Here is a 54,388-nt window from a genome sequence, read left to right as displayed (position 1 = left end):
CCGATCCGCCGGCGGCGGGTTCGCCGTCCGAATCGCCGTCCGCGCCCCCGACAACGTCGTCCCCGGCCTCGGCGTCGACCTCGAAGCCCTCTGTCATCTCCCGCAGGTCGCTGGCGCGCTCGTGGAGGTCGTGCGCCTGTTCGGACACCTCGCCGAGCGTGGCGGCCTGCTCCTCGGCGGCAGAGGCGACGGTGGTCGCCTCGGCGGTGGTCTGTTCGCTCACGCCCGCAAGGTCGTCGACCGCGCCGGTCACCTCGTTGACCGACTGCGCCTGCGCGTCCATCGCGCCGGAGATCTCCTGAACGCCGTCGTCGGCCTCGCTCACGCGGTCGGCGACCTCGGCGAGCGCGTCCTCCGCGTCCTCCACGACGTCGACCCCGTCGTCGACGCCCTCGCGGATCGCGGCCATCTCGTCGACGCTCTCGTCGGTACGCTCGCGGAGGCTCTCGATCAGCGACTCCACCTCCGCGGCGGACGCCTGGGTCGCCTCGGCGAGCGACTTGACCTCCTCGGCCACGACCGCGAAGCCGGAGCCGGCCTCGCCCGCGCGGGCGGCCTCGATCGAGGCGTTGAGCGCGAGCAGGTTCGTCTGGTCGGCGATCTCCGAGATCGTCTCGACGATCGCGTCGACCTCCGCCATCTCGGCCTCGAGCCGCTCGACCGTCTCCGCGGCGGACTCCGAGCGGGACTCGATCGCGTGGAGCTCGTCGACGGCGTCGGCGGCCGCCTCGCGCCCCTCCTCGGTGAGCGCGTCGGCCTGCCGGGAGGTGGTCGCGACCTCGTCCGCGGAGGCGGCGACCTCCTCGACGGTCGCCGACATGTCCTCCATCTCGCCGGCGACCTCGGCCAGCTGACGGCTCTGCCGCTCCGCCCCGGCCGATATCTCGTCGACCGCGTCGCTCGTCTCCCGGCCGGCGGCGGCGGCCTCGTCGGTGCCGTCGGTGACCGCGTCGCTCCGGTCGGCCACTTCGACCGCGAACGCGTCGACCTCCGCGATCGCGGCCTCCAGCTCGTCCATCGCGTCGTTGAACTCCGCGGCGATCGCGCGGAGCGCCTCGGGGTCGTCCGGCTCTGCGTCGAGCCGAGCCGTGAGGTCGCCGTCGGCGCAGGAGGCCAATGTCTCGCCGAAGTCGCCCGCCCGCGACTCCAGGCGGTCGGCGAACGCCTCGCTCTCCGCCTTCGCCGCCTCGGCGCGCTCGCGCTGCGTCTCCGCCGACTCGATCTGCTCGCGCAGGGAGTCGCGCATGGTCGCGAACGCCCCGGCGAGGTCGCCGAACTCGTCGCGCCGCGCCGTGTCGAAGTCGACGTCGAGGTCGCCGTCGGCCAGCGCCGACGCCCGGGCCCGGAGCTGGTTCAGCTCGACGACGGTCCCCCGGCCGAGCGTCACGCCGATGAGCCCGAGCCCGACGACCGCGACGCCGACGATGAGGAGCAGGTTCCGCCCGATCATCCCCGAGAGCGCGTACGCCTCTGAGAGGGGGACGTGGACCGCGACGTACCAGGCCTCGGTTGGAACCGGGGCGTAGGCGACGAAGTACCGCTCGCCGTCGGCGAGTTCGAGCGTCGCCGACGGGACGGACCCGATCGGGTTCTGTCGGTCGAAGAGCTGCGACCGGACCGGTTCGTCGTACCGCTCGCCCGCGACGCCGTCGCGATCGCTCGCGCCGATCTCGCCGTCGGTCTCGACGATCGACGTGAACGTGCCGTCCGTCGGTTGCCGGAAGTCGCCGACGAGCGAGCCGAGCGAGACCTCCATGACCACGTATTTTCGTTTCGGCGTCCCGGCCACGTAGGCGACCCGGCGCTCGCCGTCGACCTCGTACGTCGCCGTCGTGGTGACGGTGTCGCCGAGCAGGAGCCCGTCGTCGAACCACTGCTGGCTCGTGAGCGTCTCCGCTCGGTCACCGTTCCCGCCCGCCTCGTCGGTCGACGCGAGTACCGCGCCGTCCTCGGGGTCGATGTAGTGGAACGCAAGCACGCCGTCGCTCGCCCGAGACAGATGCGAGGAGAGATACGCCGCGACGGCGGCCGAGTCCTCGCTGTAGATGTCGTTGTCAGCGGCCTCCGCGACGGTCCCGCGCCGGTCGGCGGTCCAGCTGCCGGCTTCGGTGGCGCTCAGCTCCGCGACGGCCGTGTAGTCGCTCTGGGCGCTCGATTCGAGCTGCTCGGTCGTCTCCGCGTACGTGACGGCCCCGACGGCGCCGATCGCGAGGACGACGATGACGAGGGCGACGAGGAACTTCGCGAGGTAACTCCGGGCCACCGCGTCGGGCGCGACCCGACGCAGGACCCGTTCGAGGAAGGTGTCGGCCATTACCAGCAGGCGGTCGGCAGGGACCCTTTAATCCACCCCCGTCGATATTGTCTGTGATAATCAGGGGCGTTCCGGCTCGACTTCCGCGTAACAGTTCCCGCTGGATAGCTCCGTTCGACGCGTTTCGAGAGCGCTCTCGCCGAGATCCGTCTCGAACTCTGCGGGCGAGTAGATGTGATAGTACCGAGGCACCGTCTCGCCGCCCGGCAGCGTCCAGTCGACGGTCGTGTCGAACCCCTCGTCGCGGTCGAACCGGTCGTGGGCCGTGCTCCACGCGCTGACGAGCGCGACGCCGCCGGGCGCGAGGACGCGCGCCAGCTCGTTCAGGCTCTCGACGCGGGCGCTCCGCGGCGAGAGGTGGTGGAGCGTGGCGACGTAGACGGCGAGGTCGACCGCGCCGTCGCGGACCGGGAGCGCCGTCGCGTCGCCGTGGACGAACGCGGTCGCGTCGGCGAACCCCCGGTCGCGGGCGCGGGCCGTCGCCTCGGCGAGCAGCCCGCGGCTGAGGTCGAGGCCGACCGCGGTCTCGGTGCGCGCCGCGAGCGCCTCCGTGTGGCGGCCGTTGCCGCAGCCGACGTCGAGCGCGAGCCCCCCCGACCGACCCTCTAAGAACGACTCCACCTCGGGCCACGCGTACTGCCGCGTCTTCGAGAAGTGGGTCGCGATGCGGTCGTACGTCGACTGCGGATCGCCGGTCGGCTGCGGGTCCATACCGGCTTCTCGGCCGCGACGGGGATATGTCGACCGGACGCCTCACACCGCCCCGATCGCGGCGAACGCGACGAGCGTGAGCGCGAGCAACACCACGACGTGTTTCACGCCGTCGCGGACCGACCCCTCTCCGAGCTGTCCGGCGACGAGCCCGGAGCAGACCGCCTGGATCGACGCGGCGTGGAAGAACAGCTGCTCGTAGACCGCCACGTCGATGTCGCCGATCCCGTCCGTGATCCCGCCGGGTCCGCCGGAGACCCCGCTCCCGGTGTCGGGGAGTCCGCCGCCCGTCCCCGGGACGCCCGCCGCCTCGATGGCCGGGATGAACGACACCGACAGCGCCGCGATGATCCCGAGGAAGACGAGGAAGGAGATGTAGATGACGATGAGATACGTTAACATCACTTGTCGGCGTTCGCGCCGGAGCGCCCACGTCGCGCGCGATTCGTCGGCCGCGATCCGGAGGACGGGACCCACGTCCCCGCTCGCCTGAATCGCGTTGGTGACGAGCGCGACCGCCCGGGAGGTCATCGGCGACCGGACCCGTCGCTCCAGCCGGCGCAGCGCCGTGGAGACGTCCGCCCCCCAGTCGATGTCTCGGCGCGTCCGGCGGAGGTCCTCCGTCAGGGCTTCCAGGTTCGAGTCGGCGACGCGGCGGACGCTGCCGACCACGTCGGTGCCCGCCTCGTTGACGCTGGCGAGCCGGTCGAGGAAGTCCGGCACCGCGGACTCGACGCGGCGGACGCGGCGCTTGCCGAACTCGTAGGCGACCGCGTACGCCGCGAGGACGAGGGCGGTCGCGACGACGAGCGGGCCGTCGACCTGGTCGATCATCTCCATGGGCGTCCCGAGCGTGACCGGGAACGCGAAGACGAGCAGCCCGACGACCGCGGCCGGGACGACGGCGAGGAGCACCGTTCGCGGCGAGGCGAGCACCGTCTCGACCGGCGACGCGACCAGCCGCCGCACGCTCCGGAGGCGGTCGTACACGCGGAGCCGCTCCCGGCTCGCCGCCCAGCGGTCCGCTCCGGTACCGCCCGCGCCGGCGCCGTCCGCCCCGGAACCGCCCGCGCCGCTCTCGGCGGCCGCTCCCCCGTCGAACCGCGGCGAGGCGCCCCGGTCGCCGGGCTCGTCCGTGGCGTGGCGCACGCCCGTGACCGAGGGGGTGTCCGGGTCCGCGAGCGACGACTCCGCGACGGTCTCGGTGCCGCCGACGCCCTGCGTCACGCTGTCGACGTAGACGACGAAGCCGAAGGTGGCGAGCGGCACGCCGAGGTAGACGACGACGCGGAGGAGCGGGAGGGTGTCCTGTAAGACGAGCCCGATGACGACGAGGATGGTGATGAAAAACAGCGGACCCGCGACCAGCGCCGTCACGTACGCCTCGGCGAACGTCGAGAGCAGTTCGAGGTACTGCTCCTGTTTCGCCTCCGCCTCCGCCTGATAGCGCTCGTACTGGTCGTTGAGGAACTCCGACACCGACTGCCCGGTGCCGAGGACGGACGCGAGGTTCTCCGAGAAGTCGGCCAAGTCGTCGCTCGGCGTCCGCCGGGAGATGCGCTGGAGCGCGGTGAGCGCGTCGGTTCCGAAGGCGTTCATGTCGCGGACCGCGACCGACAGCTCGGCGGCGGCCTCGCCGTACACCTCCTCGTTCTCCGCGAGCGTGTCCATCACCCGGGGAAACGCCATCCCGGAGCGCGAGAGCGCGTACATGAACGCGACCGTCCGCGGCAGCGTGGCGTCGATCTCCGCCGCCCGCGCGGCGGCGCGCTGGTCGAGCAACTGCCACCGAGCGAGGTAGGCGCCGAGCGCGAGGCCGGAGCCGACCGTCGCGGAGACGACCGCGAGCAGGACGAACAGCCGACCGAGCCCGAGGTCGGCGAGCCGCGCGACGACCGCGACGAACTCGACCGACCCCGGGAGCGCCGCGCGGATCGCGGCCTCGCCGACGTCAAGCGCGGCGAGCAGCGCGCCGGCCGCGTACACGCCGATGACGCTGCCGGCGACCCCGAGGACCGCGGCGTACAACAGGGTCCGGGAGGCGTACACGCGGTGCGTCGTGCCGGCGACGTGGGCCGCGCGCATCCGGTCGCGCTGAGCCTGCCGCCGCGCCTCGTTCTCGCCGACGTAGTCGCCGAACGCCGACAGGGCGACGCGGGTGACGAACAGGTCGGCCCGGTCGTCGACGAGCGGCAGCGCGAGCGCGAGACAGACCGCGACCGCGGCGACGAGGGGGAGGTACTCGATCATCGGTCCGTGGCGTCGGATCCCGCGTCTCCGGCGCGCGCGCCGTCGCCGTCGGAGGCGTCGGGGCCGCGGTCGGTGCCGCCGCCCGGCGAGGCGTCTTCGGCCGCGAACTCGTCGGGGTCGACGCCGTCGGCCGCGGCGGCGCGCTCATCGAGCTTCTCCATCACGCGGTCGGCGTCGGCGTAGTACTCGTTGACGAGGGCGGTGAACGTGCGGTAGTCGTCGATGCCGAGCGCGGAGAGGAGTTCGAGGAATCGCTCGCGGCGCCGGACCTCGCGGAGCAGCTCCGACCGGGACCAGCCGCGGTCGTCGGCGATCTCCTCCAGCAGCGACGAGTCGTTGCGCCGGAACGTGTCGGAGTCCGGCCGCCACTCGAACGCCGAGGAGTAGTCGAGCTCCCCGGTGCGCTGGTCGATACCGCCGATCTCGCCGATCGTCTTCGCGCGGCGGACGCGCTCGTCGTCGGCGCGGGTGAGCGTCTGGACCGACAGCATGTCGAGCGACTGAACCATCGCGCGCGGCACGTTGATCGGCTCGTTCTCCAGCCGGTTGATCACGGTCTCGATCGAGTCGGCGTGCATCGTCGAGAACGTGGTGTGACCGGTGTTCATCGCCTGGAAGAGCGTGATCGCCTCCTCGCCGCGCACCTCGCCGACGACGATGTACTCGGGGCGGTGGCGCAGCGCCGACCGCAGAAGGTCGTACATGTCGATGTCGGTCCCCTCGTACCGGCGCTCGCGGGTGACCGCCGAGAGCCAGTTGTCGTGGTACAGCGAGAGCTCGCGGGTGTCCTCGATGGTGAGCACCTTCGCCCGCGGCGGGACGAACATCGACACCGCGTTCATCGAGGTGGTCTTCCCGGACGCGGTGCCGCCCGCGAAGATGAGGCTCTTGTTGTGCTCGATACAGAGCCAGAAGTACGCCATCTGCTCGACGGAGAACGTGCCGTACTCCACGAGGTCGACGGGGGTGAACGGGTCCTCGGCGTACTGGCGGATCGTGAACGCCGAGCCGCGCGGGGTCACCTCCTCGCCGAGCGCCAGCTCCGCGCGTGAGCCGTCGGGGAGCGTCGTCTCGACGATGGGGTCGCCGACCGAGACGTGGCGGCCGGACTGCTGCGCGAGCCGGATCACGTAGCTGTCGAGCGCCTCCTGTCCGAAGGAGACGTTCGTCTCGATGTCGGTGTACTCGTCGTGGTAGACGAAGATCGGGAGGTCGTAGCCGTCACAGGAGACATCCTCGATGTGGCGGTCGTTCAGCAGGGGGTCGACCTTCCCGAAGCCGCGGAAGTCGCGGTAGAGGTAGTACACCAGCGCGTGGAACGTGTCCATCTCGGCCTCGACGCCGTACCCCTCCAGGAGCGTCTCGAGTTCGGTCCTGAGCGTCTCTTCGTCGGTCTTGCCGCTCCCCTCGCGGTAGAGGAGGGGGTCGCGGATGTCGTCGACGACGCGGTCGAGGAGCTCGCGCTCGAACGCGTCGAGCTCGGGCTCGACCGCGTAGTAGCGGTGTTCGCTCTCGGCGTCGTCGTAGGTGATCACGACGTACGCGTACGGCGCGTTCACCCAGTACCGGTCGACTTCGGTCTCGTCTTCCGGAACGACGAACGACGCGAGCGGGCCGTCCTCGCCCGGGCGGAACGGCCGGACGTCGAGCGTCGACCCCTGAAGCAGCTCCCACGTCCGGGAGAGCCGCCGCTGGAGGGCCTCGATCCGGTCGCCGAGGTCGCTCTCGCCGGCCTCGCTCGCCATAGATACGGTGCCCTAGAGGCGGGGGGAAGTTAAACTACCCCCGACGATTATCAGGACCGACATCGAGGTCCGCCGCCGCGGTCCCGACCGAGTGCCGATCCGGTCCCGGCGCGGCGCGGACGCCCGAGCATCGTCGGTTCCGCGCCGCCGCTCCGCCCGTTACGTTGATACGGCCGGACCGCAAAGCATCCGATAGGAAATGCGGCGTGACTACTTCGAGTTGACCGTCGAGGGCGTCGGAAACGACGCCGGCTCCCAGTCGCCCCCGCTGGTGCGGATCGACTTCCACGGTCCGGAGGATCTCCTCCGCGAGCGACTCTCGGGGGGCGAAAGCGAGGACATCATCGTCGAGACGGACGACGACCTGCTCGCGGCCGACCAGATCGACGTCGCCTTCCGGCTCCGCGAGCCGCTGGACGAGGCGGACGAGCCGGAGGGCGTCGTCGGCGTCACCAACCGATACACGGGCGACTTCATCCTCGAACTCAACGAGACGGCGACGGACGTACTCCCGTTCATCCACGCCGCGCGCGACGCGACCGACGACGGCGACGCGCGGTACCGCGTCGAGATCGATGTCGACGGCGAGCGCCTCGTCGCCTACGACAAGGACACCTTCCTCGTGTACGACCAGGAGGGGAACCTGCTCCGCAGCGAGAGCCTGATTCCCTCCGGCGTCGAGCTGTAACCGGTTTTTCGGACTCAGAGGCTGACGCTGTCGGGAACGAACCGGACCGCGTCGCCCGGTCGGAGGTCGAACGCGCCGTCGCCCCGGCCGTCGTTCACGTCACACTCCGCGTAGCCGTGGCTCCCGACCGTGACGAGGCGCTCGCCGGGGTCGACGGCGCCGAACGTCTCCGCGACCGGCGTGAGGTCGCCGTTCACGCGGACCCAGTCCCGGCCGCGGACAAGCTCGCCGGGGACGTTGGTGATCACGTTGCCGAACCGGTCGATCGCGAGCACTTCGCCGTCAACGGCGACCACGTCGCCGGTGTCGGCCTCGTCGTCGGTACCGTCCTCGGCGTCGGTGTCCTTCTCGGCCTCGCCCGCGTCGCGTTCGACCGACGGCTCGGGAAAGCGGACGTCCACGGGGTCGTTCGCGGGCGCGAGGTCGTCGATCCCCGCGAGCGCTTCGGCGACCGCGTCGACCGCGGGCTCCCCGTCCGACGCCGTCAGTTCGTCGTCGAGCGCCGTCCGGACGCGGGCCGCGGTCGGCGCGAACACGTCGCGGCCGTGGAACGTCTCGCTCGCGGGGTCGTCGACCGCGATGGACCAGACCTCGACATCCGACTCGCCGGCCGCCAGCGCGCGGGCCGGCGGCATCGCGAGCCCGTTGTCGGGCGCGACGATGACGTGCGCGCCGGCCCGGACGACGAGGGCGTCCCGGTCGGTGCCGACGCCGGGGTCGACGACGGCGCAGTGGACCGCCGGCGGGAACTCCGGGAGGACGAACCGGAGCCAGAACGCGGCGGCCCGGGGGTCCCCGCGCGGCAGATCGTGCGCAACATCGATCAGCTCGGCGTCAGTGTGCCGGCGAATCACTCCCTTCATCGCGGCGGGGTACGGCGACCCAAAGTCCGAGGTGAGCGTGATCATACCGGAACCCGCGTGCGGCGCGGGGTTAAATGGAACGGGCGTCGTCGTCGCCGGTCTCGGTATCTGTCCACGGGCAGGCGGCCGGAGCGTCGGAGTCGGCGCCGAGGCTTCGAAGCGATCCGCGGTCGGTGCGCGATCGGCGGTCCGAGGCGATCAGCCCTCTTTACACGGATCGCCGCGCTACAGGTCGGACGGCTCGCCGCCGTTCGAGTCCGTCTCCGCGATGCGGCGGATGCGCTCGACGCCGTCGACTTCGCGGATCACGTCGACGACGGGGTCGGGGACGAGGTCGGCCCACTCCCGGCCGCGGATCATGCGCTCGCGGAGTTCGGTCCCCTCCAGCACGTCGCGGCGGAACATCGGCGACTGGCGCACCTCGACGCCCGCCTCCTCGAACAGGCGGACCACGAGCGGGTTGTTCGAGTAGGCCACGTCGAAGCGCGGGGTCATGCTCTGGACGTGGCTCACCCACACGGAGTTCCGGTCGAGGTCCTCGATCGGGACGACGTAGGTGGTGGCGTCGAGCTCCCCGACCGCCTTCGTCACCATCATCACGCGCTCGCCGGCGGTGAATGGGTTCCGCGTGGTGTGAGAGTCGCCGGCGGAGCCGATCCCCAAGACGAGCTCGTCGACCTCCGCCGCGATCTCTTCCACCATGTGCCGGTGGCCGTGGTGGAACGGCTGATACCGGCCGATGTAGAACCCCCGCATGAGTCTACGTACCGTCGGCGTCATTTATAAACCCCGTGGGAACGCTCGCGGGGCGTGATCGGTCGATATACGGCTTGAAAGCGGTGTTTACTGCCCCCGGGGCTACCCCTCCGGGGGGAGAAAGTATATCAGTAACCGACCCGTCCTTTTCAATAGCGACCCCCGATTCTATGAGCAACGAGACGGACACGAACGACCCGACGGCCGACGACCCCGACGAACCGCCCCACGGCGGCGTCGACGACTCGAGTCCGGCGGGGAACGGCGAGGACGCCACGCCCGGCGACCCCGAGCCCGACGACGGCCCGGCGAACGAGGCCGGCGTCGACGAGGACCCGGCCGCGGACTCCGACGACGACCCCTGGGACGACGGGGTCATCGTGGACGACGACGGGTTCGACGAGGGTCGGAACGGCGACGCCGCCGATCCGGCCGACGACGGCGGGATCGACGAGCTCGGCAGCACCGTCGAGGTCGAGGGCGCCGAGATCGAAGAGGACCCCGACGAGGACGACCTCCTCGGCGGGCTCAAGATAGACACGACGGCCGAACTGGAGATCCCGGACCGGCTCGTCGACCAGGTCATCGGGCAGGAACACGCCCGCGACGTGATCATCAAGGCGGCGAAGCAGCGGCGCCACGTGATGATGATCGGCTCCCCCGGGACGGGGAAGTCGATGCTCGCGAAGGCGATGTCCGAGCTCCTCCCCAAAGAGGAGCTTCAGGACGTGCTGGTGTACCACAACCCCGAGGACGGCAACAAGCCGAAGGTCCGGACGGTGCCGGCCGGTAAGGGCGACCAGATCGTCGAGGCGCACCGCGAGGAGGCGCGCAAGCGCAACCAGATGCGGTCGCTCCTGATGTGGATCATCATCGCCGTCGTGCTGGGCTACGCGCTCATCATCGTCGGCCAGATCCTCGTCGGCATCATCGCGGCCGGCGTGGTGTACCTCGTCTTCCGCTACCTCAACCGCGGTTCGGATGCGATGATCCCGAACCTGCTGGTGAACAACGGCGACACGAAGACCGCGCCGTTCCGCGACGCGACCGGCGCGCACGCCGGCGCACTGCTCGGCGACGTGCGACACGACCCGTTCCAGTCCGGCGGGATGGAGACGCCCAGCCACGACCGCGTCGAGGCGGGCGCCATCCACAAGGCGAACAAGGGTGTGCTGTTCATCGACGAGATCAACACGCTCGACATCCGCAGCCAGCAGCACCTCATGACGGCGATCCAGGAGGGCGAGTTCTCGATCACGGGCCAGTCCGAGCGCTCCTCGGGCGCGATGGTCCAGACCGAGCCCGTCCCGACCGACTTCGTCATGATCGCGGCCGGGAACCTCGACGCGATGGAGAACATGCACCCGGCGCTGCGCTCCCGGATCAAGGGGTACGGTTACGAGGTGTACATGGAGGACACCATCGAGGACACCCCGGAGATGCGCCGGAAGTACGTCCGGGTCATCGCCCAGGAGGTCGCGAAGGACGGCCGCCTGCCCGAGTTCTCGGCGGAGGCCGTCGAGGAGATCATCCTCGAGGCCAAGCGCCGTTCCGGCCGCAAGGGCCACCTCACGCTGAAGATGCGGAACCTCGGCGGGATGGTCCGCGTCGCGGGCGACATCGCCCGGGGCGAGGACGCCGAGATGACCACCCGCGAACACGTCCTTCAGGCGAAGGGGCGCTCGCGCTCCATCGAGCAGCAGCTCGCCGACGACTACATCGAGCGCCGCAAGGACTACGAGCTCCAGGTCTCCGACGGCTACGTCGCCGGCCGCGTCAACGGCCTCGCGGTGATGGGCGAAGACTCCGGGATCATGCTCCCGGTGATGGCCGAGGTGACGCCGACCCAGGGCGGCGGGCAGGTGATCGCCACCGGCCAGCTCAAGGAGATGGCCGAGGAGTCGGTCCAGAACGTCTCGGCGATCATCAAGAAGTTCTCCGACGAGAACATCTCGGAGAAGGACATCCACATCCAGTTCATCCAGACGGGCCAGCAGGGGGTCGACGGCGACTCCGCGTCCATCACGGTCGCGACCGCCGTCATCTCCGCGCTGGAGAACGTCGGCGTGGACCAGAGCCTCGCGATGACCGGCTCGCTGTCGGTCCGCGGCGACGTGCTCCCCGTCGGCGGGGTCACCCACAAGATCGAGGCGGCCGCGAAAGCCGGCTGCGACCGAGTGATCATCCCCGCAGCCAACGAGCAGGACGTGATGATCGAAGACGAGTACGAGGAGATGATCGAGGTCATCCCGGTCTCGCACATCAGCGAGGTCCTCGACATCGCCCTCGAGGGCGAGGCCGAGAAGGACTCGCTCGTCTCCCGGCTGAAGTCGATCACGGGCTCCGCGCTGAAGGACGGCAACGTCTCCGGCCCGTCCAACCCGAGCCCGCAGTAGGCGGCTCCACGCCTCGCGGTCCGATTTCTTCTGTCCTCGCTTTCGTTCCGGCGAGCCGCCGCACCGCGGTCTTCGCCCGCGGTTCGAGTGCCGCCCGCCGAGTCCGGTCTCGGTCGCTTATCGAGCGAGGTTGTCTCCGCCGCCAGTATTTTGTAGAATATACACAATACTGATGCGCCAAACAAACGATTCACCGACGGGGACAAGACGTATTTCGCGGCGATCGATACGCTTCCAACCCGGCTATAGCCACAGGAGCGCGTTTCAGTCGATATCTCGGAGGGGACGCCGACCACTCCGAGTGAATCAGCGGGCGGAATTAATAAGTTAGTATAGCACATACTACGCAATACAGATGTCAGGGATCGCGATCGTCGGCGGGGGACCGACCGGACTGAACGCCGCCATCTACACCGCTCGGGCGGACAGGCGAACGCTCGTGTTCGACGACGGGGGCGGGACCACCCGTGACGTGGACACGATGGAGAACGTCTACGGGTTCCCAGACGGGGTCACGGGCCCGGAGCTCGTCGATCTGGGGCGAGAGCACGCGCGGAAGTACGACGCCGAGATCGTCGAGGAGGAGGTCGTTCGGATCGAGCCGGACGGCGACCGGTACCGCGTCGAGACGACCGTCGACGAGTACGTCGTCGACGGGGTTATCATCGCGACGGGCGCGGACTACGAACGGCCGGCCATCGCGGGCGTCGAGGCGTACGAGGGCCACGGCGTCTCCTACTGCGTCGAATGCGACGCGTACTTTTACCGCGACAGTCCCGTCGCTGTCGTCGGCGACGACAACTACGCCGCGACCGAGGCGTTGATGCTGCTCGACTACACCGACGACGTCCGGATCCTCACCAACGGGTCGGCGTTCGAGGCGGACGACGGCTTGCGGGACCGGGTCGCCGACGCGGGGATCCCGGTGGTCACCGACGACCTCGATCGGCTCGCCGGCGAGGAGGTCCTCGAAGCCGTCGTCACCCGAGAGGGCGACGAGATCCCGGTCGACGGGCTGTTCGTCGCGCTGGGCACCGCCGGCGGCACCGACCTCGCGGAGATGCTCGGCGTCCCCGTCGAGGGAGACGACATCGTCACCGACGAGGCGCAGTCGACGCCGGTGGACCGGGTGTACGCCGCGGGCGACGTTACCGGCGGCCACCAACAGATCGCGACCTCCGTCGGAGAGGGAGCCCGAGCGGCCATCAATCTGCTCGAGGAGCTCCGCGGGGCGGACTACATCGATTACAAGAAGCTGGACTCGCAGCCGGCCTGACCGGTCCGACCGCTGACGCGCGCGAAGCGCGAAAGCGGCGCGCGGGTCCGGGCTCGCGGGTCCAGAGCGGTTTATATAAGACTCCATAATGTGCCGTGCCGCACAACACGCCCGTCGTTTTAGGTAGGCCTAAATGGTGGTCGCGCTGGCCGACATCCCGTCGGGCGAGTGGGTGGAACTGGTCGACGTGCCGGACGGCGAGCGCCGCGCTCGGTTACTGCGACTCGGCCTGCTGGACGGCCGCGTCGAGTGTCGCCGCCGGATCCGCAACGGTCCGGTCGTCGTCAGGCGTCGCGGGACGGAGGTGGCGCTCGGGCGGTCGCTGGCCCGGGAGATAACCGTCGAGCGATCGGCCCCCGACGACGCACCGCGATGACGGCGAGCGGGGACGCGGACCGCGGGCCCACATCCGGCGACGCCGAGGCGTCCGCGGCGCTGGTCGGCGCGCCCAACGCGGGCAAGAGCGTGCTGTTCGGACGGCTCACGGCCGAGTACGCCGACGTCTCGAACTACCCCGGCACCACGGTCGAAACGACCGCGGCGACCCTCGGGTCGACCCGCCTGATCGACACGCCCGGGGTCCACGGGATATCGTCGTTCTCTGAGGAGGAGCGGGCCACGAGGGCGGTCGTCTTGGAGGCGGACGCGGTCGTGAACGTCGTCGACGCCACGCGGCTCGACCGTGACCTGTTCGTGACGCTACAGCTGTTGGACATGGGCGTGCCGACCGTCGTCGCGCTGAACATGATGGACGAGGTCGAGGCCGACGGCGTCGAGATCGACGTCGGCGCGCTGGAGGCGACCCTCGGCGTCCCCGTCGTCCCGACCGTCGCCGTCACCGGCGCCGGCGTCGACGAGTTGCGCGATCGGCTCCCGGAAGCGACCGCCCCCGAGTCGACGCCCGTCGACGCGTACTACGACGCACTCCCCGACGGGATCGAGGCCGGGCGGGCGGAGAAGACACTCCTCGTCGAGGGCGACGAACCGACGGCTCGCCGCGTCGGTGCCGGCGGCCTCGCGGCCGACGGGGGCGACGCGCCGCCCGCCGGCCTCGGAGAGCGGGAGGCGGTGTATCGCGAGCGCCGGACGCGCGTCCGGTCGGTCGTCGAGGCGGTCGAACGGGGTCCCGCTCCCGGACGGAGTCGCGGGGGACGGCTCGGAGACCTGTTGCTGCGGCCGGTGACGGGGATCCCGATCGCGCTCGCGCTCCTCCTCGCGGTGTTCTACGTCATGGGGGTGCTCGTCGCGCAGCGCGTCGTCGGCTACGCGGAGACCGTGGTCTTCGGGCGATACTACACGCCGGCGGTCGAGGCGACCGTCGCGGATCTGCTCCCGGCGCGCGGGTGGGCCGCGCCCGTCGAGTTCCTGCTCGTCAACGATAACCTAGGGCTGCTGACGGTCACCGTTCGGTACACCCTCGGGGTCCTGCTCCCGCTCGTGGTCGCGTTCTACCTCGTGATCGGGACGCTCGAAGACGCCGGCGTCCTGCCGCGACTCGCCGTGGTGACGGACAGAGGGCTCGACAGGATCGGGCTCAACGGCCGCGCGGTCGTCCCGCTGATCGTCGGCGTGGGATGCGTGACGATGGCGGTCGTCTCCACCCGAATGGTCGGGTCGCGCCGGGAGCGGCTCATCACGACGGCGCTGCTGGGCCTCGCGATCCCCTGCTCGGCGCAGATCGGCGTCGTCGCGGGGTTGCTCGCGGAACTCGGGGTGGTCTGGTGGGGCGGCTACGTGGCGGTGCTACTCGGGGTCCTCGGGGCCGCCGGCGTCGTTCTCGACCGGACGCTCCCCGGCCGACAGGACGCGCTGATCGAGCAGCTCCCGCGGCTACGCCTCCCCCGCCCGACGAACGTCGCCCGGAAGACGGCGAACCGGACCGCCGCGTTCCTCGGGGAGGCGGCCCCGGTGTTCGGGGTCACCGCGGCGGCGGTGTCGACGCTCGAGTACCTCGGCGCGCTCGACGCGATAGTCGGCGCGCTCCGGCCGCTGACCGCGGCGCTGGGCTTACCCGCGTCGTTCGGCGAGGTGCTCGTGTTGGGACTGATCCGCCGCGACTTCGCCGCCGCAGGGATGACGGGCCTGACGCTGTCGGCGTCACAGACCTTCGTCGGACTGGTCGTCGTCACCCTGTTCGTCCCGTGTATCCTCACGATGGCGATGATCCTCAGGGAGCGCGACGCGCGGAGCGCGCTCCTCGTGTGGGTCGGCTCTTGGGTCACGGCGTTCGCCGTCGGCGGCGGCGTCGCGGCCGCCTTGGAGGTGATCGCGTGATCTGTCCCCGCTGCGAGTACGAGTTCGATCCGGCGAACGGGCTCTCGTGTCCGCGCTGCGGCGCGCCCGCGTCATGTTCGGGCGTCTCCTGCGCCGAGTGCGGCGCGTGTTCGTCGCCCTTCGAGCGACTCCGCCGACGGCTCGCGGAGCGACTCGCAGGCGAGCCCCGTCGCGACCAGGACTCCTCCGGGGACGACCCCGCGAGCGAGTCCTGACGAACGCCGGTGCGAGACGGCGCGGGTCGCGGTCAGGCGCTCTGAGAAGCCCCCGTCGCTCGCGCCGGACGCTCGGCCGGGCCGTCGCGGAGCGGGCGTCCGGGTCAGCCGACCGACTCCCAGTTCCGGTACAGCGCCACGCCGAACGCGAGGACGATCCCGCCGACCCCGACCTGCCGGCCGACCGTCCCGAAGTCGCCGTCGAGGCCGGCGACGACCGCTCTGACGGTCATCACCACCGTGACGAGCGCGACGAGCGCCAGCACGGCGTGCCGTGTTTCCATGCGTGAACGCAGTCGCCTCGCCACCCAAGACGATGGCTTGGCGCAGGACAACGTCGGACCAGCGGGCGAGCCGCCGCGTCGTCGCCGCCGAGAGGGCGGCGGCGGGCGCTCCGCGGCCGGTTGTCCTGTGCCAACTCCGGGGTTATGGACGAGGAATGCGCAGTGTTACGCGAGGAGACCGCCGCGTCGCGCGCCGGAGTGAACTTTCCAACCCGGACCCACCACGACATGATCGATCCAGTACTCGCAAGCCGATTCCAGTTCGCCCTGACGACGATCGTCCACATCATCTTCCCGGTGATGAGCATGGGACTGGCCCCGTTCCTGATATACTTCACCTGGAAGGACGTGCGGGGCGGCGACCCGGTGTACGAACAGCTGCGTCGCTTCTGGACGAAGATATTCGCCGTCTCGTTCGTCGTCGGGACGGTCACCGGGATCGTCTTAGAGTTCGAGTTCGGGACCAACTTCGCGGCGTTCTCGACGACCGCCGGCGAGCTGTTCGGCGGCCCGCTCGCCGTCGAGGGGATGATGGCGTTCATGCTGGAGGCGACGTTCCTCGGCGTCTTCGTGTTCGGTCGCGAGCGCGTCTCCGACCGGTTGTACCTGGTGTCCAGCCTCGCCGTCGGGGTCGGCACGTGGCTGTCCGCCGTCTGGATCCTCATCGCGAACTCGTGGATGCAGATGCCGCGCGGCTACGAGCTCGTGACCGAGAACGGGCAGGAGGTGGTCCACCTCGTCGACCCGCTCGCGGCGTACCTGACCCCCCGGTTCGGCTACATGTACGTCCACATGCAAAACGCCGCCGTCGAGTCGGTGGCGCTGTTCATGGCGGGCGTCTCCGCGTACTTCGTCTACCGACACCACGTCTGGGGACACCAGACGGAGAACATCGCCTTCTGGCAGAAGACGCTCAAGATCGCGCTGGTCGCGCTGCTGATCACGGCCCCGCTACAGGTGCTTCAGGGCGACCTGTACGCGCGGCACGTCTACGAGACGCAGCCGCAGAAGTTCGCCGCCATGGAGGCGGTCTGGGACACCGAGGCGTACGTCCCGGAGTACATCTTCGCGATCCCGACGGACCTGAGCCAGTTCACGGACCCCCGCGCGAAGGAGCTGTTCGGTCTCGGCATCCCGGGCGGGGCGTCGTGGCTCGCCAGCGGGGGCGACGCGACCGCGGAGATCCGCGGACTGAACACGTTCGAGACGGAGGCGCCGCCGGTCGCCGTCGTGTTCTGGTCGTTCCGCGCGATGGTCGGGATGGGCTTCTGGTTCATCCTGCTCGCGTTCTGGGGCGGCTACCGGTGGTACACGGGCGAGCTGTTCGAGGACGGGCTGCTCCACAAGGCGCTGATGGCGTCCAGCCTGCTCGGCATCGTCGCGGTCGAGCTCGGGTGGGTCGTCACCGAGGTCGGGCGTCAGCCCTGGGTGATCCAGGGCGTGTTGAAGACGAGCGAGGGGGTCTCTCCCGGTCTCACCGGGACGGAAGCGATGGTCACGCTCGCCGGGTTCGTCGGCGTCTACGCCGGCATCCTCGCGCTGTACACGTACGTCGTCGCGCGGGTGATCCGTGGGGGGCCCCCGAGCGTGCGCGAGCTGCGGTCCGCGGCCGAGCGCGACGCCGCGCCGGGGGAGGTGCCCGGCGATGACTAGCGCCGTCGACGCGCTCGCGGCGGGCCCGGTGCTCGGCCTGCCGCTCCCGGAGCTGTGGTTCGCGCTCGTGTTCGCGATCCTCGGAACGTTCCTGTTCCTCGACGGCTTCGACTTCGGCGCCGGCGCGATCTTCGCGACGCTTCGCGAAGACGAGGCGCGCGAGGCGGTGCTGTCGGCGATCGGGCCGTTCTGGGACGGGAACGAGGTGTGGCTCGTCGTCTTCGGCGGCGCGCTGTTCGCCGCCTTCCCGTCGGTGTACGCGGGGCTGTTCAGCAGACACTACCTGCTGATGTTCGGCATCCTCGGCGCCCTCATTCTCCGGGGACTGGCGCCGGAGATGTACGAACAGCGCCACGACGCGCGGTGGCAGCGGTGGTGGGGGCGGTCGTTCGTCGCCGGCAGCGTCCTCGCGCCGTTCCTCCTCGGCGCGTTCGCGGGGAACTGGCTCGCCGGGAGCCCCCGGTCGCTCACGCTCGTCGGCGTCGTCACCGGGATCGCCGTCACGGCGCTGACCGTCGTTTCCGGCGCCGCGTTCCTCCGCTTGAAGGCCCGAGACGCGCTCCCCGAGACGGTGACTGAGATCGGCGTCGGGGCCGTCGCGGCGTACCTCTTCGCGGTCGTCGCGACCCTCGGCGCCCTGGCGACTCGGCTCCCCGCCGGCGTCGACGCGCTGCTATCGCCCCCGGTGCTCGCGCTGGTCGCCGCCTCCGTCGGGCTCGGCGTCGGCTACGGCGTCGCGCTTCGACGCGGGGCGGACCTCGCCGCGCTCGCGGCGGCCGCGGGACTGACGTACGGGCTGACCGCGGTCGTCGCGGTCCTCATGTACCCGCGCATCGACCCGGCGACCGGGGCGACGGTCGGGGAGGCCGTCGTCTCGACGCTGCCGCTGAACCTCATGTCGATCGGCGCGGCCCTGCTGTTGCCGCTGGTCGTCGTGTACTTCGCCGTCCTGTACTCGGCGTTCAGCGGCCCGATCACGGCCGAGGAGGCGTACTGAGATGAGCGACGGCTCGGAGGCGCACGCGCCGACCCGGCGGTCGTCGGTCGGAACGCTGCTGCTCTCGCGCGTGCTCATCACGTGGGCAGAGCTCCTCGTCGTCGGGTTCGGCGGGGCGGTCGCGGGCGGCGCCGCGTCCGGCCCGCCGCAGCTCGTCGTCTACTTCGCGACGGTCCTCGCCGCGGTCGCCGTGTTCATGTTCAACGTCGACCGGCTCGTCGCCGCCCGCATGCGAGAGGCGACGTGACCGGAGTGCGCCGCGCCGAGCGTCAGTCCGACCGACGGCTCGACCGCCTGAACGGACCGACGCCGTGGCGCTTGGCGACGATGCCGAACAGCAGCGCGGCGCTGGGGAGGAAGAGCAGCGCGCCCAGCGCGGTGACGGTGTCGTCGTGGGTCAGTCCGAGGGCGAATCCCCCGATCCCGGCGGCGAGCGCGAGGAGGGCCGGGATGAGGAGACGGCTCCGGAGCGCGGTCGGCGTCTCGCGACCCGAGGGTGAAAGCTCCATACGAGACAACGTAAGTGCGTCGGGCCCATATCACACGCGTTGTCGAGGGACAACTTCCCGCCGGGACGCGGCCCGACGCCGGCGAGGTCACCGTCACCGCCGCGAACCGAGACCGCACGACCGGACCAGTCACCGCCAGATGTACGACTTCAGCTTCGAGATAACGTACGAGCCCGGCGCCGACGAGTACGTCGACCTGTTCATCGACCGCGGCTCCCTCCAGTCGGAGGCGACCTACTCGTGTCTGGACCCCACGGAGCTGTGGAAGCTCGAGTCGGTGACCGGCGACGCGGCCGACCTCGACGCCGTGGACGAGCTGCTCTTAGACGGGTCGGTCGACCGCGAGTCGATCAGCGGCCGGGCGTGTCGCTCGGCCCGCGCGACGAGCCTGTTGACCGAAGAGCAGCGGCGGCGGGTGGCGTACACGTACGTCTCTGACGTGGACTACTGCGAGTCCGTCCCGCTCATCACGGCGAAGTACGTCGACGGGGGCGTCCTCTTCGAGCAGACGCTGTCCGGCGACACGGTCCGCTGGCGCGTGCTGGTCCAGGACGACTCGAAGATCGGAATGTTGTACGACACGCTGTCCGCGAAGCTCGGCGACGGGCTGTCGTTCTCCTTCGAACACCTGACCGAGGTCGACCACTGGGAGAGCGAGCTGCTCTCCCGGCCCGACGTGCCGGCCGAACAGCGCGAGACCCTGTTGCTCGCCGTCGAACGCGGGTACTTCGAGACGCCGCGAGACGTGACGCTCGACGAGCTCGCGGCGGAGCTCGACGAGCCGCGCTCGACGGTGTCGTACCGGCTTCGACGCGCGACCGCGGAGCTGGCGAAACGGTTCGCCGACCAACAGTCATGACCGCAGAAACCCCACCCGACGACGATCAGCGGAAGCCCACAAGCGCGTCGCTAGCGGGGCGGTACCCGACGGACGTGCTCGTCAGCCCCGACTGGGTCGACGCCCGCCTCGACCGGTTCGACGCCGCCGACCCCAACCTGCGCCTGCTCGAGGTCGACGTCAACGCCTCGTTCTACGAGGAGGCACGCGCCCGGCGCCGTCGGCGTCGACTGGCGCACCGAACTCCGGTCGACGGAGGTACACGACATCCTCTCTCCGGAAGAGATGACCGCCTTCCTCGAATCGAGCGGGATCACCGAGGAGACGACCGTCGTCATCTACGGCGACAACCGGAACTGGTTCGCGGCCCACCTGTACTGGCAGCTCGCCTACTACGGCCACCCGGACGTCCGGATCATGGACGGCGGCCGAGAGTACTGGACGGAACACGACTACCCGACCACGACGGACCCGGTCGACCCGCCAGCCGTAGCGTACGGCGACGCGCCCGACGCGCCGGCCAGACCGGCGGTGCGGGCCGCGCGCACGGACGTGCGGGCGGCGCTCGACACGGACACGAAGTTCGTCGACGTGCGCCTGCCCGAGGAGTTCCGGGGGGAGATCACGAAGCCCCCCGGCAGCAACGAGGGCGCGATGCGGGGCGGCCACATCCCCGGGGCGACGAACGTGTTCTGGGCGGAGAACGTCCGGCCCAACGGCCTGTTCAAGTCGCCCGAGGAGCTGGCGGCCGTGTACGAGTCTCGGGGGATCACCCCCGAGGACGACATCATCGTCTACTGCCGGATCGGGGAGCGGTCGTCGGTGACGTGGTTCGTCCTTGAGGAGCTGCTCGGCTACGAACACGTGCGGCACTACGACGGCTCCTGGACCGAGTGGGGGAACATGATCGGCGTCCCGCTCGAAGTGGGCGAGCCCGACGGCGGCTAGCTACTCCCGACGACGACGGCCCGCTGTTGTCTCGGCGGCTGGGTACTGCCTTCGAATCGGGGCTAGCCGCCGCTCTCGGCCGTCGAGACTGGTCGTTGTCCTGCGCCAAACGGTTACATTAGCCGCTGTGCGCGTAAACGTCGGTAATGAGCGGTTCTCACGCCGAGCGGAGGGCGAAGCGCACAGGAGGCCGGGGCGGAGACCGGCGAAGCGAACCCGCATCGCCGGTCGGTGGCGATGAGTGACGCCGGGTCGAAGCGGGGCGAGTCCGGCTCCGTCCGGCGGCTCCTCGACGCGCTGAGCGAGGAAACGAACCGGACGATCCTGTCGGAGCTCGACGAACCAACCTCGGTCGCCGAGCTCGTCGAGGAGTGCGACATCCCGATGTCGACGGTGTACCGGCGCTTGGACACGCTTGAGGACATGGACCTGGTGACGGAACACGTCGCGGTCGACGCCGAGAGGGGTCGGTATCGGCTGTACGAGCGCAACGTGCGCCGCGTCACGATCACCGTCAACGAGGACGGGCGGCTCGGGACCCGAGTCGAGCGCCCGGCCGGGAACCCCGACGAGACGGTGACGTGGCGGCCGGACGGCGAGTGACGGTCGGGCTGGTAGTGCCGGGCGGGCAGAGAGACGATCGGGCGGGGAGGGACGGCCGAACGGCGAGTGCCGGTCGGGCGAAGAGTGATGGCCGCTCGGGACGCCGTCACCCCCGCCCTCTTTTATTCCGCGAGCGTGTACGGCGGACGATGAGCGGGAAACCGACGGTCGGCGAGTACATGACCCGGGAGGTGGAGACGGTCAGCCCGGACGAGACGGTGGCAACCGTCGCGCGCCGCATGGCCGACAGCGACGGGCACAACGGGTTCCCCGTCACGCAGGGCCGCACCGTCGAGGGGTTCGTCGCGGCGGGGGACCTGCTGCTCGCCGAGGACGACGCACCCGTTTTCACGGTGATGACGGAGGACCTGATCGTCGCGCACCCCGATATGAAGGTGACCGACGCCGCCCGCGTGATCTTGCGCTCAGGGATCCAGCGGCTCCCGGTCGTCGACGACGCGGACAACCTCGTCGGGATCATCTCGAACACGGACGTGGTCCGCTCGCAGATCGAGCGCGCGACGCCCGGCAAGGTCGGGAAGCTGATGCGCACCCTCTCGCAGATCCACGGCGTCGACCTCGACGAGGAGCGCCGCGAGGTGGCGATCGCGGACCTGACGCCGACGCAGGCCCGCGTGTACGCCGACGAGCTGGAGGGCCGGCAGTACGAACTCGAACACGGGCTCGCGGAGCCGCTCGTCGTCATCGACAACGACGGGACGCTCTACCTCGCCGACGGGCATCACCGGGCCATGGCCGCCCGTGAAGCGGGCATCGAGTCGATGGACGCGTACGTGATCGTGCCGCGAACGCCGGTCGACCTGGGGATGGCGAAGACCGCCGAGAAGGAGGGCCTCCGCGTCGTCGACGACATCGAGATCGTCGACTACGCGCGCCACCCTCTCGTGGAGACGACGAAGCGGCTTCAGTGAGGTGCCGACCCGGATGTCTTCGGGTTCCCCGCTCCGAGGGCGTTCGCGGTCCCGTCCGGCGATAGATTGATATAGCTGCTGTCGGGACGAGTGGCACATGACAACGGGGAACACATTGGTCGAGCTCGACGAGGTGACGAAGCGGTTCGGCGACCTCACCGCGGTCGGCGGCATCGACTTCTCCGTTCGAAAGGGCGAGTTCTTCACGCTCGTCGGCCCGTCGGGCTGCGGGAAGCCGACGACGCTCCGGATGATCTGCGGCTTCGAGCACCCGACCGAGGGCGAGGTCCGGATCGACGGTCGGTCGATGGGATCGGTTCCCCCGGAGGCGCGCGCCACGAACCTCGTGTTCCAACAGCTCTCGCTTTTCCCGCACATGAGCGTGGGAGAGAACGTGGGCTACGGGCTCGCAAAGGCGGGCATCGACGCCGGCGAGCGGTCGGAGCGCGTCTCTGAGTACCTCGGGCTCGTCGACCTCGACGGGTTCGAGGACCGCAACCCGACAGAGCTCTCGGGCGGCCAACAGCAGCGCGTCGCGCTCGCCCGGGCGCTGGTCAACGAGCCAGCGGTGCTGCTGCTCGACGAGCCGCTCTCCAGCCTCGACCGGAAGCTCCGGAAGCAGATGCAGGTCGAACTCCGCCGGATCCACAAGCAGACGCAGGGCGGCTTCTTCTACGTGACCCACGACCAGGAGGTCGCGATGACGCTCAGCGACCGGATCGCCGTGATGAACGACGGCCACATCGAGCAGATCGGTCCGCCGGAGGAGATCTACCGCGAGCCCGCCTCGGAGTTCGTCGCGGACTTCATCGGCGACACGAACCTCATCGACGCGCGGACCGCGGAGCGGGACGGAACGACCGTCGCGGAGATCGGCGGCGAGGGCGGGTTCGGCGTGCCGGCCCCGAACCGGACCGGTGAGGTCACCGTCTCGATCCGCCCGGAGGACTTCACCATCGCGAACGGGGACGGCGCCCTACACGGCACCGTCGTCGAGCGGTACTTCCAGGGCGACCAGACGAACTACCTCGTCGACCCCCACGGGGACGTGGGCGAGCTTCAGGTGGTGATCCAGGGCCGCGAGTCGGCGGTCGACACCGGCGCCGACGTCGGGCTCGACGTGGTCGACGGCGCGCCAACGGTGTTTTGATCTGGCCACTCACACCGTCGATTCCCCGCTTCAGTGTGAACGCAGGTCGACGAGGCGGGGGAGAAACCGGGTCCGCTCGCCCGGGGCCTCACCCCTCCTCTTCCGTGACCGTGCCGGCGACGTAACCGGTCACGTTGCCGACGTTCATCGCGACCGCCAGCGCGATCGCGATCCCGAAGACGATGAGCGCGGAGACGGCGTTGAGCTCCGGCGCGTCGAGCTGTCGGATCCGGCTGAACATCCAGATCGTCAGCACGTCCGTGTTGGGCCCGGTGAGGAACAGCGCGCGGATGTAGTCCTCGAACGACCGGATCCACGCGAACAGGAACCCCGCTCCGACGGCCGGGGCAATCACCGGGAGCGTCACGTCCCGGAACACGGTCAGCGGGTCCGCGCCGAGGTCTCGGGCCGCCTCCTCTAGCGACTCGTCGAAGGTGTACAGCCGGGCGGAGACGATGAGGAGCACGAACGGGAGGCCGTACAGCGAGTGGGCCAGCACCACCGTGGCGAACCCCGGTAGGATACCGAGGAGGTTCTGGAAGTAGATCCGGAGGGCCACGCCGAGGATGATGCCGGGGATCACCAGCGGGATGATCCCGAAGGTCCGGTACACCTCTCGGAGGCGGAACCGGTAGCGGGTCAGCGCGAAGCTGGCCAGCACGCCGAGCACCGTCGCGACCGATGCCGCCACCGTCGCGATGGTGAAACTGCCCGCGAGCGAGGCGCGCATTGAGTCGCTACGGAGCGCCAGCCGAAAGTTGTCGAGCGTCAGGCCCTCGAACGGGAAGATCGTCACGGCGTTCTCCGCGAACGCGAGGAAGATGATGATCGCGAGCGGCACCCACAAAAAGAGGAGCAACAGGCCGGAGACGACGTACAGCGAGGTGCCGAGGAGCCGTTCGACCGTCTGGTGCCCGACAAGCCGCTCGGTCGCCCCCGCCGTCTCTGTCGACTCGGACGTCTCGGTCGCCATCTCAGGCACCCCCCAGTTCCTCGATGCTCACGTACCGGAACGCGAGGATCATCGCGCCCACGATCGAGACGAGCACGAACATCGACGCCGCGCTTGCGTACCCGATCGAGTAGGTCCCGGCGACCCGGCTCTCGATGAGCATGCCGATCATCTGGACCTTGCCCTGCCCGAGGAACGTCGGCGTAATGAACGCGCCGACGCTCGGGACGAAGACGAAGAGGCTCCCGCCGATGATCCCCGGAAGCGTGAGCGGGATCACGTGGTCGCGGAGCACCTCGACCCGCGACGCGCCAAGGTCGCGGGCGGCCTCGAGGATCGAGAAGTCGAGGCCGTCGAGGCTCGCGTACAGCGTCAGAAGCATGTACGGGAAGTACGCGTGGGTGAGCCCGACGATGATCGCCGGGACACCGTAGTTGAATATCCCGAGCGGGGCGTCGATCAGCCCCCAGCTCATGAGCGTGCTGTTGATCACGCCGCCCGGACCGAACATCAGGACCCACGAGTACGCCCGGACGAGGTACATCGTGAAGAACGGCAGGAGGACGAAGAAGATGACGACTTTGAACAGCCGCCCGCCGCTCCGTGCCAGCAGGTACGCCAGCGGGAACGCGAGCGTGAGACACAAAAGCGTCGTCACGGTGGCGATGACGTACGAGAGCCACAGCGCCGTGACGAACGGGGTGTTCCAGATCGCGCCGCCGCCGTCGAACAGGGAGCGGTAGTTGTTCAGCGTCGGCTCGTAGACGATCTGGTACGTCAACGAGCTGACCTCGAAGAAGCTCACGGCGACCATGAACGCCAGCGGCGCGACGAGCAGGGTGAGTATCCACGCTGCGCTGGGACCGACCGTGACGCCGAGCCGACTGCGTGGTCCGCTCAGCAGCCTCACCGCCCTCGCCCGCGCGCTCTCGTCCGGCTCGTCTGCGGCCATCTATGCCGCCTTGACCTCTTCCCACGCGGAGACGTACGCCTCCTCGACGTCCGAGTCGATGTCCTTGAGCGAGTACATCCCCTCGAGGCGCGAGGGGTCGATCCGCCCGTACAGCTCGTTCTGCTCCTCGGTCAGCTCGTCGGCCACGTTGGGGTTCGTGCTGGGCGAGAAGCCGGCCTCCGCGAGCGCCGCGCCGTTCTGGGGCGTGATGAACTCGTTGATGACCTCCCAGGCGGTCTCCTGGTTGTCGGAGGCGGCGGAGACGACCGCGGTCTCGTACCACGCCAGCGCGCCCTCTCTCGGGGCGACGAACTCGACCCAGTCGTCGCCCTCGCTGCGCATCTGGACGGTCTCGTTCCGCCCGCTGTGCCCGACGAGGAAGTTGCCCTGGCGGAACTCCTGGATGAACGTCGGGTCGGGGGCGATGTACCCCTGGAGCCGCGGCTTCTGCTCGATGAGCAGTTCCTGGATCTCCGTGAGCTGCTCTTCGGTAAACGTCATCCGCGCCCCGGACATGGCGTCGTCCATGCCGAGGTACAGCGCCGCGGCCGGGATCGACTTCGCCGCCTCGTCGTACATGATGATCTCGCCGTCGAGGTCGGCGTCGACGTAATCCGGCTCGAACAAGATGTCGTAGCTCGGCTCGTGGTCCGGCACGCTCCGGGAGTCGTAGGAGTAGCCGTACCAGCCGAAGCGGATCGGCACGCCATACGCGTTCCCGCTCTCCGTGAACTGGTCGTCGACAAACGACTGGAACCGGTCGTACATCGAGCCGAAGTTGTTCACCACGTCGTTGTTCACCGGCGCGACGAGGTCGGCGTCCATGAACCGCGGGACGAGGTTGTTGTTCGGAACGGCGATGTCGAACTGCTCGTCCTGGCCCGCGCTCCACTGCGAGAACATCTCCGTCGACGACGTCGAGGGCGTGATGTTCAGCTCCACCCCGTCGAGCGTGGACTCGATGTTCTCCTGCATCTCGGCGTACTCCTCCCACGTGATGATGTTGATCGTGGTCGTGCCGCCGCCGCCCATGCTCCCGCCGTCGCCGCCGTCGCCGCCGTCGCCGCCGTCGCCGCCGCTACATCCGGCGAGGGCCGCCACGCCGGCGGCGCCCGCGCCGGCGATGTAGGCCCGCCGACTCACGCGCCGGCCGGTCGAGGTCGATCCGTTGCTTGTGCCGTGAGACCTGTTGTCACGCTCTGACGTCATGTTCCGATGACATATATCGGCAGTTAATAAGTGTTACGCCGTTAACCCCTCGCTAACCCGCGATTTTGCTGTTTCGAACCGGTCGATCAGAGGTCGAGCCGGGTCCGAACGGAGTCTTCTCTCGGACTCGCCGGGGGCGCGGGAGACTCGTCCGTAGGCTTTTGTAAGTTGATGTAGACGTTCCGCGCATGGGATCACGGATTCGACGCGCACTCTCACGGGCGACGCTCGCCGCGGTCGGCGCGGCCGTCGGCGCCGCGGTCGGCGGACTGATCAGTAGACAGGCGGCGTCCAGCGGCGGCGCGCTCGGCGCGCTCGCGGGCGCGACGCTCGCCGACTTCCGGTCAGACTCGGAGGGTGTCTTCGGCGCGCTCCGCCCCGACGAGGACGACGAAGCCGACGAGGCCGACGCGGCGGCGTGAGCGAGGCCCTGTGGCGCGGTCCGTAGGGCGAGCGGCCGCGGGTCGCATCGGGAACGTCTATACCGTCGGGGCGAGTAGCCGCCGGCAATGAGCGACACCGACGCCGGACCGGACGCGAGCGCGGCGTCCGACGGCGGGGAGGGCTGGTTCGAAGCGCTGCCGTCGGGCGCGACCGAAGATACCGATACCGAGAGCGACGCCGCGGCGAGAGCCGCGGCGCGGGTGCGCGAGGGGACGGCCGCGTCGCCCGCCGACTGGCCCGTACGCGCCGTCGAGTCCGGGTTCGCGGCCGGCGCCGACGAGTACTACGACCGGCTCAAGGCCGCGGCGACGCGCGCGACCCGCGAGGCGGTCCGCGAGCGGGAGCGCGCCGACGACGCGCAGCTGATCCACGCGGTCCGGGCCATGGACGACGCCGAGCGCACCGCGAACGAGCTCGCCGAGCGCGCCGTCGAGTGGGCGGGGAGCCTCTTCGACGAGGTCGAGCCGGGGATCGAGGGAGCGCGAGCGGTCGCGGCGCGCGAACCCGAGAGCGAAGTCGAGCGGCGGGCCGTCTCGCTCGCGGCGCGCGCCGCCGAACTCGACGACGAGCGGGCCGAGCTCGCGGAGACGATCGGTCGGACTGCGCCCGCCGTCGCCCCAAACCTCTCCGAGATGGCCGGCCCGGAGCTGGCCGCGCGGCTGATCGCGCTCGCCGGCGGGTTAGAGTCGCTCGCGAAGAAGCCGTCCGGCACGGTCCAGGTCCTCGGCGCCGAGGACGCGCTGTTCGCGCACCTCTCGGGGCGGGCGCCGTCCCCGAAGCACGGGATCATCTACACGCACGAGTACGTCCGCGGCACCCGACCCGCTGACCGCGGCTCGGCCGCGCGGGCACTCGCCGGGAAGCTGACGCTCGCGGCGCGCGCCGACCACTACGCCGGAGAGCGGCGGTCGCAGCTCCACGCCGACCTCCGCGAGCGGATGGCGACGATCCGAGCGCGGGCGGACACCGACGAGCCGGATGCCGCGGAGGCCGACGATGAGTGAGCCGACCCTCCCCGACGGCGTCGAACGGCGTGAGATAGCCGGCGAGGAGCGGTTGGCGACCCGCGGCGAGCCGGTGTACGGCGAGCCGACCGCCGACGGCTGGCGCGCGTGGGACCCAGAACGGTCGAAGCTCGGGGGAATGCTCGAACTCGGGCTGGAGACCGGTCTGACTGGCGGCGAGACCGTCCTCTACCTCGGCGCCGCGAGCGGCACCACGGTGAGCCACGTCGCCGACTTCGCGGGCCCCACCTACGCGGTCGAGTTCGCGCCGCGCCCGGCGCGGGACCTGCTCGACGCCGCCGCGCCGCGCGACCGACTGTTCCCGCTGCTCAAGGACGCGCGGAAGCCGGAGACGTACGCGCACGTCGTCGAGCGCGACGTCGACGCCGTCGTTCAGGACGTGGCCACGCGCGGGCAGGCCGAGGTGGCCGCCCGCAACGCTCGGTTCCTCGCCGACGACGGGCGGCTGCTGCTCGCGATCAAGGCGCGCAGCGAGGACGTGACCGCGGCGCCGGAGGCGGTGTTCGAGGGGGCGCTCGACCGGCTCCGGGAGGCGTACGAGATCGTCGAGACGCGGCGGCTCGACCGGTTCCACGAGGACCACCTCGGCGTCGTGGCGACGCCGAAGTGATCAGTCGTCCGGCTCGAAGACGTCCTCGATCCGGCAGTCGAAGTGATCCGCGAGCGCGAACGCCAGCTCCAGCGACGGGTCGTAGCGCTCGCGTTCGATCGCGTTGATCGTCTGGCGGGTGACCCCGACGACGGCGGCGAGGTCGGCCTGGCTCTCGTCGGTCTCGGTGCGTTTGTCAGGGATGTCGTTTCTCATGTGCGCCGCTTGTAGTAGAGGTGGGACGCGCCGAACACGACGAAGACCCCGAAGAGGGTCCAGGTCGCGCCGTAGAACTCGCCCGGGAGCGTGACGAGGCCGCTCTCCTGTAATGCGAGTCCGCCGGGCGTCCCGAGGACGAAGACGTATGCGAAGACGTTCATCGTTGTCTGGCTGGCCTTGCGGCTGATGGTGCCGTCGCGCTCGTCGTACAGTTCGACGGGGCTGAACCGCTGGACGAGCCCCATGCCGAGGCCGCCGGCCCAATACAGGGCCACGCCGAGGACGAAGCGGTCGACCGCGATACCGATCCACAGGGCGAGGATACCGGCGCCGAGCAGACCGTACGCGATGCGTTTGTAGCGTTTCCGTGAGGAGGGCCGAGTCGCCGCGGAGGTCGTGTGTTCGCTCATGGGTGGAGGTAAAGCGAGCGGGCGTCGGTGTAAAGCTCGCTTTACAGTAAAGGAGACTTTACGTTAGAGAATAAATCTGTCGCTGGCGATCAGTCCGCAGACATTCCGCGACAGCGACGTCAGGAGTGCTTTTTGAGGGGTCACCACGACGGCGGCGAGAAGCCGGCGTCTTCGAGGATCGGCTTCCACCGCTTTTGAACCGAGAGCCGCGAGACGTCCATCGCGTCGGCGACGGCGGACTGCGAGCGCTCCTCGCCGCGGATCAGACTGGCGGCGTAGAGGCTGGCGGCGGCCGCGACGCGCTTCCCCCGGTCGTCGTCGGGCGCCCGCGAGAGGAAGAGGTCGACCGCGGTCGAGCGCGTCTCCGCGTCCAAATCGAGCGAGTCGCACGCCTCCTCGACCAGTTCGATCCACGCTTCGTTGTCGACTCGGTCGCTCGCCCGGTACACGCCCCGGGGTAGTCGAGCGAGAAACATAAACGGCCGCGGTCGCCGCACCGGTACCGGCGCCGCTCCGCGGAGCCGACGGCGATCGCGTGCCCCGGACCGGGGGCGGCCACTCCCGAGCGCGGCCGCCGCCCTGAAGTCGCCCGCACACGTAGCGCGCGTATGTCGACGCAGACGTGGGACGAGATGCGGGTCCGAGCGCTCCACGACGACCTCGTGGCGCTGTACGAGCCGGTCGACCGAGTCGCCGAACACGGCGCGGACCCCACCGCCGAGCCGGGCGAGGGCGTCCGACAGCTGGTGACGACGATCCTCTCGCAGAACGTCGCCGACGAGAACACGCGGCGCGCGTCGGAGGCGCTGTTCGACCGGTACGACGACTTCGCGGCGATCGAGGCCGCCGACCACGAGGAGCTGCGGGAAACGATCCGCGTCGCGGGCCTCCCGGACCAGAAGGCCGCGCGCATCCAGCGCGCGCTGACCGCGATCCGCGAGGAGACAGGCGGGGCGTACTCGCTGGCGTTCCTCGACGCGCTGCCGACCGAGGAGGCGAAGGCGTGGCTCACCGAGATCAAGGGCGTCGGGCCGAAGACCGCCAGCGTCGTGTTGAACTTCCACTTCGGGAAGCCGACGATGGCGGTCGACACCCACGTCGAGCGCGTCTCGAAGCGGTTCGGGCTCGTCCCGGAGTCGGCGTCGAACGAGCGCGCCCACGACGTGTTGGACGAACGCGTTCCCGACGAGCTGATCTACCCGCTCCACGTCCTCCTGATCCGGCACGGCCGGGCACACTGCTCGGCCCGCAACGCCGACTGCGACAACCCCGTCTGCGAGGCGTACTGCGACTGCGAGTTCTGCGAGTGAGGCCGCGGTCCGCCCCGCCGTCGCTTGGCCGCTTCGCGTCGGTAGCCGCGTCGACGCGATAGCTGGCCCCCGCGGCGTCCCGCGGACGCGGGACGCTGCCCGCGGTGCGCGAGACAAACCATTAGCGGCTCCCGGACGAAGCGTGTGTATGACACGCACGACCGTCGTCGCGGGAGTCGGTCCGGGGCTGGGATCCTCCGTGGCCCGCCGGTTCGCCGCCGACGGCGACGATGTCGCGCTGTTCGCTAGGTCGAGCGACTACCTCTCGTCGACCGCCGACGAGATTCAGGCGGAGACGCCCGGCAGTACCCTCCCGGTCGAGACGGACATCGCCGACCCGACGGCGGTCGCATCGGCATTCGAAACCGTTCGAGACGCCTTCTCGCCGGTCGACCGCTTGGTGTTCACCAGCGGGTCCCCGTCCGCCGGCGGCGGGATCGTAGACGTGGATCCGGCCGGGTTCCGCGACGTGATCGACACGCGTCTGCGCGGCGCGTTCCGGTGCCTTCGCGAGGCGGTCGACGACATGGTCGACGAAGGCGGTGGAACCGTCGTCGTGACCAGCTCCGGCCAGTCTCGGCGCCCGTCCGAGGACGTCGCCTACGCGGCGGCGCGCCACGGGACCCGCGGGCTCGTTCGCTCTCTCGCCGCCGACCCGCGGCTCGGAGAGGCCGACGTACAGGCGGTTCACCTGATCGTCGACGGCTGGATCGACAAGCCGTCGCTCCGCGATCGGTATCCGGACCACGACCGTTGGATGGACCCCAATCAGATCGCCGAGCGAATCCACGATATTGCGACGACGCCGGGGACGGTTCACGCGAACGAGATCGACCTGCGACACCCGCGGGACGAGCCGTCGTTCTGACCGGTCGCCGTCTTCCCGCGGCGGTCGCATCCCTCGAACCCGTAACGACAGGTATTTTTGACGTAGCCGGTCTACGAGTTACCGCGCGCGGGTTGCCGAGCCAGGCCAAAGGCGTAGCGCTTAGGACGCTATCCCGTAGGGGTCCGCCGGTTCGAATCCGGTCCCGCGCATTCGTCTCCGAGCACTTCGCGAGGAGACGTATCGCTCCGAAAATTCGAAGCAGGGAACGAAGAGAAGCGGAGTGACTGAGGTTCGAATCCGGTCCCGCGCATTCGTCTCCGAGCACTCCGCGAGGAGAGCAGTCCGACGTAGTTTTACTTGATACCGAGCGAAGCGGCGGCGCTCACCACACGCTTCCCCGATACAAGAACTGGAGGTGGTCGGCCGTCTCGGGCGGGACCCCAATCTCAACGAACATTTCTCGGAAGGCGGCGCGGACGGCGTCTTCCTCGAACGTCCGGGTTGCGCGCGTCTGCGCGTCGACCGCCACGCCGCCGTGGTAGTCGACGTGAACGCGGTAGGTGTAGCCGTCGACCTCGCGCGTCACGGTCGCGCGGGAGAGGACGAACTCGGCGCTGCCGAGCCGCTCGTCGCCAGCGTGATAGACGCGCTCGTGCCAGCCCGACCCGGGCGTGGAGGTCGCATTGACGGTCGTCGCGCGCGCCGTCAGGTCGTCGTAGGCGGCCCGGAAGGCGACCGGCTCGTCGACCTCGACGCTCGGCGTGCTCGCGCCGGGCTCGGTCGGGTCGCCCGTGCTGACCGCCGTTTCGATCTCCTCGACGTACGCCGCGGCGGTCGCCTCGTCCATCTCGAACAGCAGCGCGAGCCGGTCGACGAGCCACTCCTCGGGCGGCAGGTCGTCGACGGTGAGGTCGCCGTCGGCGTCGTCCGGGAACAGCGTCACGACGGTGATCCCCTCCTCGGCGTGGAACGTCGCCCACAGTCGGGCCGCCGACGCGTGGTCGTACGTGACTCTGAACGCCCCGTACTCCGGGCCGAGGTCGGCGTCGAGGTCGTCGATCCCGGTCGGGTGGAACCCGCTCGATCCGACGCGTTCGACCGCGTAGCCGGCCGCGTCGGCTCGCTCCAGCGTATCCTCGTAAGCGAGGTCGGGGACGGTCACGCCGTCCGAGGTGTACGACGCCACGTCGGACCCGACCAGCACCCCGGCGAAGACCGCGTACGCGGCGGCGACCGCGACGACGGTCCCGACGACGGCGACGGCGACCGGTCGCAATTTGTTCACACTACTGATACGTTCCGCGAGGAGGTAGCTGTACCGTCGTTTCCGGTGAACCGCTATTGCCGTTTACAACGGTCCGCCGCCGCTCACAGCGGGCCGTCGTCGACGAATCGCGCCGGGATCAGCTGACGGAGGAGCCGCGACGGGCCCGCGGAGAGTCCGCTAACGAGGAGGAAGCCGGCGAAGATGACGCCGAATCCGACGAGCGACCGCACTGAGAGCGTCTCGCCGAGCAGCGCCCAGCCACCCACCGCGGAGACGACGGGGACGAAGTAGAACAGGAGGTTCGCGCGCGTCGCGTCGGTCTCGTCGATCAGCGCGAAGTACGCGAGGTACGCGATCGCCCCGGAGAAGACGCCGACGTACAGCAGCGCCGCGATCGCGACGGGCGGCACCGACAGCCCGGAGACGGACTCCCCGGCGCCGATGCTTAGCGCGTGCGAGAGGGCGGCCGCCAGAGGGACTCCCCAGACGGTGCGGGCAGTGCTTGACAGCGTCGCGTCGGCCCGGCGGATCAGCACGGCGCCGAGCGCGCTCGTCACGGCGGCCGCGAAGAGCAGCGGGACGCCGAGGCCGCCGGCGAGCAGCGCCGAAGGGTCGGGATCGGCGACGAGGGCGACGCCGAACAGTCCGAGGCCCATCCCGACGAACCCGCGGACTGAGAGGCCGTCCTCGCCGAGCAGGACCGCGGCGAACACCGGCGTCAGGATCGGATTCAGGCTGAAGACGACGGCGGCCACGCCGCTCGTCACGTACTGTTGTCCGACGAACAGCAGGGCGTTCGTCAGCCCGATGACAAGCACGCCCGTCGCGACGATACCGGCGACGTCGCCGACGGTTCGGGGGCGCAGTTCCGCCCGCGAGAGTCGCGTCGCTGCGAACGCCGCGAGGACGACTGCGCCGATGTCGAACCGGACGGCGACGAAGAACAGCGGCGGGAGGTGTGCCAACCCGGCCTTCGCCGCGACGAAGGTGCCACCGAAGAGGAAGGCCGAGACGAAGAGCAGGGCGCCGGTGCGTCTGGTGAACACGTTACTGCGACACCCGCGTTAAATTGTCGAACGAACGATCGGATTGGAACGAGCTTCTCGGCACAAACAGATGTAACAGTCGGAGACCTATAACGAAATCCGGAAAATATTCCACGACGGGAAACGCGCAACACGTCGTGCCGATCGCTCACGGCGTGAAACCTCAACGGTGAGCGAAGCCGGTTTATTCCGGTGGACGCTTGATCGCGTATGGAGGCCCCGCTCGAGGAGATCGAGTTCCTCGCCCGCTCGACGAACCGCGTCGAGGTGTTACAGCTGTTGGCGTCGGCGCCGCAGACGCGGGCGGACCTCGCGACCGCCGCGGGGGCGTCGCAAGCGACCCTCGGTCGGATCCTCGAGGACTTCGCCGACCGGTCGTGGGTCAGCCGCGACGGTGAAGAGTACGTCGCCACCGCGACCGGGGAGTTGGTGGCCGAGGGCGTCGAAGAGCTCGTCGCCCTCCTCGAGACGGAGGCCAAACTGCGGGACGTGGTCGCGTACCTGCCGACGGCCGAACTCGGGTTCGACCTCCGCCGTCTCGCCGACGCGACCGTGACCGTTCCGACGCGGACGCGACCGAGCGCGCCGCTCCAGCGCGTCCTCGACGCGATGGCGGGGGCGACGACGCTGCGCGCGTTCTCACACACGCTCAACGAACAGAGCCTCGCGACGGCCCGGGACCGGGTGGCCGCGGGCGAGCAGACGTTCGAGGCGGTGCTCTCGGCCGGCGCCATCGAGGCGCTCGCGGCAGACGACGTCCTCTGGAGGCGGCTTCGAACGCTGGCGGAGAGCGACGACGCGGAGATCCGCGTCCGTCGCGAGGAGGTCCCCGTCGCGGTCACCGTCGCCGATGACACCGTGTACCTGCTCGTCCGCGACGACGGGGGCATCCTCCGGGCGTCCCTCCACACCGACGATCCGGCGGTGCGCGATTGGGCGGACCAGGCTTTCTCGGGGTACTGGAAGGCGTCCGATCCCTTCGACCCGACGGCGTTCGAGGAGTGAGTCCACGGATCCGGACGGCCGCGGCCCCGTCGCGGTTTGGGAGACGGGTCACGCGTCGACACCGTCGGCCCGACCCGGCAAAACCCACTTGTCCGCGGTACGCGTACCAGCGGTAATGGCCCCTCACGACGCGGAGTTGGCGATCGAGACGTGGCGGTTCCGGGACCGAGCGCTGCCGCGCGTGCCGCCGTCGGGGTGGGGGACGACCGACCGCCTCCGCGAGGCGGTGTGTCGCGCCGTGGCGTGTTCGGTCGACGGCGTCGAGCGCGTCGAACCGTTCTCGGGACCGGCGACCGAGCGCGAGCGCTTCGACGCGACCGTGACCGCGGACTCGATAGACCACGACCTCGTGCGCCTCGTGACGCCGGCGTCGGAGAGCGACGGAGAACAGAAGGAGTTCAGCGAATCGACGGAGCAGTTCGACCTGGACGAGGCCCTCGACCGGCTCTGACGGCCTCGGTGCGGTCGCTACTCGTCGTCCGGGGACGACACCCGCACGACCTGCTTGCCGATGTTGTCGCCGGAGAACAGTCCGAGGAACGCGTCCGGGGCGTTCCCCAGCCCGTCCACGACGCTCTCGCGGTGTTCGAGGTCGCCGCTCGCGACCCAGCGGGCGAGTCGCTCGCTCGCCTCGCCTAACCGCGTCGCGAAGTCGCCGACGAGCAGGCCCTCGACCTTCGCTCGCACCGGGATCAGCTGCGGGAGCTTCCGTGGTCCGGTCGGGACCGACTCGTCGTTGTAATGGGCGATCTGCCCGCAGACCGCGACCCGCGCGTCGATGTTCAGTCTCGTGAACACCGCGTCGGTGATCGGTCCGCCGACGTTGTCGAAGTAGACGTCGACCCCGTCGGGCGCAGCCTCGTCGAGCGCGGCGCGGTAGTCGTCCGTCGTCTTATAGTTGATCGCGGCGTCGAAGCCCAAGTCGTCGGTGAGCCACGCGGTCTTCTCGTTGCTGCCGGCGAACCCGACCACGCGGCAGCCGTTGCGCTTCGCGATCTGTCCGACGACCGAGCCGACCGCGCCCGCCGCGCCGGAGACGACGACCGTGTCGCCGGGCTTCGGCTCGCCGACTTCGAGGAGGCCGAAGTAGGCGGTCCGCCCGGGCATGCCGAGGACGCCGAGGTACGCCTCGGGGTCGGCGATCGCCGGGTCGACCGGGGCAACGTCGTCGGCGTCGAGCGTCGCGTAGTCGGCCCAGCGCCCCTCGCCCGTCACGAGGTCGCCCGCCTCGTACGCGTCGCTCTCGCTCTCGACCACCTCGCCGACGACGCCGCCTCTGAGCGCGTCGCCCACGTCCCACGGCTCGGCATACGACTCGGCGTCGCGCATCCGGCCGCGCATGTACGGGTCGACCGAGAGGTACCGGACGCGGACGAGCAGTTCGCCCGGTGCGGGCGAGGGAACGTCCGTATCGCGCAGTTCGAAGCTGTCCTGATCGGGCTCGCCGGTCGGCCGCTCGGCGAGAAGCCACTCGCGGTTGGTGTTCGTCACGGCTCCCATTGGGGTATCGGACCGAATAGGGTTTGGACCCCAGCAGCCGTCGTGGGGATCCGGAAGCCGTCGGAGGCGCGGCGATTGGCGGCCCGGCGATGTAGCGGTCCGGGGGTGTAGCGGTCCAGCGGTCCGGAGAGGGGCCGGCTACCCGTCGCCCAGCGGGATCCGCAGGCGGCCGTCGGGCAGTTCGCCGCCGAGCCCGTCGACCGCGGTCCCGAACGCCGCGGAGCGCTCGGCGACCGTCTCTCGGACCCACTCGGCGACCTCGTCGTCCGCCAGCGCCGCGGCCTCGTCGGCGATTTGGGTCGGGACGACGTCGAGGGCGACGAGGTCCCCGTCGCGGACGACGAGTTCGAAGAGCGCGCTCCGCTTGTTGTACACCCCCTCCCGGTCGCGGTAGCTGACGTAGTCGTCGACGAAGTCGCCGGCGTCGTAGACGATCGGAGACCCCTCGTGTACCTCGACGCCCTGGAGGACGTGCGCGCTGTGGCCGTGGACGATGTCGACGCCGAGTTCGACGAGCCAGCGCCCGAACCGCTCGTGGACCGCGCGCGGTTCGGTCTCCCAGTTCGCGCCCCAGTGGAGCGAGGCAACGACGAGGTCCGGGTCCGCCTCGGCGACGCGGTCGAGTGCGTCGCCGACGAGGGCGCGCGTCTCGCGCACGCCGGGGTCGAGCCGCGCGAACGCCGTACCCGGGTCGGCGTCGGTCGCCGCGAACGCCGCGGACTGGTCGGTGAGGCCGAACGCGGCCACGGTGAGGTCGCCCGCCTCGAACGTCGCTGGGGCGAGCGCCCCGGCGGCGTTTTCGCCGGCGCCCGCACGGGCGATTCCGGCGTCGGCGAGGTGCCGCCGAGTGTCGCGGAGGGCCGGCTCCCGGTAGTCGAGGACGTGGTTGTTGGCGAGCGAGACGAACGACGCCCCCGCCGCCTCCAGCGCGGGCACCGCGAACGACGGCGGCGACCGGAAGTAGTACGTCTTGTCCGGCCAGCGGTCGCCGCGGTCGGAGACGCAACACTCCAAGTTGCCGACGAGCGCGTCGAGGTCGCGGAGCCGCGGGAGCGTCGACCCCCAAACCGCCGTCGGATCGTCGGCGTCCGCCCAGCGGTCGGCGACGCTCCGTCCGAGCATCAGGTCGCCGACGAGGCCGATTCGGGCGGCGGTTCCGTTTCCGGCGTCGCCGTCGGTGCCGCCCGCGTCGGCTCCGCCGCGGTCGTCAGCGTTCGCGGGCGAGGAGCCCCCCGCACAGCCGGCGACCGCGCTGACTCCGGCGACGCCGGAGGCGAGGACCGTCCGACGGGTGACCATCGTCCGAGGTCTCGGCGAGCGGCGACTTCAACGCTCCGGACGGGGCAGAAGGAGGGGAGAGAGGCGTCGTCGGGAGCGCGTCACGCGACGGCGACGCCGTTGCGCGTGAGGTAGTCGCTCGCGGCCTTGATTTCGACCGGGCTGCCGATGATCCGGTACCGTTCCGCCGTCTCGACGACGGTGACCGTGAACCGGTCTTCGAGGCACTCCCGGTGGCCGTCGAGCGCGTGGCGCGGGAGGACGATCTGCGTACTGTCGCGGAGGCTCGACGGATCTGGCATTCGGCGTGCCGAGTGATTATTCGTCGTCGATATAACCGTGTCGAAGTATCGGCGCGCCAACCACTCGTTCGGCGGCGACGCCCCCGTTCGCGGACCGCTGTCGGGGGATTCGATTCGCGGCGGCGACCCGACGACGGCCTGGCGATCCGAAGGAACACCTTTAACGAGCCGAGCGGCCGAGAGACGGGTAATGGGACTGGAGGAGGAAATCGAAGACCTCCGCGAGGAGATCGCCAATACGCCCTACAACAAGGCCACGGAGGCCCACATCGGGCGCCTGAAGGCGAAGCTCGCGGAGAAAAAGGAGAAGCTGGAGAACCAGTCCTCCGCCGGCGGCGGCCACGGCTACGCGGTCGAGAAGCACGGCGACGCCACGGTGGCCTTGGTCGGGTTCCCGAGCGTCGGCAAGTCGACCCTCATCAACGCCCTCACCAACGCCGACAGCGAGGTCGGCTCCTACGAGTTCACGACCCTCGACGTCAATCCGGGCATGCTGCAGTACCGCGGCGCGAACATCCAGATCCTCGACGTGCCGGGGCTGATCGAGGGCGCGGCGGGCGGCCGCGGCGGCGGGAAGGAGGTCCTCTCGGTCGTCCGGACCGCGGACCTGGTCGTGTTCATGCTCTCGGTCTTCGAGATCGAGCAGTACGACCGCCTGCGCGAGGAGCTGTACGCGACGAACATCCGCCTCGACACCGACCCGCCGAACATCAACATCCGGAAGACCCACAAGGACGGGCTCGGCGTGACGATGAGCGACGACGTGAGCCTCGACGAGGAGACGATCAAGCAGGTCCTCCGCGAGTACGGCTACGTCAACGCGAAGGTCACCATCCCCCACGACCTCACGATCGACGAGCTCGTCGACGCCGTGATGGACAACCGTGAGTACCTCCCCTCGATGGTCACCGTCAACAAGGCGGACCTCATCGAAAAGAGCTACCTGCCGACCGTGAAGGAGGAACTCCGCGACCGCGACCTCGACCCCGACGACGTGCTCTTCATCTCGGCCGAGAAGGAGCTCGGCCTCGACGGGCTCAAAGAGCGGCTCTGGGAGGAACTCGGGGTTATTCGGATTTATATGGACAAGCCGGGGCGCGGCGTGGACTACGAGGAGCCGCTCATCCTCTTCGAGGGCGACACTGTCGGCGACGCCTGTACGAAGCTGGGCGGCGAACTCGACGAGCGGTTCAAGTTCGCGCGCGTCTCGGGCGAGAGCGCCAAGCACGACGACCAGCAGGTCGGGAAGAGCCACGAGCTGGCGGACGAGGACGTGCTACGGATAGTCGCGCGGAAGTAGATTTTCGACCTGACGGCGGCAGTAAAGCCGCCTGAAATTCCATCCTTCGTGAGACACGGCCAGCGAGTCGACGGGGACTGCCGCCAAAGCCCCAGCCGCGTCGGCCGGCCGCCGCTTCGCTCCGGCCGCCCGACACCAGCGAGGGACCGTCGGTCCCTCTGGCAGCCGGCGCGTAGCGCCGGCGACCTCGCACGCGCTCCTCGCGCCCCATTGGCGCTCGGAGGCGCGCGCCACCGCACCATCGGACCGGCTCATATTCGATACGTCTCCGCGCCCGACCGAAAGGCGCTTTTCGCGGGGCCGCGACCGTCGGGTATGCTCACGGTCGCGCTCGCGGGCAAGCCGAACGCCGGCAAGTCCACCTTCTACACCGCCGCCACGATGGCCGACGTCGACGTCGCGAACTACCCGTTCACGACCATCGACGCCAACCGCGGGGTGACCCACGTCCGGACGCGCTGCCCGTGTCTCGACCGCGACGAGCGCTGCGAGAACGAGAACTGTCGCGACGGGAAGCGCTACGTCCCGATCGAACTGCTCGACGTGGCGGGACTGGTCCCCGGCGCGCACGAGGGGAAGGGCCTCGGCAACCAGTTCCTCGACGAACTGACGAACGCGGACGTCGTCCTGAACGTCGTCGACGCCTCGGGGGCCACGAACGCCGAAGGCGAACCGGTCGAGGTCGGGAGCCACGACCCCCTCGACGACGTGGACTTCGTCGAGGAGGAGATGGACCTGTGGCTCGCCGGCATCGTCGACCGCAACTGGGAGAGCGTCGAGCGGAAGTCGCGCTCGCCGGACTTCGACCTCGAAGCCGCGCTCTCGGACATGCTCACCGGCCTCGGCGCGACCGAGCGGGACGTGACCGCGGTGCTGCGCGGCTTGGAGTACCCCGACGATCCGAAGGCGTGGACCGACGACGACCGCGAGGCGCTCGCGCGGGCGGTCCGCCGGCGCACCAAGCCCATCGTCGTCGTCGCGAACAAGGTCGACGCGGCCCCCGACGACGCGGTCGACCGGATCCGCGAGGGGACGGACAAGCCCGTGGTCCCGGCGACCACCGACGGAGAACTGGCACTGCGCCGCGCCGCCGACGCCGGCGTCGTCGACTACGACCCGGGCGACGAGTCGTTCGAGATCGTCGGCGACGTCTCCGACGACCAGCGCGCCGGCCTCGACGCCCTCCGCGAGTCGATGACGGCCCACGACGGAACGGGCGTTCAGTCGGCGCTGAACGCGGCCGTCTACGACCTGGTCGACCGGATCACGGCCTACCCGGTCCAGGACGCCGGCAAGTGGACGGACGGCACGGGCAACGTCCTCCCGGACGCGTTCCTCCTGCCCGCGGGGTCGACCCCGCGGGACCTCGCGTACGCGGTCCACTCGGACATCGGCGAAGGGTACCTCCACGCGGTCGACGCACGCGCTTCGCGCCGGATCGGCGAGGACCACGAGCTGACCGAGGGCGACGTGGTGAAGATCGTCTCGACCGCCGGACCCTAATCGGGACCGCGGCGGGCGTCGATGGGCGCATCGCCCCCTCGCTTCACTCCACCGACCGCGCGTACGTCACCTGCTTGGGCTCGAAGCCCGCGTCCCGGTAGAATCGCCGCGCGCCGTCGTTGCCCCACTCGCAGGAGACGGTGAGGTAGTCGCGCTCCGCCTCGCGGGCCAACTCTTCGACCCGCTCGACGACCGCGGTGCCGTACCCCTCATTCCGGTGTTCCGCGTCGATTTCGAGGTTCACGATATCGAGGTACCGGCCCCGCTCTCGGGCGGGCCGGGTGCCCGTTTCGAGGGTGGTGAACCCGACCGTCTCGCCGTCGACGGCGACGAGGTAGTCGGTCACCGACGGGTCGTCGAGGTGCGCGCGGAAGCCGTCGTCCGCGACCGCCCCGGCGTCCTCGTGGCGTATCTCGTTCAGCGACGAGTACGCCTCCATCGCCGTCGCGAGGTCGTACCACCTGTCAGCGAGCGCGCCGAGGTCACCCTCGTCGGCTTCGACGAGTTCCATGTCGGCTCGGCGTGGCGAGGAGTCTTCAGCCTTGGCTCCGCGTGCGACGGCGTCGCGTGCCTCGGCCCCCGTCGCCCGCCGCCGTGCGACCGACAGGCACATCCGGATCGCCCGAGACGGACGGGTAGAGAGCGGCCATGCTCGGGCTCGAACACGACTTCCGGATCGTCGACACCCGCGCGACCCTCGACCCCGACGAGTCGTCGGTCGCCACCCACGGGCGGGACATCTCGCCGGAGCGACTGGAACGGGAAATGCTCCAAGCCGGGATCGTCCGCGCGGTCGCGAGCCCCGGCCAGCGCGCCGCCGGGCGGAGCTACCTCCGCGCGAACAACGCGGTCGCGCGCCTGTCGATCGACCGCCCGTTCGTCGCGTTCGCCCGGCTCAACGGCCCCCGCGACCCGGGGACCGGGCCCGTGTCGGTGGTCCGGAACCTCCGCGCCGAGCGCGGCGACCACCACGCCCGGCCGGACGACGTCGAGCAGTACTCCTACGACGACCGCTTCCACGGCTTCACGCTGGCCCCCCACGTCGACGGGCTGCCGAACGAGGACGTGCTGACGCGGCTGGAGGACGCCGACCTCCCACTCTTCGTCCACGCCGGCCGGAAATTCCCGCCCGAGGCGGTCGAGACGGAGCTGCTGGACTACGACCTGCCGGTCGTGCTGGGGAGCTTCGGCGGCTACCCGCTGGACGCCGACCTGATGAACGAGACGCTGGACCTGCTCGACGAGTACGACCGGGTGTACGTCGACACGAGCGCCGTGCGCTACCGAGAGGTGCTCGAGCGCGGCGTGTTGGAACACCCCGACCGCGTCCTCTTCGGCTCCGGGGCGCCCGACGTCCACCCGAACGTCGGCGTGATGGAGGTGCTCACGCTCGACGTCTCCGAGGACCTGATGCGTCGCGTGCTGGCGAAGAACCCCGCCCGGCTCGTCCCGGCCCTCGCCGAGGGCGCCGACGTCTGAGGCGGGAGTCCCGGGCTCCGCCTTCGCCGCCGAAGCGACGGCCACTTGTCGCGCCGCGGCCGACCGGCGAGCATGAGCGACGCAGACGCCCCGAGCGAGCCCGCCGCGGGCGACGCCCTCGACGACGGCGAGCGCGACGTCGACGACACCCGCGTCGAAGTCGTCCGCGCGACGGGCCACGAGCACGTCTCCGCCGAGCACGCGAGCACGTTCGAACTCACGACCGACGACTGGCTCACGCCCGCCGGCGACTGTATCGTCGGCGTCGAGGCCGACCGGACCCCCCGAGACTTTTCGGCCGAGTTCCGCGAGGCGTGTCGGGACGCGGACGCGACGATCGAGGCGACGCTCGTCGTCGACGCGGGCGACGAGACGTTCGAGCAGACGATCACCGGCCGAGGCGACCCGGACCTCGCGCTGCTCGACGACCGCTCGATGGTCGGTCGGACGAGCGACTACACGGACGACGAGCGGACGATCCTCGTCGACGGCGACGGCGCCGCCGCCGACCTCGACCGCGACCTCGTCGCCGCGCTGGCCGACGGGGCCGACCTCACGCTGCGGCTCGAAGTCGAGCCCGCCGAGTGACGCGGCCGGCCACGCCGTCGTCCACGAATGGCTAAATCGGGAGCTCGGCGTCCGCCCCGACCACGCGGTCGGGCTCGGCGGGCGCGCGCCAGTCGGTCGTCCGCTCCAGTAGCTGTACCACCATCCGGCCCGTCACGCCCCAGACGGTGTAGCCGCCGACGTGGAAGTAGTGGACGCGGTGGTCGCCGTACTCCGGGTGGTCGACGCGGCGTTCCGACTCGTAGTTCGCGGGGTCGGTGAGCGCGTCGACCGGGAGGACCGCCACCTCCGCGACCTCCGACTCATCCGGGACGTACTCGCGGTCGGGTGCGACGCCGACGAACGGCCGGACCGCGTACTGCGACGAGGTGCGTGTGTCGTCGAGCCGGCCGATCACGTCGACCTCCGACGACCGCATCCCGACCTCCTCGTCGGCCTCGCGCAGCGCGGTGTCCGTCAGCGTCCGGTCGATCGGCTCGCGGCCGCCCCCGGGGAAGCTCATCTGTCCGGGGTGCTCGCCGAGGTGCGCGGCGCGCTTGGTGAACAGCAGGTGGGCGTCGCCGTCGCGCGCGATCACCGGCGCCAACACGGCCGCCTCGCGCCGCCCGGCGAGCGACTGCGGCGCGTGGCGGCGCACCCCCGACAGGTCCATGGGCGACGTAGGCGACGCGAGGCGGTTAACGTTTCCCCGGATTCCGTCTGTGCGGGACGTGACCGGGGTACACGTTCGGGGCGGACGCGGCGCTGCGGTCGGGTTCGGACCTTTTAAGCCCGCGACACCCGCTTTCGAGAGTAATGAGCGACGACGACCAAGAGCTCGGGATCACCGAGTCCAAGACGCACAACACGGGCGAGTGGTACGCCGAGGTCGTACGAAAGGCCGGCCTCGCCGACTACGGGCCGGAGGGGATGAGCGGCTTCATCGTCACCCGTCCGCGGGCGTACGCGGTCTGGGAGCGGCTCCAGGGGTTCCTCGACGCGAAGTTCAAGGACACCGGCGTCCAGAACGCCTACTTCCCGATGTTCATCCCCGAGTCGTACCTCGAACGGGAGAAGGACATCGTCGAGGGGTTCGATCCCGAGGTGGCGTGGGTCGACGAGGCGGGCAACAAGGAGCTCGAGGAGCGGCTCGCGGTCCGGCCCACCTCCGAATCGATCATCACGCCGTACATCAGCCAGTGGGTGCGGAGCCACCGCGACCTCCCGCTGCGCGTGAACCAGTGGTGCTCGGTCGTGCGCTGGGAGGCGACAGAGACGAAGCCCTTCTTCCGGACGAAGGAGTTCCTCTGGCAGGAGGGCCACACGGCGCACGCGACCCGCGAGGACGCGTGGGCGGAGACGATGACCCGGCTCAACCAGTATGAGTCCGTCTACGACGACCTGCTGGCGATGCCCGTCCTGAAGGGGCAGAAGCCGGACCACGACAAGTTCCCCGGCGCGGACACGACGACGACCGTCGAGGCGCTGATGCCCGACGGGAAGTCGGTCCAGGCGGGCACCTCCCACCACCTCGGGCAGTCGTTCGCCGAGGCGTTCGACATCACCTACTCGGACGAGGACGAGGAGGAGCGCGTCGCCCACACCACCTCGTGGGGGCTCTCGTGGCGCGCGCTGGGCGCGCTGATCATGACCCACTCCGACGAGCAGGGGCTCGTCTTGCCTCACACGGTCGCGCCCACGCAGGTCGTCGTCGTCCCCATCTGGCAGGAGGACACGAAAGAAGACGTCCTCGACTACGCCGAGGGCGTGGCCGACGACCTCGACGATGCCGGGATCCGGGTCGAGCTCGACGACCGCGACGAGCGCAACCCCGGGTTCAAGTTCAACGAACACGAGCTCAACGGGATCCCTCTCCGGATCGAGATCGGTCCCCACGAGGTCGACGACGAGGAGCTCACGCTGGTCCACCGGCCCGACGGCGAGAGCGTCGAGGTCGACCGCGAGGCCGTCGCCGAGACCGTCCGCGACCAGTTCGACGAGATATACGCCAAGCTGTACGCGACCGCGGAGGAGACCCTCGACGACGGCGTGCGCGAGGCCGACGACCGCGCCGAGATCCTCGGCACGCTCGGCCAGCACGGCGGCTACGTGAAGGCGCCGTGGTGCGGCGACGAGGCCTGCGAGGAGCCGATCAAGGAACCGATGGCCGCCGAGATCGTGATGGTCCCGTTCGACGACGAGGACCCCCTCGCCGACGGGGACCACGAGGAGACGTGCGCGATGTGCGACGACGCCGCCGAGCGGACGGCGTACTTCGCGAAGACGTACTGAGTCGCGACGGCGCGTCCTCCGCGGAGGCGACCCGCAGTTGTCACTCGTTTTTCAGGAATCGAGCCGTCCCGGTCTCGTCGGGCGATTAATCCGCGTTGATCCGGCTTAACGGAGTTCCGGATATATACGATCGGAGGGCATAAACGCCGGTAATGAACCGCTGGATTGCGAGTCTCGTCGTCGCGGCCGTCGCCGCGGCCCTGATCGTCGGAGCCGCCGCCGCCGCGCCGGCGGGCATGGTGACCGCACAGACCGACCCGGGGAACGGGAGCGGTGCGGACTCGGGCGCCGAGAGCGCGAGCGGCGCGAACGCGACGGGCGACCTCAGTCCCGGCGAGCGGCTCGCCGGCGTCGTCGGCGTTCAGGGCGCGGAGATCGAGGGCGAGGTCGAATCGCGAGCGTTCGAGGTCGCGCTCCGGGAGTCCGAGACCAACGAGAGCCGCGCCGCCGTCGTCGCGGAGCGGCTGAACCGGACCGCGGAGCGCCTCGCGGAGCTGGAACAGCGACAGGACGAGCTCCGCGAGCGCCGCGAGGCCGGGGAGCTGAGTCAGGGCGCGTACGCCGCGCGGATGGCGACGACGACCGCGCGGATCGAGACGCTCTCGCGGGGGCTGAACCGGAGCGCGAGCGCGGCCGCCGAACTCCCCGCCGCCGTCCGGAACGAGACGGGCGTCGACAACGAGCGCCTGGCGACGCTGCGCGAGCGCGCGAACGAACTCAGCGGCCCCGAGGTCGCCGCCATCGCCCGCGGCGTGGCGGGCAAAGACGTCGGCGGACCGGTCGCCCCCGGGCGGCGCGGCCCGCCGGGCAACGGGACCGCACGCGGCCCGCCCGTCGACGCCGGCTCACCCGGGATGGGGCGGCCCGGAGGAGATTCGGGAAATCGATCGGCTGGGCCGCCGGGAGCGAGCTCGGGGAACGGATCGATGGGAACGCCCGGGGCCGGTTCGGGAAAGGGTCCGGGCGGTGAGCCCGGTAACGGGTCCGTCGGACCGCCGGCGTCGGGGAGCGCGAACGGGACCGGAGCCGTCGCCGCGGACGGCCCGAACCGGTCCGACCCCCCGGGATCCGGCACCGCGACCGGCGGCGGAGCCGGCAACGCGTCGACCGGCGGTCCGACTGACCCGGGGAGCGAACCCGGGCCGAGCGATGACGCCTCCGACGGAAACGGTTCAAGCGATGACGCCTCCGACGGAAACGGTTCAAGCGATGACGCCTCCGACGGAGGCAGTTCGCGCAACGATAGCTCTGACGGAGGCAGTTCGAGCGGCGCCTCCGACGGAAACGGTCCGAGCGGCGGCCCCGACGGAAACAGTTCGAGCGGCGGCGCGGGCGCCCCGCCGACGACCGTCGGCAGTCCGCCTCGCCTCGATGCGTGAAGTCGGTGGCGCCGTGAACCCGCACACACCCGCCGCCCCGCCGGCGGCGGCACCGCGTAACCGTTCCGCATGGGAAGGAATTTACCGGCTCTCCGTGTGGCGTAGGACGTGAAGCGAGCGCCGGTCCTCCTCGCCGTCGTCGCACTCCTCGGGGCCGTCGGTCTCGCCCTCGCCGCCGGCGGCGCGGGCGCGGTCCCGTTCGAGGGCGGCTTCGCACAGATGGACGTCGAACCGGACGACGTGTCGATGGCGGTCGCCGTCCAACCGGACGGCGACGCGCAATGGACCGTCGAGTACCGGATCCGGCTCGGCACCGACGAGGAGGAGCGGGCGTTCGAGCAGCTTCGCGCCGACGTGGAGAACGACACGGACGCGTACACGGCCCGGTTCCGCGACCGGATGGCCTCGACCGCGGCGACCGCCGAGTCGGCGACAGGGCGCAACATGACCGTGTCGAACGCGACCGTCCCCGCCGAGCGGCGCGAACTCCCGCAGGCGTACGGCGTGTTGACCTACCGGTTCGAGTGGACGAACTTCGCCGCCGTCGACGGCGACCGGCTGCGCGTCGGCGACGCGGTCGACGGGCTGTTCCTCGACGGCTCCTCGTCGCTCATCGTCGCGTGGCCGGACGGGTATCGCCTCGGAGAGACGACGCCGGAGCCGAGCGAGGTCCGGGAGGGGTCCGTCGTCTGGAACGGTCCGGTCGACTTCTCGGCCGGCCAACCGCGGATCGCGGTCGCACCCGCCGGGCCGCTCTCGGGGGTGCCGACCGCCGGGCTCGTCGCTCTCTTCGCCGTGCTCGTCGTCGCCGGGACAACCGCCTATCGGCGGCGCAACGCCGGGGACGACGGCGGAGAGGGAGTCGTCGCGACCGACACGGCGGTCGGAAGCGAGACCGCCGGGAGCGAGACTGCCGCGAGTGACGGGACTGCCGCAAGCGGCGAGTCGGGACTCGGCGGAGACGGCGACGCGGACACCTCCGGTGAGAGCGACGACGAGGCGGACGCGGCGCCGACCGTCGACAGCGACCTGTTGAGCAACGAGGAGCAGGTGCTTCGCCTCATCGAGTCACAGGGCGGTCGGATGAAACAGAAGCAGGTGGCCGAGGAGCTGGACTGGACCGCCGCGAAGACGAGTCAGGTGGTGACGGGGCTCCGCGACGAGGGCGACCTCGACGGCTTCCGGCTGGGGCGGGAGAACGTCCTCTCGCTGCCGGAGTTCGAGCCGGACGGGGATGCGAGCGACGAGGACGCGGAGAGCGAGGTTGGCGACGACGCCGGGGGAAGCGACGCCGACGGAGGCGACGGGAACGACGCCGCCGGGAGCGACTGATCGGATCGACGACGGGCCGAGACCGGGCGGTGACGGATCCGGCTACAGATCCCGGGAACGGCCGATATGACACAGTTCACCGCCACACTCGCACTCGCCCGGCGAGTCCGTTCGCCGACCGCATTTGAAACACTCGTACACTTCTTCGCCGTGATGCTCGTATTCTGGTCGCATATCTGCGCATACGGCTCCATGATACATAGACCCACACCTAATATTCTTTTGATAATATAAATCTGATATCGCACAGCGGTGACGGAACGATCAGAAAGAGGCCGATCACGGAGGACGACGGCGCGCACGGCCGCGGCTCTCGGTCGGAAGACGATTCGGTAGAAGAGCCGGAGGAGGGATTTGAACCCTCGACCTATTCCTTACGAAGGAATCGCTCTGCCAGCTGAGCTACCCCGGCGCTCATCACACAATTCCCGGACGGAAAAATAAGGGTTCCGAAACGGGGACGCAACGGGGACGCGGCGGGAGCCGAGCCGCGCGCTGGAAGCGACGCGCGCGCCCGATACGAATAAGACGAACGTCACAATCGTTCCCATATTACATCTATAAACACACAGGAAACCAGAACACAATACAATTGTATAAGGAAAAAGACTAAATACTCGTTCGGACTTCAATTTGAATGTGCTGACACCGTCCGCGTGCCGAGACGGCGGGGATCGAATCCCTCGGCGGTGCGTGCCCGGTCGGAGCCCGTACCGGGCGGCAAGGGTCTCGTCGGTCGTCTCCCCAACCGCGACTCGGCGCGGCCGTCATCCCCAGTAGCGTTCCGCCGCGGCTACCGTGTGAAACGCGTCACCGACGCGCCAAGCGCAAAATCGCCTCTGGTCCGCCGACCGTCGCCGCGGCCGCTTGTCATGTGACGGGCCCCGGCCGCTCCGCCCCGACCCCCCTCGGGGCGGCGCGGCGTTTTCGCTGTCTCGACGACGGATCGCGAGCGGCGCCGCCGCTCTCCGTCCCGTTCGACGCTACGCGAACAGCCGCCGCGCGCGGCGCACCGCGGCGGAAAGGCCGCCGTATCCGGCGCCGACGACCCCCGCGAGGCGCACCTCGGCGGGCGCGACGCCGAGGCGGTGTGAGACCGGACCGGGGCGCGCGTCGGCGCCCGCGATCGCGACCGTTCGTCCGCGGACCCTGACCTCGGCGGTGAGGTCCCCCAGTCGCAGTTCCCTGACCGCGAGGTCCGAGACAGCGTCGCCCGGGAGGCGGCGGGCGACGCGGAGGGCGTCACCGACGCTCTCTACTTCGAGGAACAGGCGCCGCTCGGTAGCGTGGACCGACACATCGACCCCGTCGACGGAGAGCGTCAGGTCGTCGGTCTCGACTGCGAGGGCGGCGTGAGACTCAGTCCCGCTCACGGGTCGTGACGCGGACGCCGCCGTCGACGCGCCACTCGGCGTGTTCGACGTCGTCTCCCGTCCCGCTCGGCACCTCGACGGTCATGTCCTCGAACTGGTAGTGTATCTCGGCGTTCCGACCGGTCAAGCGGTCGTAGAGCCCCATCGCCAGCTCCGGCCACGTGGTCGTCTCGTCGATTCGCTCTTCGGGGTCTGCGGCGTCGCTCATACGAATACATGTTAGATAGTCACACTCATAAGTATATTCCCTGACGTGTCTGCCTCGGTTCGTCGGGCGCGCGGAGCGGCCGGATCAGTCGGCGTCGCGCGTCAGGCGAGCGTCGAGACAGACGTTGTGCTCGTGGGGGGCGTACGACCGGACGACCCGCTCGGTCTCGACGGTGACCGCGTAGTCGTCGCCCGCGGCCGCCTCGATCGCGCGCCGCCCCGGGCCGAAGGGGTCGTCCTCGTGTTGGATGTCGTAGTAGTGGATCACGCAGTCGTCGCCGGCGAGCGCGACGGCGGTGTCCAAGAACTCGTCCGCGGAGTGGGGGAGGTTCATCACGAGGCGTTCGGCGGTGTCCGCGTGGGAGTCGGCGAGGTCGCGCACGTCGCCGCTGATCGCGGTCACCCGGTCGGTGACCCCGTTGCGCGCGGCGTTCTCGCGGAGGTACTCGACCGCGCGCTCGTTGAGATCGCAGGCGACCACGTCGGCGCCGCGGGACGCCATGGGTACCGCGTACGGGCCCACGCCGGCGAACATGTCGATCGCCGACTCTCCGGGGTCGACCTGCTCGGCCACGCGGTGACGCTCGGTCGCGAGCCGCGGGGAGAAGTACACCGCGGCGACGTCGAGCGCGAACTCGTGGCCGTACTCGCGGTGGACCGTCTCCGTGTCGTCGCCGACCAGCACGTCCCAAGAGCGGACCCGCAACTCGCCCTCGATCGGCGACGCGCGGTTGAGGACCGTCTCGCAGGGCACGTCGGAGGCCGCGACGGCGTCGGCGATCTCGCGGGCGCGCTCGTCGTCGTCCTCGTCGACGATGACGATGTCACCGAGCCGCTCGATAGAGGGCTCGTATCCCAGGATGTCGGCGGGCGTCGTGGGGCGGTCCCGTCGCTCGGCGTCGCGCTCGACGATCCGGTCGGCGAACGCAGCGGGCACTAGTTCGCGGTCCGCGACGGGGATGTAGATCGTCTCGCCGTCGACGGCGATCTGGTGGTCGCCGTCGAGGGCGTCGGCGTCGGCGAGCCGGCTCCGGACGGTCTCGCCGCGCTCGCGGGCGACGGCGACGCAGGGGACGCTCATCGTCGGAGGGACGCGGTCGAGCGAATAAACGGTGACGCTTCGCGGGCCGGACGGCGGGGACCCGAGCGGTCGGAGTCACTCCGCCGGCTCGGCACCGCTCGCGGCCGCGACGGCGTCGAGCAGCTCCGCGTCGTCGACGTCGTCGGCGACGGGGACGACGCGGTCCGCGGCCGCCGCGACCTCGGCGTTCGGGCCGTTCGCGGTCGGGGCGACGCCGCCGTCCGCCGCGACCACGAGCGTCGCGTCGGCGTCGGCCGCGAGGTCGCGCGCCGCAGCGAGCGCCTCCGGGGAGGGGTCCTCGAATGGGGGCGCCGTCACCGCTGTCGCGCCCGCGTCCGCGGCGGCGCCGGCGGCCGCGTCTCCCTCGGGGACTACGCCGACGGAGGGCTCGTGGCCCGCGGCGGCCAGCCGGGCGACGACGCGCGCGCCCGACCGCCCCGAGCCGATCACGTGGACGCTGCGCGGGTCGGCGTCGCTCTCCGGGAACGCAGTGACCGCGGGCGTCCCGGTGGCCGGGTTGCGACCGACGAACGCCTCGGCGTCGAAGGCCGCGCCGACGGCGGACGCCGATAGCACCGACTCCGGCGGCCCGGCGGCCTGAACCCCGCCGTTCGCGATGACGACCACCTCGTCGCAGTAGCGGGCCGCGGCGTCGAGGTCGTGGATCGCGGCGATCGCTCCCCGGTCGCCGCCGTCGACGAACTCGCGGACCAGTTCGAGCGTCTCGACTGCGTGGTGTACGTCGAGGCTGGCGGTCGGCTCGTCGAGGAGGAGGAGCGGCGCCGCCTGCGCCAGCGCCCGCGCGAGCAGCACGCGCTGGCGCTCGCCGCCCGAGACCTCGGTGATCGACCGGTCGGCGAAGCGCTCGACGTCGGCGGCCGCCATCGCGGCGTCGACCGCGGCGTCGTCCTCGGTCCCGTGCGCGTCGAAGCGCCCGAGGTGGGGCGTCCGACCCATCTCGACGACGTGGCGCACCCGGAAGTCGAACGAGAGGTTCGTCGTCTGCGGGACGCTCGCGACGCGCCGACCGACCTCACGGGCCGACAGCGACGACGCCGGGTCGCCGCCGAGGCGCACGGTCCCGGCGTCCGGCTCGACCGCGCCGGTCACCGCGCGCAGCACGGTGGTCTTCCCGGCGCCGTTGGGCCCGACGAGGCCGACGAGCGAGCCGGGCTCGACCCGGAGGTCGACGCCGGAGACGACGTCGAGGTCGCCGAACGAGACGGCCACGTCCGCGGCCGACAGCAGCGGCGCGTCGCCGAACGAGAGCGCCGTGTCGGGGAGGGCCTCGGAACCGTCGGCGCCGCCCGCGGCCGACTCCGCCGCGTCGGCCGCGCCCGTCGTCTCGGCGTCGACGGTGGGATCCGCACTCACAGCTCCGTCACCTCCCGGGTCACGAGCAGGTAGACGAAGAATGGCGCGCCGACCGCGGCGGTGATGATCCCGACCGGGTACTCCGCGGCCGCGGAGCGCGCGACGGTGTCGGCCGCGACGAGGAACGTGCCGCCCGCGAGTGCCGCGGTCGGGAGCAGCGTCCGGTGGTCGGGCCCGACGACGAGCCGGAGCATGTGGGGGACGATGAGACCGACGAACCCGATCACGCCGGCGAACGCGACCCCGGCGGCCGTGACGAGCGCCGAGGCAGCGAGCAACACCCGCTTCGTGCGCTCAACCGCGATCCCCAGCCCCCGTGCCTCCTCCTCGCCGAGCAGGAGGACGTTGAGGTCGCGGGCGTACGCGAGCAGCAGGAGGAACAGCGGCGGCACGACGGCGGCGGTGACGGCCACCTCGCTCCACGCCGCGCCCGAGAGGTGGCCCATCAGCCACGCGACGATCTGCCGGAGCGACTCCCCCGCTTGGAGCTGGAGGTAGGAGACGACCGCGCCGAGGAACGTCTGGACCGCGACGCCGGCGAGCAGGAGGGTAGCGACGGGAGTCCGGCCGTTCCGGGTCGCGATGGCGTACACGCCGAAGGCGGCGACCAGCGCGCCGACGAACGCGAAGAGGCTCGTCCCCGCGCCCCGCGAGAGCGCGACCTCGACGGGTCCGACGAGCGGGAGCGCGACGGTCGCGGAGAGCGCGGCGGGGAAGACGATGAACGCCACCGCGCCGACCGCCGCGCCCGACGAGACGCCGATGATCGACGGGTCGGCCATCGGGTTTCGGAAGAACCCCTGCATCACCGTGCCGGCGGCCGCGAGCGCGAAGCCGACGAGCGCGGCGAGCAGGATCCGCGGGAGCCGCACGCCCACGACGATCCGCTGGTGGACGGAGTCGACGGGGAACGCGAACGGCGACGCGAACGCGAGGTCGACGCCGGGGAGCGTGAGGGGACCGACGCCGGGGACCGGCAACGGGCCGACACCGCTCGCGCTCGCTTCGATTCCGGAGGGCACCGCGAGCGCGTTCAACACCGACTTCACCACCGTCTCAGGCGGGATACGGACGGGACCGATCGCGGCGCTGACGACGACGACGACTGCCAGCAGCGCGGCTATCGCCGCCGACCACGCCGCCGAGCGGGCCCAGGGTCGCATGCGTTCTCCAACACAACTTGTAGTAGATAAATACTTATTGGACGTGTCCGGTCCTCAATTCGATGCGAAATAGCTTCGCAATTGCGATGGCCGCGTTGGTGGCGACCGCCCTGATCGGCGGCGTCGCCGGGACCGCCGCGGGCGCACAGCCGACAATAGCGACGGACAGACCGAGCGCGAGCGCGCAGTTGACCGGGGGCGCGCAACCGGCTGCGGGCGCGCAATCGGCTGCGGGCACACAGCCGGCGGTCGGGTCCGCGGCCGGGGCGGGGGCCGCCCCCGCACAGACCGACGGCGCCTGCGGCTTCCCGCTCAATGCGACCGACGCGACCGGGACCACGATAACGCTGGAGGAGCGTCCCGAGCGGATCACGACGCTCAACCCGTCGGCCGCGCAGACGCTGTGGGAGCTCGGCGAACAGGACCGCGTCGTCGGCGTGAGCCGGTTCGCGCTCTACCTCGACGGCGCCAAGGAGCGTGCGAACGTCTCGGCCGAGTTCGGCGCGAGCGTCGAGCGCGTCGTCGACACCGAGCCCGACCTCGTGCTGGCGCCGAACTCCTCGGCCGCCGACGTGGGGCCGCTCCGCGAGCAGGGGCTCAAAGTGTACCACTTCCCGGCCGCGACCTCGATCGACGACATCGCCGAGAAGACGGAGACGATCGGTCGGCTCGTCGGCGCGTGCGACGCCGCGAGCGAGACGAACGAGGAGATGTACGACGCGGTCGACGCCGCGGAGAACCGGACCGCCGGCGTCGACCGCCCGGCCGCGCTCTACCCGCTCGGTGGCGGCTACGTCGCCGCGAACAACACCTTCATCGACGCGATCATGAACGTCGGGGGCGCCGACAACGTCGCCGCGGAGTACGAGGCGTACCCGCAGCTCTCCGACGAGGTGATCCTCCAGACGGACCCCGAGCTAATCCTGGTCACCGACCCCGAGGCCGCGATCTTGGCGGAGGAGCCGTACGCCAGCACGACCGCTGGCGTCGAGGAGAACTACGTCGTGATGAACGTGGACCACCTCAACCAGCCCGCGCCGCGCAGCGTGATCCGGTCGACGACGACGCTGTCGAACGCGGTGGTCGAGCTACAGGAGGAGGGCAGCGAGTCGACGGACGGCACCGAGAGCGGCGAGTCGTCGGACGACGGCTCCTCCGACGGCGACTCGTCCGGGAGCGATGATACGTCGGACGGCGGCGACTCCTCGACCGACGGCATGGACGGAAACGAGACGGACGCGGGCGGCAGCGACGGCGACACAGGCGCGGACGCTCTTCGGTAGACTGGCGGAACTAGCGGAATACATTGACAGCGATACAGTCCACGAGACTGTGGATCGGTGCCCCAGTAAGGTTCAGTGACCGGAGGAAGCCGTAGGTCCGAGCGGCCTGTTCCAAGCCCTGCTTGGACAGGCCGCGGAACTTCGCCAACCACGGTTGGAGCAGTGACCAGAGACACTCTACCTGGTTCGTGTGGACGCCTTTGTCGGAGACGTACCTCTCGTCGTGGACAACGTATTGGTGATCGTGCTCCATGCCTCGGTAAGCTGGCAGTCCATCGGTCCAGACCTCTCCCAGCGGCTGGGAGAGGTCGTCTGCTTCCTCGATAACTGGCCCAAG

The 54,388-nt window shown here is 70.3% G+C and carries 55 protein-coding genes, 2 tRNA genes and 1 pseudogene (1 of these 58 cut by a window edge); 30 read left to right on the top strand and 28 right to left on the bottom strand.

Annotated elements, in window-relative coordinates; genetic code table 11:
* The 4 genes in view from B9H04_RS06430 to B9H04_RS06415 are tightly spaced (at most 60 nt apart) and all read right to left on the bottom strand, a layout consistent with a single transcriptional unit that may run on beyond the window.
* Positions 1-2,314, bottom strand: the 5' portion of a protein-coding gene (locus tag B9H04_RS06430; RefSeq protein ID WP_049932777.1) for a methyl-accepting chemotaxis protein. Its footprint begins 125 nt before the window's first position; the window shows 2,314 of its 2,439 coding nt (coding positions 1-2,314); its start codon is at positions 2,312-2,314; its stop codon lies beyond the left edge, outside the window.
* Positions 2,315-2,374: 60 nt separating this feature from the next.
* A complete protein-coding gene (locus B9H04_RS06425) occupies positions 2,375-3,025 on the bottom strand; it encodes a class I SAM-dependent methyltransferase (protein ID WP_049932778.1) in 651 nt (216 codons plus the stop codon).
* A 42-nt stretch (positions 3,026-3,067) separates the two neighbouring features.
* Entirely contained in the window at positions 3,068-5,275 is a 2,208-nt protein-coding gene (locus B9H04_RS06420; protein WP_085682551.1) for a type II secretion system F family protein, read from the bottom strand.
* On the bottom strand, positions 5,272-7,020 hold the full coding sequence (locus B9H04_RS06415) for a type II/IV secretion system ATPase subunit (RefSeq protein WP_049932782.1): 1,749 nt from the start codon (positions 7,018-7,020) through the stop codon (positions 5,272-5,274). Before B9H04_RS06415 ends, B9H04_RS06420 begins: the two co-directional genes overlap by 4 nt.
* 199 nt (positions 7,021-7,219) lie before the next feature.
* Here B9H04_RS06415 and B9H04_RS06410 point away from each other — a divergent pair, with 199 nt between their 5' ends.
* Entirely contained in the window at positions 7,220-7,708 is a 489-nt protein-coding gene (locus B9H04_RS06410; RefSeq protein ID WP_049932784.1) for a DUF5793 family protein, read from the top strand.
* A gap of 14 nt (positions 7,709-7,722) precedes the next feature.
* Here B9H04_RS06410 and B9H04_RS06405 read toward each other — a convergent pair whose 3' ends face one another.
* Positions 7,723-8,616 (bottom strand): SAM hydrolase/SAM-dependent halogenase family protein, encoded by an 894-nt coding sequence (locus B9H04_RS06405; protein ID WP_049932785.1) that lies wholly within the window; start codon positions 8,614-8,616, stop codon positions 7,723-7,725.
* A 180-nt stretch (positions 8,617-8,796) separates the two neighbouring features.
* Positions 8,797-9,327, bottom strand: coding sequence for a nicotinamide-nucleotide adenylyltransferase (locus tag B9H04_RS06400; RefSeq protein ID WP_049932786.1), 531 nt, complete (start codon positions 9,325-9,327; stop codon positions 8,797-8,799).
* Positions 9,328-9,497: 170 nt separating this feature from the next.
* On the opposite strand from B9H04_RS06400, the gene lonB reads away from it, so the two are divergent.
* The 5 genes from lonB (at position 9,498) to B9H04_RS06375 (ending at position 15,488) form a co-directional block, all read left to right on the top strand.
* Complete coding sequence (lonB, locus tag B9H04_RS06395) at positions 9,498-11,723, top strand: ATP-dependent protease LonB (RefSeq protein ID WP_085682550.1); 2,226 nt, start codon at positions 9,498-9,500, stop codon at positions 11,721-11,723.
* A 355-nt stretch (positions 11,724-12,078) separates the two neighbouring features.
* Positions 12,079-12,999, top strand: a complete 921-nt coding sequence (locus B9H04_RS06390) for an NAD(P)/FAD-dependent oxidoreductase (protein ID WP_049932789.1) — start codon at positions 12,079-12,081, stop codon at positions 12,997-12,999.
* Positions 13,000-13,132: 133 nt separating this feature from the next.
* Positions 13,133-13,375, top strand: coding sequence for a FeoA domain-containing protein (locus B9H04_RS06385; RefSeq protein ID WP_049932791.1), 243 nt, complete (start codon positions 13,133-13,135; stop codon positions 13,373-13,375).
* Positions 13,372-15,273, top strand: coding sequence for a ferrous iron transport protein B (feoB, locus tag B9H04_RS06380; protein ID WP_085682549.1), 1,902 nt, complete (start codon positions 13,372-13,374; stop codon positions 15,271-15,273). The genes B9H04_RS06385 and feoB overlap by 4 nt, the downstream gene beginning before the upstream one ends.
* Positions 15,270-15,488, top strand: a complete 219-nt coding sequence (locus tag B9H04_RS06375; protein WP_049932794.1) for a hypothetical protein — start codon at positions 15,270-15,272, stop codon at positions 15,486-15,488. Before feoB ends, B9H04_RS06375 begins: the two co-directional genes overlap by 4 nt.
* Positions 15,489-15,592: 104 nt before the next feature.
* Here B9H04_RS06375 and B9H04_RS06370 read toward each other — a convergent pair whose 3' ends face one another.
* Complete coding sequence (locus B9H04_RS06370) at positions 15,593-15,772, bottom strand: hypothetical protein (protein WP_049932795.1); 180 nt, start codon at positions 15,770-15,772, stop codon at positions 15,593-15,595.
* Positions 15,773-16,000: 228 nt separating this feature from the next.
* On the opposite strand from B9H04_RS06370, the gene B9H04_RS06365 reads away from it, so the two are divergent.
* The 3 genes from B9H04_RS06365 to B9H04_RS06355 are packed head-to-tail and all read left to right on the top strand — an operon-like array spanning position 16,001 to position 18,669.
* Entirely contained in the window at positions 16,001-17,425 is a 1,425-nt protein-coding gene (locus B9H04_RS06365) for a cytochrome ubiquinol oxidase subunit I (protein ID WP_085682552.1), read from the top strand.
* Positions 17,418-18,422: a cytochrome d ubiquinol oxidase subunit II gene (locus B9H04_RS06360; protein WP_049932797.1), complete on the top strand. Its 1,005-nt coding sequence runs from the start codon at positions 17,418-17,420 to the stop codon at positions 18,420-18,422. The genes B9H04_RS06365 and B9H04_RS06360 overlap by 8 nt, the downstream gene beginning before the upstream one ends.
* 1 nt (position 18,423) lies before the next feature.
* Positions 18,424-18,669, top strand: coding sequence for a hypothetical protein (locus B9H04_RS06355; protein WP_049932798.1), 246 nt, complete (start codon positions 18,424-18,426; stop codon positions 18,667-18,669).
* 22 nt (positions 18,670-18,691) lie between these two features.
* Here B9H04_RS06355 and B9H04_RS06350 read toward each other — a convergent pair whose 3' ends face one another.
* Entirely contained in the window at positions 18,692-18,931 is a 240-nt protein-coding gene (locus B9H04_RS06350; RefSeq protein ID WP_049932799.1) for a hypothetical protein, read from the bottom strand.
* A gap of 139 nt (positions 18,932-19,070) precedes the next feature.
* Between B9H04_RS06350 and B9H04_RS06345 the strand changes: the two genes are divergently transcribed.
* The 5 genes and pseudogenes from B9H04_RS06345 to B9H04_RS06325 all read left to right on the top strand — a co-directional run bounded on the left by B9H04_RS06345 (position 19,071) and on the right by B9H04_RS06325 (position 23,402).
* Positions 19,071-19,790: a helix-turn-helix domain-containing protein gene (locus B9H04_RS06345; RefSeq protein WP_085682548.1), complete on the top strand. Its 720-nt coding sequence runs from the start codon at positions 19,071-19,073 to the stop codon at positions 19,788-19,790.
* Positions 19,787-20,717, top strand: a pseudogene (locus tag B9H04_RS06340) (sulfurtransferase). Before B9H04_RS06345 ends, B9H04_RS06340 begins: the two are co-directional and overlap by 4 nt.
* A gap of 237 nt (positions 20,718-20,954) precedes the next feature.
* Positions 20,955-21,320, top strand: a complete 366-nt coding sequence (locus B9H04_RS06335; RefSeq protein WP_049932801.1) for a winged helix-turn-helix domain-containing protein — start codon at positions 20,955-20,957, stop codon at positions 21,318-21,320.
* 149 nt (positions 21,321-21,469) lie between these two features.
* Positions 21,470-22,252: a CBS domain-containing protein gene (locus B9H04_RS06330; protein WP_049932802.1), complete on the top strand. Its 783-nt coding sequence runs from the start codon at positions 21,470-21,472 to the stop codon at positions 22,250-22,252.
* Between the two features lie 97 nt (positions 22,253-22,349).
* The gene (locus B9H04_RS06325) at positions 22,350-23,402 is read left to right on the top strand and encodes an ABC transporter ATP-binding protein (protein ID WP_085682547.1); all 1,053 of its coding nucleotides are present in this window, start codon (positions 22,350-22,352) and stop codon (positions 23,400-23,402) included.
* Positions 23,403-23,490: 88 nt separating this feature from the next.
* On the opposite strand, the gene B9H04_RS06320 is transcribed toward B9H04_RS06325, so the two are convergent.
* Genes B9H04_RS06320 through B9H04_RS06310 form a run of 3 tightly spaced genes read right to left on the bottom strand, consistent with a single transcriptional unit; the run spans position 23,491 to position 26,515 of the window.
* The gene (locus B9H04_RS06320) at positions 23,491-24,375 is read right to left on the bottom strand and encodes an ABC transporter permease (RefSeq protein ID WP_085682546.1); all 885 of its coding nucleotides are present in this window, start codon (positions 24,373-24,375) and stop codon (positions 23,491-23,493) included.
* 1 nt (position 24,376) lies between these two features.
* Complete coding sequence (locus B9H04_RS06315) at positions 24,377-25,306, bottom strand: ABC transporter permease (protein WP_085682545.1); 930 nt, start codon at positions 25,304-25,306, stop codon at positions 24,377-24,379.
* A complete protein-coding gene (locus B9H04_RS06310) occupies positions 25,307-26,515 on the bottom strand; it encodes an ABC transporter substrate-binding protein (protein ID WP_049932806.1) in 1,209 nt (402 codons plus the stop codon).
* A gap of 188 nt (positions 26,516-26,703) precedes the next feature.
* Here B9H04_RS06310 and B9H04_RS06305 point away from each other — a divergent pair, with 188 nt between their 5' ends.
* The 3 genes from B9H04_RS06305 to B9H04_RS06295 all read left to right on the top strand — a co-directional run bounded on the left by B9H04_RS06305 (position 26,704) and on the right by B9H04_RS06295 (position 28,594).
* Positions 26,704-26,937, top strand: coding sequence for a glycine zipper domain-containing protein (locus B9H04_RS06305; protein WP_049932807.1), 234 nt, complete (start codon positions 26,704-26,706; stop codon positions 26,935-26,937).
* 87 nt (positions 26,938-27,024) lie between these two features.
* Positions 27,025-27,963 carry an NOP5/NOP56 family protein gene (locus B9H04_RS06300; RefSeq protein WP_049932808.1) on the top strand — a complete coding sequence of 313 codons (939 nt, stop codon included), beginning with the start codon at positions 27,025-27,027 and terminating at the stop codon, positions 27,961-27,963.
* Positions 27,956-28,594 (top strand): fibrillarin-like rRNA/tRNA 2'-O-methyltransferase, encoded by a 639-nt coding sequence (locus tag B9H04_RS06295; protein ID WP_049932809.1) that lies wholly within the window; start codon positions 27,956-27,958, stop codon positions 28,592-28,594. Before B9H04_RS06300 ends, B9H04_RS06295 begins: the two co-directional genes overlap by 8 nt.
* Here the strand turns inward: B9H04_RS06295 and B9H04_RS06290 are convergent, their stop codons facing one another.
* From B9H04_RS06290 to B9H04_RS06280, 3 genes are all read right to left on the bottom strand, one after another.
* Entirely contained in the window at positions 28,595-28,789 is a 195-nt protein-coding gene (locus tag B9H04_RS06290; RefSeq protein ID WP_049932810.1) for a helix-turn-helix transcriptional regulator, read from the bottom strand.
* Entirely contained in the window at positions 28,786-29,202 is a 417-nt protein-coding gene (locus tag B9H04_RS06285; protein ID WP_049932811.1) for a DUF2178 domain-containing protein, read from the bottom strand. The genes B9H04_RS06290 and B9H04_RS06285 overlap by 4 nt, the downstream gene beginning before the upstream one ends.
* 140 nt (positions 29,203-29,342) lie before the next feature.
* Entirely contained in the window at positions 29,343-29,651 is a 309-nt protein-coding gene (locus B9H04_RS06280; protein ID WP_049932812.1) for a cyclin, read from the bottom strand.
* 159 nt (positions 29,652-29,810) lie between these two features.
* Between B9H04_RS06280 and B9H04_RS06275 the strand changes: the two genes are divergently transcribed.
* The 3 genes from B9H04_RS06275 (at position 29,811) to B9H04_RS06265 (ending at position 31,550) form a co-directional block, all read left to right on the top strand.
* Positions 29,811-30,512, top strand: a complete 702-nt coding sequence (locus tag B9H04_RS06275; protein ID WP_049932813.1) for an endonuclease III domain-containing protein — start codon at positions 29,811-29,813, stop codon at positions 30,510-30,512.
* 148 nt (positions 30,513-30,660) lie between these two features.
* Positions 30,661-31,380 carry an SDR family NAD(P)-dependent oxidoreductase gene (locus B9H04_RS06270; protein ID WP_049932814.1) on the top strand — a complete coding sequence of 240 codons (720 nt, stop codon included), beginning with the start codon at positions 30,661-30,663 and terminating at the stop codon, positions 31,378-31,380.
* Between the two features lie 85 nt (positions 31,381-31,465).
* Positions 31,466-31,550 (top strand) — tRNA-Leu (locus tag B9H04_RS06265).
* Positions 31,551-31,723: 173 nt separating this feature from the next.
* Here the strand turns inward: B9H04_RS06265 and B9H04_RS06260 are convergent.
* Together B9H04_RS06260 and B9H04_RS06255 are read right to left on the bottom strand one after the other, a co-directional pair.
* Positions 31,724-32,626 carry a hypothetical protein gene (locus tag B9H04_RS06260; protein ID WP_085682544.1) on the bottom strand — a complete coding sequence of 301 codons (903 nt, stop codon included), beginning with the start codon at positions 32,624-32,626 and terminating at the stop codon, positions 31,724-31,726.
* 83 nt (positions 32,627-32,709) lie between these two features.
* Positions 32,710-33,654, bottom strand: coding sequence for a DMT family transporter (locus B9H04_RS06255; RefSeq protein WP_049932816.1), 945 nt, complete (start codon positions 33,652-33,654; stop codon positions 32,710-32,712).
* A gap of 210 nt (positions 33,655-33,864) precedes the next feature.
* Here B9H04_RS06255 and B9H04_RS06250 point away from each other — a divergent pair, with 210 nt between their 5' ends.
* Together B9H04_RS06250 and B9H04_RS06245 are read left to right on the top strand one after the other, a co-directional pair.
* Positions 33,865-34,659: a helix-turn-helix transcriptional regulator gene (locus B9H04_RS06250; protein ID WP_049932817.1), complete on the top strand. Its 795-nt coding sequence runs from the start codon at positions 33,865-33,867 to the stop codon at positions 34,657-34,659.
* Between the two features lie 115 nt (positions 34,660-34,774).
* Positions 34,775-35,110, top strand: a complete 336-nt coding sequence (locus B9H04_RS06245) for a hypothetical protein (RefSeq protein WP_049932818.1) — start codon at positions 34,775-34,777, stop codon at positions 35,108-35,110.
* Positions 35,111-35,127: 17 nt separating this feature from the next.
* On the opposite strand, the gene B9H04_RS06240 is transcribed toward B9H04_RS06245, so the two are convergent.
* The 3 genes from B9H04_RS06240 to B9H04_RS06230 all read right to left on the bottom strand — a co-directional run bounded on the left by B9H04_RS06240 (position 35,128) and on the right by B9H04_RS06230 (position 37,739).
* Positions 35,128-36,150, bottom strand: coding sequence for an NADP-dependent oxidoreductase (locus B9H04_RS06240; RefSeq protein ID WP_049932819.1), 1,023 nt, complete (start codon positions 36,148-36,150; stop codon positions 35,128-35,130).
* 147 nt (positions 36,151-36,297) lie between these two features.
* Entirely contained in the window at positions 36,298-37,458 is a 1,161-nt protein-coding gene (locus B9H04_RS06235) for a CapA family protein (protein ID WP_085682543.1), read from the bottom strand.
* 80 nt (positions 37,459-37,538) lie between these two features.
* Positions 37,539-37,739, bottom strand: coding sequence for a VNG_1110C family protein (locus tag B9H04_RS06230; RefSeq protein ID WP_049932821.1), 201 nt, complete (start codon positions 37,737-37,739; stop codon positions 37,539-37,541).
* Between the two features lie 190 nt (positions 37,740-37,929).
* Between B9H04_RS06230 and B9H04_RS06225 the strand changes: the two genes are divergently transcribed.
* Positions 37,930-39,039, top strand: coding sequence for an OBG GTPase family GTP-binding protein (locus tag B9H04_RS06225; protein ID WP_049932822.1), 1,110 nt, complete (start codon positions 37,930-37,932; stop codon positions 39,037-39,039).
* 315 nt (positions 39,040-39,354) lie between these two features.
* A complete protein-coding gene (locus tag B9H04_RS06220) occupies positions 39,355-40,542 on the top strand; it encodes a redox-regulated ATPase YchF (protein ID WP_085682542.1) in 1,188 nt (395 codons plus the stop codon).
* 43 nt (positions 40,543-40,585) lie between these two features.
* Here the strand turns inward: B9H04_RS06220 and B9H04_RS06215 are convergent, their stop codons facing one another.
* Entirely contained in the window at positions 40,586-41,053 is a 468-nt protein-coding gene (locus tag B9H04_RS06215) for a GNAT family N-acetyltransferase (RefSeq protein ID WP_049932824.1), read from the bottom strand.
* Between the two features lie 137 nt (positions 41,054-41,190).
* Here B9H04_RS06215 and B9H04_RS06210 point away from each other — a divergent pair, with 137 nt between their 5' ends.
* Positions 41,191-42,021 carry an amidohydrolase family protein gene (locus B9H04_RS06210; protein ID WP_049932825.1) on the top strand — a complete coding sequence of 277 codons (831 nt, stop codon included), beginning with the start codon at positions 41,191-41,193 and terminating at the stop codon, positions 42,019-42,021.
* Positions 42,022-42,093: 72 nt separating this feature from the next.
* A complete protein-coding gene (locus B9H04_RS06205) occupies positions 42,094-42,609 on the top strand; it encodes a DUF371 domain-containing protein (RefSeq protein WP_049932826.1) in 516 nt (171 codons plus the stop codon).
* A 31-nt stretch (positions 42,610-42,640) separates the two neighbouring features.
* Here the strand turns inward: B9H04_RS06205 and B9H04_RS06200 are convergent, their stop codons facing one another.
* The gene (locus B9H04_RS06200; protein ID WP_049932827.1) at positions 42,641-43,240 is read right to left on the bottom strand and encodes an NUDIX hydrolase; all 600 of its coding nucleotides are present in this window, start codon (positions 43,238-43,240) and stop codon (positions 42,641-42,643) included.
* 143 nt (positions 43,241-43,383) lie between these two features.
* Between B9H04_RS06200 and proS the strand changes: the two genes are divergently transcribed.
* From proS to B9H04_RS06185, 3 genes are all read left to right on the top strand, one after another.
* Positions 43,384-44,859 carry a proline--tRNA ligase gene (proS, locus tag B9H04_RS06195; protein WP_049932828.1) on the top strand — a complete coding sequence of 492 codons (1,476 nt, stop codon included), beginning with the start codon at positions 43,384-43,386 and terminating at the stop codon, positions 44,857-44,859.
* Between the two features lie 152 nt (positions 44,860-45,011).
* Positions 45,012-46,238, top strand: a complete 1,227-nt coding sequence (locus tag B9H04_RS06190; RefSeq protein ID WP_085682541.1) for a hypothetical protein — start codon at positions 45,012-45,014, stop codon at positions 46,236-46,238.
* 108 nt (positions 46,239-46,346) lie between these two features.
* Positions 46,347-47,570, top strand: coding sequence for a helix-turn-helix transcriptional regulator (locus tag B9H04_RS06185; RefSeq protein WP_085682540.1), 1,224 nt, complete (start codon positions 46,347-46,349; stop codon positions 47,568-47,570).
* A 339-nt stretch (positions 47,571-47,909) separates the two neighbouring features.
* Here B9H04_RS06185 and B9H04_RS06180 read toward each other — a convergent pair.
* The 6 genes from B9H04_RS06180 to btuC form a co-directional block, all read right to left on the bottom strand.
* Positions 47,910-47,982 (bottom strand) — tRNA-Thr (locus B9H04_RS06180).
* Positions 47,983-48,553: 571 nt separating this feature from the next.
* Entirely contained in the window at positions 48,554-48,943 is a 390-nt protein-coding gene (locus tag B9H04_RS06175; protein WP_049932831.1) for a hypothetical protein, read from the bottom strand.
* Entirely contained in the window at positions 48,930-49,151 is a 222-nt protein-coding gene (locus tag B9H04_RS06170; protein WP_049932832.1) for a hypothetical protein, read from the bottom strand. The genes B9H04_RS06175 and B9H04_RS06170 overlap by 14 nt, the downstream gene beginning before the upstream one ends.
* Positions 49,152-49,235: 84 nt before the next feature.
* A complete protein-coding gene (locus B9H04_RS06165) occupies positions 49,236-50,231 on the bottom strand; it encodes a class I SAM-dependent methyltransferase (protein ID WP_049932833.1) in 996 nt (331 codons plus the stop codon).
* Positions 50,232-50,306: 75 nt separating this feature from the next.
* Entirely contained in the window at positions 50,307-51,479 is a 1,173-nt protein-coding gene (locus B9H04_RS06160; RefSeq protein ID WP_049932837.1) for an ATP-binding cassette domain-containing protein, read from the bottom strand.
* A gap of 122 nt (positions 51,480-51,601) precedes the next feature.
* Complete coding sequence (btuC, locus tag B9H04_RS06155; protein ID WP_049932834.1) at positions 51,602-52,768, bottom strand: vitamin B12 ABC transporter permease BtuC; 1,167 nt, start codon at positions 52,766-52,768, stop codon at positions 51,602-51,604.
* Between the two features lie 62 nt (positions 52,769-52,830).
* On the opposite strand from btuC, the gene B9H04_RS06150 reads away from it, so the two are divergent.
* A complete protein-coding gene (locus tag B9H04_RS06150) occupies positions 52,831-54,051 on the top strand; it encodes a PGF-CTERM-anchored ABC transporter substrate-binding protein (RefSeq protein WP_085682539.1) in 1,221 nt (406 codons plus the stop codon).
* A 10-nt stretch (positions 54,052-54,061) separates the two neighbouring features.
* Here B9H04_RS06150 and B9H04_RS06145 read toward each other — a convergent pair.
* Positions 54,062-54,388: transposase (locus tag B9H04_RS06145; RefSeq protein WP_139835034.1), on the bottom strand; the 327-nt coding region annotated here is incomplete at its 5' end.

Source organism: Halorubrum ezzemoulense DSM 17463 (assembly GCF_002114285.1).
Lineage (GTDB): Archaea > Halobacteriota > Halobacteria > Halobacteriales > Haloferacaceae > Halorubrum > Halorubrum ezzemoulense.
The sequence above is the reverse complement of the archived record's forward strand: the minus strand, read 5'-3'. Positions and strand labels throughout refer to the sequence as shown.

What these genes read in the sequence shown, in the direction of transcription:
- B9H04_RS06425 (WP_049932778.1), bottom strand. Translation starts at nt 3,025, where the DNA reads ATGGACCCGCAGCCGACCGGCGATCCGCAGTCGACGTACGACCGCATC.
- B9H04_RS06420 (WP_085682551.1), bottom strand. Translation starts at nt 5,275, where the DNA reads ATGATCGAGTACCTCCCCCTCGTCGCCGCGGTCGCGGTCTGTCTCGCG.
- B9H04_RS06415 (WP_049932782.1), bottom strand. Translation starts at nt 7,020, where the DNA reads ATGGCGAGCGAGGCCGGCGAGAGCGACCTCGGCGACCGGATCGAGGCC.
- B9H04_RS06410 (WP_049932784.1), top strand. Translation starts at nt 7,220, where the DNA reads ATGCGGCGTGACTACTTCGAGTTGACCGTCGAGGGCGTCGGAAACGAC.
- B9H04_RS06405 (WP_049932785.1), bottom strand. Translation starts at nt 8,616, where the DNA reads ATGATCACGCTCACCTCGGACTTTGGGTCGCCGTACCCCGCCGCGATG.
- B9H04_RS06400 (WP_049932786.1), bottom strand. Translation starts at nt 9,327, where the DNA reads ATGCGGGGGTTCTACATCGGCCGGTATCAGCCGTTCCACCACGGCCAC.
- lonB (WP_085682550.1), top strand. Translation starts at nt 9,498, where the DNA reads ATGAGCAACGAGACGGACACGAACGACCCGACGGCCGACGACCCCGAC.
- B9H04_RS06390 (WP_049932789.1), top strand. Translation starts at nt 12,079, where the DNA reads ATGTCAGGGATCGCGATCGTCGGCGGGGGACCGACCGGACTGAACGCC.
- B9H04_RS06385 (WP_049932791.1), top strand. Translation starts at nt 13,133, where the DNA reads ATGGTGGTCGCGCTGGCCGACATCCCGTCGGGCGAGTGGGTGGAACTG.
- feoB (WP_085682549.1), top strand. Translation starts at nt 13,372, where the DNA reads ATGACGGCGAGCGGGGACGCGGACCGCGGGCCCACATCCGGCGACGCC.
- B9H04_RS06370 (WP_049932795.1), bottom strand. Translation starts at nt 15,772, where the DNA reads ATGGAAACACGGCACGCCGTGCTGGCGCTCGTCGCGCTCGTCACGGTG.
- B9H04_RS06365 (WP_085682552.1), top strand. Translation starts at nt 16,001, where the DNA reads ATGATCGATCCAGTACTCGCAAGCCGATTCCAGTTCGCCCTGACGACG.
- B9H04_RS06360 (WP_049932797.1), top strand. Translation starts at nt 17,418, where the DNA reads ATGACTAGCGCCGTCGACGCGCTCGCGGCGGGCCCGGTGCTCGGCCTG.
- B9H04_RS06355 (WP_049932798.1), top strand. Translation starts at nt 18,424, where the DNA reads ATGAGCGACGGCTCGGAGGCGCACGCGCCGACCCGGCGGTCGTCGGTC.
- B9H04_RS06350 (WP_049932799.1), bottom strand. Translation starts at nt 18,931, where the DNA reads ATGGAGCTTTCACCCTCGGGTCGCGAGACGCCGACCGCGCTCCGGAGC.
- B9H04_RS06345 (WP_085682548.1), top strand. Translation starts at nt 19,071, where the DNA reads ATGTACGACTTCAGCTTCGAGATAACGTACGAGCCCGGCGCCGACGAG.
- B9H04_RS06335 (WP_049932801.1), top strand. Translation starts at nt 20,955, where the DNA reads ATGAGTGACGCCGGGTCGAAGCGGGGCGAGTCCGGCTCCGTCCGGCGG.
- B9H04_RS06330 (WP_049932802.1), top strand. Translation starts at nt 21,470, where the DNA reads ATGAGCGGGAAACCGACGGTCGGCGAGTACATGACCCGGGAGGTGGAG.
- B9H04_RS06325 (WP_085682547.1), top strand. Translation starts at nt 22,350, where the DNA reads ATGACAACGGGGAACACATTGGTCGAGCTCGACGAGGTGACGAAGCGG.
- B9H04_RS06320 (WP_085682546.1), bottom strand. Translation starts at nt 24,375, where the DNA reads ATGGCGACCGAGACGTCCGAGTCGACAGAGACGGCGGGGGCGACCGAG.
- B9H04_RS06315 (WP_085682545.1), bottom strand. Translation starts at nt 25,306, where the DNA reads ATGGCCGCAGACGAGCCGGACGAGAGCGCGCGGGCGAGGGCGGTGAGG.
- B9H04_RS06310 (WP_049932806.1), bottom strand. Translation starts at nt 26,515, where the DNA reads ATGACGTCAGAGCGTGACAACAGGTCTCACGGCACAAGCAACGGATCG.
- B9H04_RS06305 (WP_049932807.1), top strand. Translation starts at nt 26,704, where the DNA reads ATGGGATCACGGATTCGACGCGCACTCTCACGGGCGACGCTCGCCGCG.
- B9H04_RS06300 (WP_049932808.1), top strand. Translation starts at nt 27,025, where the DNA reads ATGAGCGACACCGACGCCGGACCGGACGCGAGCGCGGCGTCCGACGGC.
- B9H04_RS06295 (WP_049932809.1), top strand. Translation starts at nt 27,956, where the DNA reads ATGAGTGAGCCGACCCTCCCCGACGGCGTCGAACGGCGTGAGATAGCC.
- B9H04_RS06290 (WP_049932810.1), bottom strand. Translation starts at nt 28,789, where the DNA reads ATGAGAAACGACATCCCTGACAAACGCACCGAGACCGACGAGAGCCAG.
- B9H04_RS06285 (WP_049932811.1), bottom strand. Translation starts at nt 29,202, where the DNA reads ATGAGCGAACACACGACCTCCGCGGCGACTCGGCCCTCCTCACGGAAA.
- B9H04_RS06275 (WP_049932813.1), top strand. Translation starts at nt 29,811, where the DNA reads ATGTCGACGCAGACGTGGGACGAGATGCGGGTCCGAGCGCTCCACGAC.
- B9H04_RS06270 (WP_049932814.1), top strand. Translation starts at nt 30,661, where the DNA reads ATGACACGCACGACCGTCGTCGCGGGAGTCGGTCCGGGGCTGGGATCC.
- B9H04_RS06250 (WP_049932817.1), top strand. Translation starts at nt 33,865, where the DNA reads ATGGAGGCCCCGCTCGAGGAGATCGAGTTCCTCGCCCGCTCGACGAAC.
- B9H04_RS06245 (WP_049932818.1), top strand. Translation starts at nt 34,775, where the DNA reads ATGGCCCCTCACGACGCGGAGTTGGCGATCGAGACGTGGCGGTTCCGG.
- B9H04_RS06235 (WP_085682543.1), bottom strand. Translation starts at nt 37,458, where the DNA reads ATGGTCACCCGTCGGACGGTCCTCGCCTCCGGCGTCGCCGGAGTCAGC.
- B9H04_RS06230 (WP_049932821.1), bottom strand. Translation starts at nt 37,739, where the DNA reads ATGCCAGATCCGTCGAGCCTCCGCGACAGTACGCAGATCGTCCTCCCG.
- B9H04_RS06225 (WP_049932822.1), top strand. Translation starts at nt 37,930, where the DNA reads ATGGGACTGGAGGAGGAAATCGAAGACCTCCGCGAGGAGATCGCCAAT.
- B9H04_RS06220 (WP_085682542.1), top strand. Translation starts at nt 39,355, where the DNA reads ATGCTCACGGTCGCGCTCGCGGGCAAGCCGAACGCCGGCAAGTCCACC.
- B9H04_RS06215 (WP_049932824.1), bottom strand. Translation starts at nt 41,053, where the DNA reads ATGGAACTCGTCGAAGCCGACGAGGGTGACCTCGGCGCGCTCGCTGAC.
- B9H04_RS06210 (WP_049932825.1), top strand. Translation starts at nt 41,191, where the DNA reads ATGCTCGGGCTCGAACACGACTTCCGGATCGTCGACACCCGCGCGACC.
- B9H04_RS06205 (WP_049932826.1), top strand. Translation starts at nt 42,094, where the DNA reads ATGAGCGACGCAGACGCCCCGAGCGAGCCCGCCGCGGGCGACGCCCTC.
- B9H04_RS06200 (WP_049932827.1), bottom strand. Translation starts at nt 43,240, where the DNA reads ATGGACCTGTCGGGGGTGCGCCGCCACGCGCCGCAGTCGCTCGCCGGG.
- proS (WP_049932828.1), top strand. Translation starts at nt 43,384, where the DNA reads ATGAGCGACGACGACCAAGAGCTCGGGATCACCGAGTCCAAGACGCAC.
- B9H04_RS06190 (WP_085682541.1), top strand. Translation starts at nt 45,012, where the DNA reads ATGAACCGCTGGATTGCGAGTCTCGTCGTCGCGGCCGTCGCCGCGGCC.
- B9H04_RS06170 (WP_049932832.1), bottom strand. Translation starts at nt 49,151, where the DNA reads ATGAGCGACGCCGCAGACCCCGAAGAGCGAATCGACGAGACGACCACG.
- B9H04_RS06165 (WP_049932833.1), bottom strand. Translation starts at nt 50,231, where the DNA reads ATGAGCGTCCCCTGCGTCGCCGTCGCCCGCGAGCGCGGCGAGACCGTC.
- btuC (WP_049932834.1), bottom strand. Translation starts at nt 52,768, where the DNA reads ATGCGACCCTGGGCCCGCTCGGCGGCGTGGTCGGCGGCGATAGCCGCG.
- B9H04_RS06150 (WP_085682539.1), top strand. Translation starts at nt 52,831, where the DNA reads ATGCGAAATAGCTTCGCAATTGCGATGGCCGCGTTGGTGGCGACCGCC.